Genomic DNA, 53,968 nt, shown 5'->3' on the forward strand with positions numbered 1-53,968 from the left:
TGACCGACTCCAGCAGCGCGACCGTCATCGCCTCAAGGCCCGCGCTCATCGCGGGGGCCGGCAGATGCGTGTGGAAGACGCCGTCCCGCTGCCCCCGCTCCAGGATGGCCGTGGCCGTCGCGCGGGCCGGCGCCAGCACCTCGGCGACGCGCTGCGCGCCCAGGTCGCGCTTGGCCAGCGACAGCAGCAGACGGTAGCGATCACCGACGGGCCACAGCGAGAACACGAAGCCGGCGAGCGCCCGCTCGGCCGGTTCGGTCTCCGCGAACCGCGCGCCGTCCGCCAGCGCGCTGCGCAACGCCTCGGACGCCTCCTCCGCGAGGGCCTCCAACAGCGCCTCCCGCCCCGGGAAGTGACCGAACAGAGTGCGCCGTACGACTCCCGCGGCCCGCGCCAGCTCCTCCAGCGTGACGTCCGGGTTCCGCCCGAGCTCCTGACGGGCCGTGGCCAGGATCCGCTCCCGGTTGGCCCGCGAATTACGCCGCAACGGCTCGCGTGCGACGGGCTTGGTCACGGAAACCTCGATGGATCGGTACGGATACGCGTACGCGGATTCTCGCACGACGCCCTTGCGCACCTCACGCGGTCGCGTCGTCCCGAACGCCGTGCGGCTGCCCCGGCAGGACGGTCGCCACGCCGATGCCTCCCTCGGGGCGGGACCGTCGTTCTGGAGACGGGGAGCCCCGAGCAGCCGAGCCTCACAGCGCCCCCGCGCCGCCCACCCGGTCGTCTCCTCCCCGGCACCCGTGCGGGCTGGAGCCGCAGGGCCGTCGCCACCTCGAAGGCGCAGCCCTGCGCGACCACGCCGACGGGACCGTCATGCCGACCGCGATCAGCAAGCGAGAGCCCGACAAGCCGAGCCCCACAGCGCGCACGCGGCGCACCCGGTCGTCTCCTCCCCGGCACGTTGCGGGCTGGAGCAGGACCGTCGCCACCTCGAAGGCGCGACTCTGCGCGACCGCGGCGGCAGGACCGTCGCCACCTCGAAACCGCCCTCGGGGCGCGGGCCCGCGTGGAGCTCGCCTCCGACGGAGAGGGCGCGTTCACGCCGAACCCGCGACTCTGCGCGTCCGTGGCGACAGACGCCGTCGTTGCCGACCGTGATCAGCAGGCGAGAGCCCGACAAGCCGAGCCGCACCGCGCCCCCGCGCCCCTCACGCCGTCGTCTCCTCCTCCGCGCCGTGCGGCTGCAGCGGCAAGGCTGTCGTCACCTCGAAGCCGCCCTCGGGGCGCGGGCCCGCGTGGAGTTCGCCGCCGATCGAGTGGGCCCGTTCGCGCATGCCCATCACGCCGAAGCCGCGGCTCTGCGCGACCGGGGCGGCGGGGCCGTCGTTGGTGACCGTGATCTGGAGGCGGGAGCCGGAGTAGGTGAGGCGGACGGAGGCGGCTTCCGTGGTGGCGTGCTTGGTGACGTTGGTCAGTGCCTCCTGCACGATGCGGAACGCGGTCAGGTCCACGCCGGGCGACAGCGGCTGTGGCTCCCCCTCCGTGCTGACCGTGACCGTGACCCCGGCCGACGCGCACGCCGAGACCAGCTCGGGCAGCCGGGAAAGGCCGGGCGACGGCTCCAGGGACAGGGAGTCCGGGTCGTCGTCGTTCTGCCGCAGCAGCCCCAGCGTGGCCTTCAGTTCGCGCAGTGCGGACGAGGTGGTGCCGGTCAGGTCGGTGAGGATCTTCTGCGACTGCTGCGGGTTGCTGAGCGCCAGGTGCGCGGCCGTACCGGCCTGGGCGTTGGCCAGGGCCAGGTGGTGGGCGACGACGTCGTGCAGCTCACGGGCGATCCGCATCCGCTCCTCGGTGACCCGCAGCCGCGCCTCCTCCTCCCGGGTGCGCTCGGCGTGCTCGGCGCGGGCCTGCACGGCCTTGAGGTAGGCGCGCCGCAGCCGGGTCATGTTGCCGGCGGCCAGCGGCAGCAGCAGCCAGAAGAACGGGCCGATCGTCCTGAGGAGCAGCGACAGATGGTCCATGGAGTCGGAGACGCCCGCCGCGACGGTCACCGCCAGCATGGTGGCCAGACCGTAGACGCGGGTGGTTCTGCGGTCGGTGTGGGTCGCCAGCCAGTACAGGGCCGCCATGACGGGGGCCAGCAGCAGCGGCGTGAGCAGATAGCCCAGCGCGATCACGACCGTCGTGCAGGCCGCGTTCACGACCACGGCGGCGCGCGGGTGACTGCGGTGCTTGAGCAGGACGAGGCAGGCCACGCCCATGAGGGCGACGGCGGTCCCGTCCTGGTCCGGCGGGGTGGCACCGGGCAGGGTGAGCTTGCCGCCGAGGACCGCGCAGCCCATCAGCGCCGCGGCCAGCACCAGGTCTACGGCGAAGGGACGGCGGTCCGAGAACTCCTCGAGGCGGTCCGCGTAGCGGCGCTCCAGGCTGGTGATCATCGGGCTCTCCGGTCGGTGTACTGAGGCCATGGTGGACGATTCCGGTCACGGACGGCCGACGGGGCCGCCCATGACCCCGTTCCGGGTCACGGGCGGCCCCTGGCGGGCGGTGGCCGGTCGATCAGGTGCGGGCCACTTCCAGATCGGTCGTCTCGGCCGGGCCCGGCTCCGCCTGCGGCCGCCGGCTGAGCGCCTCGCCCTCCACGTCGACGCGCGGCAGGATCCGGTCCAGCCACTTCGGCAGCCACCAGGCCTTGTCGCCGAGCAGGGCGAGCACGGCGGGCACGATCGCCATCCGTACGACGAAGGCGTCGAAGAGGACGGCGGAGGCGAGTCCGAACCCGATCATCTTGATCATGGAGTCGCTCTCGCCGATGAACCCGGCGAACACCGCGATCATGATCAGCGCGGCGGCCACGACGACGCGGGCGCTGTGCCGGAACCCGGAGACGATCGCCTGCGCGGGCCGCTCCCCGTGGACGTACGCCTCCCGCATCCGCGAGACGAGGAAGACCTCGTAGTCCATGGCGAGCCCGAACACGATGCCCACCAGGAAGATCGGCATCAGGCTCATGATCGGCCCGGTCTGCTCCACGCCCAGCAGCTCGGCGCCGTGCCCCTGCTGGAAGACCACGACGACCGCGCCGAGGGACGCGAGGACCGACAGCAGGAAGCCGAGGGCCGCCTTCAGCGGGACGAGCAGCGACCGGAAGACCACCAGCAGCAGCACGATCGCCAGCCCGACCACGATGATCAGATACGGGATCAGCGCGGCCTGCACCTTGTCGGCGATGTCGATGTTCATGGCCGTGGTCCCGGTGACCTCGAAGGTCGCCCCGGTCTCGGCCTCCATGCCCGGCCGCTCGTCCCGGATGACGGTCACGAGGTCCTTCGTCTTCTCGTCGGTCGGCGCGGTGGACGGCACGACCGAGAAGACGGCGGTGTCACCGGCTTCGTTGAAACGGGCCGGGGAGACGGACACGATCCCCTCGGTGCCGCCGATCTCCTTGGTGATCGTCGTGACGGCACCCTTCGGATCCGCGTCGCCCTTGGCGTCCACGACGACGGTCAACGGCCCGTTGAAGCCCGGCCCGAAGCCCTCAGCGAGCGCGTCGTAGGCGCGGCGCTCGGTCGTCGACGTCGACTTGGCCTCGTCGCCGGGCATGCCGAGCTGCAGGTCCATCGCCGGCACGGCGAGCGCGCCGAGGCCGACGACGCCGAGGAGCAGCACGGGCAGCGGCCGGCGCAGCACGAACCGCGCCCAGCGGGTGCCGCCGTTGCTTTCCTTGGTCTCGGCTGTACGGCCGCTCTTGCGGGCCCGCCTCGGCAGGACGGCGTGGGGCCAGAACCCGAGGAACGCCGGGACCAGCGTCAGCGCGATCAGCACGGCGACGACGACCGCGCCCGCCGCGGCCAGGCCCATCTTGGTGAGCATCGGGATGCCGACGACCGAGAGCCCTGCGAGCGCGATGACGACGGTGAGCCCGGCAAAGACGACCGCGGAACCGGCCGTGCCGACGGCCATCCCGACCGCCTCCTGCGGCGTACGGCCGCCTGCGCGCTCCTCGCGGTAGCGCGAGACGACGAACAGGGCGTAGTCGATGCCGACCGCGAGGCCCAGCATCATCGCCAGCGTGCCGGTCGTGGTGGACAGACCGAGGGCGTCGGACAGGGCGAGGATGGTGGCCATGCTGACGCCGACGCCGACGATCGCGGTCAGCAGCGGAAGCCCGGCGGCGGCCAGCGAGCCGAAGGTGATCAGCAGCACGACTGCGGCGATCGCCATGCCGATGACCTCGGCCGTCCCGCCCGCGCCGCCCCCGTCGTCCATCGCGCTGCCCCCGGCCTCGACGGTCAACCCGGAGTCGCGGGCCTCGTCGAGCGTCCGCTCCAAGTGCGTCTTGCTGGCGTCCGTGAGGTCGTTGGCCGTGACCTTGTAGGTGACGGTCGTGTACGCCGTCGTGCCGTCCTTGCTGACCGCCTTCGCCTGGAACGGATCGACGGCGGACGCGACCTGCGAGCCGTCCCCCAGCTCGGCCACGGCCTCCTCGACGGCCTTCCTGTTCTCGGCGGCGGTCACCTTCTGGCCGCCCGGCGCGACGAAGACGACCCGGGCGGTCGCCCCGTCGGCCGTCGCTCCCGGGAAGCGCTCCTCCATCAGGTCGAACGCCTTCTGGGACTCGATGCCCGGCATGGAGAACTCCTCGTCGGAGGCTCCCGGGGCCTTCAGCGCACCCAGGCCGACGGCGGCCAGCACGGCCGCCCAGACCAGGGCGACGTACCAACGCCGCCGGAAGGCCAGACGGCCCACGCGATAAAGGAAAGTAGCCACGGCAGGGGTCTCCACATCTGGGACTCGAACGTGTGCCCAGGCTCTCGGGGAGGGGGGTGCCGTGTCGTCGTGCGGCTGCCGACAATCGCCGGTACTGAGAATGCAGTACGGGGCGGGGGCGGGTCCGCCGGGAGGACGACCGCCTGATGGGCCCGAGGTCTCACCTCCCCCCTGCGCCCGTCCCGATCTCGACCACGCGTGCCCAGGCCGGCGGGGTGTCGGGCACGTACGCGGAGCCGTCCTCGTCCCCTGAGCCGCCTCGCGCCCGCCGCGGCGAGCTCGGGAAGCGGGGGAACAGCCCCACCACCGTCCGGCACGGCGGACGGGTGCTCGGCCACGGTGTCTGACCGTCCGTCAGGGCGACGACGACATCGGGCCGGGGCCGGGCCCGCAGCGCCGTCGCGAAACCCTCGCGCAGATCCGTACCGCCGCCCCCGACCAGCGGTATCCCCTCGGCGCGGCACAGCCGGTGCACACCTGCGGCCGCCGCGTCGCACGACACCACGCTGACCAGGTCGGGGCGCCCGCCCACGGCACGGGAGATCGCGGCGACCTCCAGCAGCGCGCTGCCCAGTTCGGCGTCGCTGACCGAGGCGGAGGTGTCGATGACGACACACACATGGGGCGGTCTGCGCCGCAGGCTCGGCAGTACGGCGCCGGGCACCGAGGCCGAGCGGCGCGAGAGGCGGCCGTACGTGTAGTCCTCGCCGGCGCCGGGACCGGACGCGGCCGACCGCACCGCCGCGCCCAGCAACTCCCGCCACGGCTGCGGCGGATGGAACGCCTCCTCGGCCCACCGCTGCCACCCGTCGGGGGCGTTGCCGGGGCGCCCGGTGATGCCCTGCGCCACCCGGAACCGGACGGCGTCCCGTTCCTGCGCACTCAGCCCGTGCGCGCCGTCCGCGCCCAGATCCCACTCCCGCTCCAGCCCGTCGGCCCCGCTGCCGCAGTCCAGCCACGCCAGGTCCTGCGTCTGCGGGCCCAGCCGGAACTGGCGCAGATAGTCCTCCATCAGCTCGCCGTCGCGCAGCATCAGGGCCGCCGGGTCGACGGCGCCCTCGGGCCGGGCCAACCCGTCGCCGTACACGTCGTCGTTGATCTCGCAGTCCGCGGCGATGTTCATCCGCAGCCGGTCCCCCGGCCCGGTCAGCCCACGCTCACGCGCCACCCGGTCGCCCCGCCCGTGATGGTCACGCAGCAGATGCGACACCTCGTGCACCCACACCCCCGCCAACTCCTCCACCGGCGTCCGCTCCACGAACCCCGGCGACACATAGCACCGCCAGTGCCGGTCGACCGCCATGGTCGGCACCCGCCGCGACTCGACGACATGCAGGGCGAACAGGGCGGTCGCCAGATAGGGACGAACCCGGGCGGCGTGCAGCCGGGCGGAGAAGAGCTTGTCGCGGTCGAGGCGCGAGAGCTGGTCGGGGTCATGGGGCCGGAGCCTGCCGCGATCGGGGCGCCCGGCTCTGTCGCGGGCGAGGCCGGACGGCTCGTCGCCGGTGCGGGGCGAGTTCCTGCCTCGGTCGGGGCCGGGCGACCCGCCGGCATCGAGGGGCCGGGCCCTGCCCTGGTCTCCGGGGGCGGTTTCGCCCCGGTCTTCCGGCGAAGCGCCCTGGCGGTCTCGGTCGTGGTCGTGGTCGTGGGTCATCGGCGGCCCGCCTTCGTCTTCTCGGTGATCGCCGCCGTCCTGGCCGCCGCCCGGTCCGCTCGATCGAGGGGCCGGGCCCTGCCCTGGTCTCCGGGCGCGGTTTCGCCCCGGTCTTCCGGCGAAGCGCCCTGGCGGTCTCGGTCGTGGTCGTGGTCGTGGGTCATCGGCGGCCCGCCTTCGTCTTCTCGGTGATCGCCGCCGTCCTGGCCGCCGCCCGGTCCGCTCGGCGGGACAGGGTCACGACGCCGGAGAGCCGCTCGATCGACGTCGGGACGTCCCAGTCCTCCTGCCGCAGTGAGGCGAGGGTGCTCGCGGGGACGACGACCAGGTCGGGTGCGCCGGTCTCCACGGCCCGGACGAGCAGCGTCCAGGCCGCGTCCCAGCGGGCCTTGTCAGGACGGGCCCGTACCGCCTCCACCACACCGTCCAGCGCGGCCTGCCGCAGATCCCCCCGCTCGGGCAGCTCGGCAGCCGCGGGGTCGGCGAGCAGTACCTCCGGGTCCGGCAGGTCCATCCGGTCCACGCACGCCAGCAGCTCAAGGCCCGGCCCGTCCCCGACCGTGCCCCGCACCAGCATCGACAGCACCTCCCGCGAGGACCCGGCGGCCGTGGCGAAGGCGACCAGGGACTGTGTCATCTCCCAGCTGCGCGGCGAGGGCCAGGGCCCGCCCCGGCGCGCCTCCCCGCTCGGCAACCGGTGCACGAGCGCCGGCCGCCCGGAGAGCAGCCCGCAGACCGCGCGCCGGGCGAAGTCCACGGCCTCGGCCAGCTTCCGAGGGTCGAGCCGGGGCAGCGTCGCCCGGGGCCAGGTCCCGCCGAGTCCGCGTACGACGACCTCGTGGTCGTGGGCCCATTGCAGATGCACGAACCGGTTGGCCAGCGGCGCGCTGAGCTCCCAGCCGTCGGCGGCCGAGGAGCGCGGGTTGGCGGCGGCCACGATCCGCACCCCGGGCGGCAGCCGCAACGCCCCGATCCTGCGCTCCAGCACGACCCGCAGCAACGCGGCCTGCACGGCGGGCGGCGCGGTCGACAGCTCGTCCAGGAACAGCAGCCCCCGCCCGGCCCGCACCAGCCGTACGGCCCAGTCCGGCGGGGCCATCGGCACGCCCTGCTCGGCCGGGTCGTCCCCGACGACGGGCAGCCCGGAGAAGTCGGACGGCTCGTGGACGCTGGCGATCACCGTGGTCAGCGGGAGGCCGAGTTCGGCGGCGAGTTGCGTGAGCGCGGCGGTCTTGCCGATCCCGGGCTCGCCCCAGAGCAGGACGGGCAGATCGGCGGCCACGGCGAGGGTGAGGGCCTCCAGCTGGGGGTCGGGGCGGGGTTCGGTCGTGGTGTCGCGCAGGAGGGCCAACAGGTCGGAGGCCACGTCGAGTTGGGAGGAGGTGGGCTGAGTGCACGTGGGCATGTGTGATCACCGTGGGGTTCGTGAGGGGGCGTGGGACAGGTACGAGAGGTCGCTTCGCGTATGCCGGTCAGGGAAAGGTCGCGTGCCGCGGGCGGCGCCGATGGTCACCGGGACGGCGCGGCACGCGTTCGTCGAAACGGACGGGACCGGGCCGGGGGCCGGCCAGCCCGGCCCTGAAGAGTCCGTACGTCACCCGCCGCCGCGCGAGCGCCGCCAGCTCGTCCCGCAGCGCACCGTCCCGCAGCACCGCGTCCGGCCCGAGCAGCCCCTCGACGACGGCCAGCGCGCCGGCGATGTCGCCGTGCCAGAGGCGTTCCCGCACGTCGGGCAGGCACTCGGGACGGCGGTGCGCGTCGTCGACGGCCTGGAGGCAGGGCAGCGGAGTACCGGTGAGCGCGGCGAGGAGTTCCTCGCGCCGGATCTCGTCGGGTTCGTGGTCGAGCGGGGCCAGGACACCGTCGACCAGCCCGATCCGGTGCCGCTCGCCCCGGCACTGCACGAACCGTGGCTGTCCGGGCCGTTGAGGGGACGGGGCTCGGCCGGCCCCGGCACTCTCCGGCACGAGCGCGGCGGCGACCAGCGGATGCAGCCGTTCGACCTCGATGGCACCGGCCCGCAGCAACTCGACGTCGGGCAGCACCCAGGTCGCGGCGTCGGGCAGCACGGGCAGAGCGCAGGCACTGCGGCCGACGGACTCCACGATCCGCGGCCCGCCCGCTTCCGCCTGCGCGGACACCTCCAGGACGAGCCGCCGGCGACCCCCCAACCGCATGATCACGGCCCCGGAGGACCGCCCCTCGGCACGGAGCAGCAGCAACGCCTCGTCGGCCCACCGGTCAACGGCCCACAGGGACCCGTACGGAACACCCCCCGGCAGATCCGGCCGTCCCGTCCCCGGCCGGCCGTCGGCCGCGGCACCGCGCCCCGCCCGACTCCGCAGCTCTCCGGCCCGGCGGGCGTCCCAGAGATGCCGATGCAGATCAAGCCGGAACCGCGGGCTGGGCCGGGGATGTGGATGCGGGCCCGCGTCGGTTGCGGCACCGTCCGGCCCGCGTCCCCCGTCCCACACCGCGAGGCTGATCCGCTGACCGGCGTCCGCCCAGGCGGGCGGCGTCCGCACCACGAGATGCAGCGGCTGCCGGCGTCCCCGCCCCGCGCCGCCGTACCGGGCGAGTGCGAGGGTCACCCCGGGACGCAGCAGCCCGTCGGGAGCGATCCGCGGCATGTGCCAGCGCAGGAGATCGGGAGCGAGAGCGCGAAGGTCGTCCCGGACCAGAGCGGCGACTTCCCGCCCGTGGTCGCGGGCCAGGGAACGCAGACTGAGATCGACGTCGATCCCCGCGGCGGCACACGCCCCCGCCCAGTCCCCGGCGAGCCGGCGGGCGGTCGCGGTCTCGATCATGGAGGCCGGCACGGCGAACTCGCGCACGCGCGGCCAAAAGGAATCCCGGGATTCCCCGTTCGCGGAAGGAGTGCCCATCAGCACTCACCTTGCGCGGACGGGACCCCCAATCTGGCAACAGAGTGAGTCGTCATCGCGGCCGAGCGTAGCCCCGCGCGCTTCGGGCCGCGAGGGATTTTCCGCGCACCCAGGCCCACGGCAACCTTTGCGCCCCCGGCGACCACTGACCCATGGCCAGCTCTCACCGACCGCGTAAGGACTCACCCGTGGCATCCCGTTCCCGTCCCCGTCCTCATCGCCGGTCCCCCGGGAAGCGGCGCACGGCCCTCGTCTCCGCCGCCCTGGTGGCAGCGGTCGCGGTGGCCGTATCCCTGCTCATGGCCCTGCGTCCCGACGGGGAGAGCGAGGCAGTCGGGTCGGCGGCCACGCCCGTCACCGACAGCCGGTCGCAGCCCTCGCCCTCGACACCCGGCCCCACGCCCACACCGAAGCCGAAGCCGAAGCCGGAAAAGGCGACTCCGAAGCCGTCCAGGACCGCCTCCGCCACGACGGCCTCGAAGTCCGCTCCGTCCGCCACGACAACCCCGCGACCGGCGTCGGGCTCCGCGCCGTTGGCGGGCAGGATCCGCCCCGGCGTGGAGTACCAGGGACTCGCCACGTTCTACGACACCTCAAACGGCGACGGCGCCTGCCTGTACGGCCCGACCGACGACGTCATGACCGCGGCGATGAACCACACGGACTACGAGACCTCGAAGGCCTGCGGGGCATACGTCCAGGTCCGCGCCGCGAACGGCACCTCCATCACGGTCCGCGTCACCAACGAGTGCCCTTTGCCGTGCGCCCCCGGCCAACTCGACCTCAGCCCCCAGGCCTTCGCCAAGCTCGCCGCGCCCTCCGCGGGTCGGATCCCGGTCACCTGGCGCCTGCTGAGCCCGGCCGTGTCCGACAAGATCTCGGTCCGCTACAAGACCGGCTCCAGCCCCTACTGGTGCGCCGTCCAGGCGGTCGGGCACCGAAATCCGCTGGCCCGCCTGGAGGTCGAGACAGCCGGCGGCTGGCGGCAGTTGCAGCGCACCGAGTACAACTACTTCCTCTCCGAACAGGGCGAGGGCTGCGGGGCGGCGATCCGGCTGACGGACATCTACGGAGAGACGCTCACGGTCGACGCGCTCACGATCCGCCCGGACGTCCTGCAACCGACCCGGCTCCAGTTCGCGGGGCACTGACTCAACCGGCCCCCCGCGTCGGGTCCAGCGACGGCACGGCCGTGGGGGACACCCGCTCGCCCGGTGTCCGGGACTCCGCGTCCTGTGGCTCTCCGGAGGGCACCGAGGACGGCGCCCGCGACGGGCCGTCATGGCCTCGTGCAGCAGCTCGGTCGCGGCGGGGTCGTTGACCACGGGCGGGACACCGCGGATGTAGTTGATCTCCGACTTGGCGCGATGGAGGTTGGCGACCTCGTCGATCGCGGCGACGACGAGGTCCGGCGCCTGCCGCCAGGTGTCGGGGTCGTTGACCACGGGCGGGACACCGCGGATGTAGTTGATCTCCGACTTGGCGCGATGGAGGTTGGCGACCTCGTCGATCGCGGCGACGACGAGGTCCGGCGCCTGCCGCCAGGTGTCGGAGCACTTCGCACATCGGCTCCGATGCCGGTGCCGTTCCCGGTGAGCGACGACACCGGGCAGCTGCTCTCGCGCAGGAGTCCGGAGACGGGTTCGCGCGATGGCCGCGACCACCTCTCATCCCCCGCTACGGGCCGTTCCCTTCAGGGCCCCGACCGCGCGCCTCGCGTTGAGATCCGAGAGCTCTTCCGCAGGGCCCGCCGAGTTGGACGGCGCCTGGTGGCCCCGTTCACGTGACCTGCCGAGCGAGCTCTCCGCCTTGGCGGACGTGCTGGATCCGYTGTGGGGGCGGATCACCCGGGTCACAGTGAATCCCACCCACTGGCCCGTCGTTCCGCGCAAGGTGTCCGTCGCCGGGCACGTGGTGAAGGTGGGCTGGTTCCTGGCCGAGCAGGACCCGCACGAACTGCTGTTGCTCTCGTACCGCATGGGCCGTTGGAACCTCTTGGTGGTCCCGCCGCAGACGACTCCCGTCTCGGCCGCCTGGCTGATGGCCGCCGCGAGCGACCCACTGGGCATGTCGACCGCGAGCCGGTTGATGGAGGAGGCGGCGCGCCTGCGGACGGTGTCCGAGACGGACCGGGCCGTGGAAGCGGTCTGGGACTCCGAAGGAGGCCATGAGGCCCGCGATCCGGGCGCACGTCCCCGGATCCCGACCGTGACCGCCGCGCTGCCGCATCAGCCGATGGGGAGGTGAGGACCATGCAGACATTCGTGGTCGTGGTCGTGACCCTCGCAATGATCGCCTTCGGGGCGCTCCTCATCCACTTGCTCAACTTGCAGCACAGTGGCCGCATCGCCGCCTTCCACTACGGCCGTTCCGGGATGCCGATCCCAGGACCGGACCCGTTGGCTCCGCGCAAGGCCCACGGCCGGGCGGGAGCGAGCGGCACCGCACGCCGCCGCGCACCTCGCGAGGACGGCCCAAGCGGACCGAACAGACCGAGCCGACCGAACTGACAGCACCGACCGCAGCCCAGGACCCCGGCCGCCGTATCGCACAGGACAGGCCGGGGTCTTCCCGTGTCCTGTGCCTCCGAGCCCCGGGCCCCCGCCGGCCCGGTCTGCCGACCATGCCGTCCGGGCCTCGGGCGGCACCCCTTTAAGGACACGATGCCCGCCGGGCGCGGACCTTCCGTCCGATCCCATGGCGCGCATCCCGGACGATTGATCCGCCATCCGCCATCCTCCATCTGCCGCCGCGCTCGCCAACTCCCGTTGCCGGAGCGGCCGTTCACCCGTCACCGCGTATCTCCCCCGTATCGGCGGCACGCCGCGAGGGCCGGACCGGCCCCGCCACGCGGCGCTGTCCGACGGGTACTTCGTACGTCGAACCGAGGAGCCATGCCTCACCCACAACTGAGCATCCACCGGCACGACCGCGCCACTCGCGCGCTGATCACCCTCGCAGGAGAGATCGACCTGGCCACCGCCCCGCTCGTGCGCGCCGCACTGGCCGCATGCATGCGCGACGGCATCCGCACCGCCGACGTCGATCTCACGGCGGTCACCTTCTGCGACGGCAGCGGACTCAACGCCTTCCTCACGGCATCCCAGCTCGCCACGGATGCAGGAATGACCCTCCAACTGCACTATCCGCCACCGACCATGGCCCGCATCATCGAGCTCACCGGCTCCGGCTTCCTGCTCCACGAGCTCCACGCAGCTCGACGACCGTCACGCCGGGTTCCGGCTGTCGTGGGCGGTGCGCCGTGACGGGGCCGCTCCGCCTGGAGCCGCCAGGGGTTGGGGGAAGCACATCGACTCCCGCCCACGCGGTACGTCTGCGCCGACTGAACCGCTGGCAGGCCGAGACCCTGCGGGAGGATCTGGCAGACCTGTACGTGGAATCCGCACGCACGCAGGCAGGCCAGGAATACCGGGGCCGGGAGGCGTTTCTGCGGCGGCTCACCGGCGACATCCGGCGGGCCGGCTTCGCCCTGCTGGTCGCGGAGGACACGGCCTTGGCCGGGTGTGCCTACGGATTCCCCGTACCGCGTGAGGGGACCTGGTGGAGGGGGTTCGACGGGCCCCTTCCGCAGAGCGTCGAACGGCTCACCGCGTCCGGCCACGTCTTCGCGATCACCGAGATCGTGGTGCACCCCCATACGGACGAGCACGGCCTCGCCCGCAGGCTCCAGGAACGGCTGCTCGCCGACCACCACGCCTCGCTCGGGGCGACACTGGTCGACGAAGCCGACGCTCCGGCCTTCGGGGCCTTCCTGTCGTGGGGATGGCACGACATCGGGGCGATCCGTCGGCCGTCGGATCCCATGGTCCTGCGGCCGTCTGCCCCTGTGCTGCTGCGGGCTCTGGTCCTTCCCCTGGGCCCACGCACGCCTGCCCGCCCGGACGGCCTGGCTCACGAACACCGCACCCAACGGCCCGACTGACGACCAACGTGTGGGCGAGGGGCTCGACGGCCGGGGAGAGGTCTCGGCGCTGCCGCCCACCAGATCGCCGACGACCGCGATCAGGATCGGGCTGCGTTACGTTGATGGTGTCGACGACCCGCTGGGAGAAGCCAGACCCCGCTTTCGTCCGCACGGTGGCAGAGATCGACACCCGCATCCGCTACCTGCTGCCGCTGCTCGCCCGCACGCCACAGGAGGTCAAGCCGTGACAACGCCCGACCAGTTCGCCAGCGTCCGGTACATCGTCGACGACGTCCAGGCAGCCGTCGACTTCTACACCACCCATCTGGGCTTCACCCTCCGCAGCAACCCGGCCCCGGCCTTCGCCGACGTCGTGCGCGGGCCGCTGCGGCTGCTCCTGTCCGGCCCGGCCAGCTCCGGCGCCCGCGCCACCCCCAGCGGCACCGGCCCCGGCCGTAACCGCATCCATCTGATCGTCGACGACCTCGACCTCGAGATCGACCGGCTCCGCGGTGCCGGACTGGCCTTCCACGGCGATGCGGTCTCCGGCCCCGGCGGTCGTCAGATCCTGCTCGCCGATCCCGCGGGCAACCTCATCGAGCTTTTCGAGCCGGCCCGTTAGCCGAGGGCGTCCGCACCGGCACGGAACCGGATGTTCGCGGCCTCTAAGTGCACACCGTCGAATCCGGCGTCCTGTGCGTCCCGTGCGTCGTGTTGTCGATGTTGTCCTCCACCCAGGTCCTCAGGTGGCGTAGCGGTACGGCCGCGCTGCGGCCGAGGGTGGTCAGGTCGTACTCGACGTGCAGGGGCACCGCGGGGTAGACGGTGCGGTCGACGAGGCCGGCGCCCTCCAGGCGGCGCAGGGTCTGGGTGAGCACCTTGGGGCTGACTCCTTGAAGGAGTCGCTGCAGGGCGCCGAAGCGTTGCGGGCCGTCTTCCAGGGCTCCGATGGCCAGGGCCGACCACTTGTTGGCCAGCAGGTCCAGCATGGCGCGGCAGGGGCACTGGGCCGCGTACACGTCGTGGTCGGTATGTTGCCCGGTCAGGCACTGGGTGGTCACGGAGACGCTCCTCAGCTGCATGCTTCCCATCGGGAAGTAGATTCCCTTGATGGTAACCACCTACCTCGGCATACGGTCAACACCGCTGAACCGGAGGCCGATACGCGGTCTTACGGATGATTTCAGGGAGTTGACGCATGTCTACGATGCGCGCGGTGGTGCAGCAGGCCTTCGGCGGCCCGGACGTCCTGCAGGTGCAGGAGGTGCCCCGGCCCGAGCCGCTGCCGACCGAGGTTCTGGTGCGGGTGCACGCCGCCGGGATCAACCCGGTCGACTGGAAGACCCGGGCCGGCGGAGGCATCGCCGGCGTGCTCGGCGAGCCGCCGTTCACCCTGGGCTGGGACGTCTCCGGCGTCGTGGAGGAGATCGGCTTCGGCGTGACCACCCTCAAGCCGGGCGACGAGGTGTACGGGATGCCCTGGTTCCCCCGAGCCGCGGGCGGCTACGCCGAGTACGTCACCGCCCCGGCCCGCCAGTTCGCTCGTAAGCCCGCGAGCATCAGCCACGAGCAGGCCGCCGCCGTACCGCTCGCGGCCCTCACCGCCTGGCAGGTCCTGGTGGACACCGCCGGCATCCGCCCCGGCCTGCGCGTGCTGATCCACGCCGCCGCCGGAGGCGTCGGACACTTCGCCGTCCAGTTCGCCAAGCACCTGGGCGCCCATGTCACCGGCACCGCCAGCCGCCCGCGCCACGACTGGCTCACCGCGCTCGGCGCCGACGAACTCATCGACTACACCGCAGTCCGCTTCGAGGAAGCCGCCAAGGACATCGACGTCGTCATCGACCTCGTCGGCGACGCGCACGACAACACCAGCACCCGCTCCCTCGACGTGCTGCGCCCCGGCGGACTCATCGTCGCGATCCCCGCGGGAGTCTCGCCCGAACTCCTCGAGGCGGCGCAGTCCAGGGGGCTGCGCACCAGCCCGTTCCTGGTCGAACCCGACGGCCCCGCCCTGACCCGCATCGCCCACCTCATCGACTCCGGCGAGGTGAGCGTGGAGGTCGAGGAGGTCTTCCCGCTGGAGCAGGCGGCCCAGGCCCATACCCGCGGCGAGAGCGACCGGACCCGGGGCAAGCTCGTGCTGCGCGTCTCCTCCTGACCGCCGCCGAACCACCCCACCGATTGCACGACTTGGAGGAGTTCGCCGTGTTCTACGAGCTTCGGCGCTACCGGACCCGACCCGGACGCCGGGACGAATGGGTCCGCTACATGGAGGACGTCGTCATCCCGTTCCAGACGTCGAAGGGGATGACGGTCACCGCGTCCTTCATCGACGAGGAGGACCAGGACGGTTACGTCTGGATCCGCCGGTTCGACGACGAGGCGCAGCGCGAGGAACTGTACGCCGCCGTCTACCAGAGCGAACGCTGGCAGGGCGAGATCAGCCCGGTCGTCGAGGACCTATTGATCCCGGACGAGATCGTGGTCACCCGCGTGGCCCCCACACCGCGCTCCGCGCTGCGCTGACGTCGGCGGTCACCTGAAGGCGTTCGAGCGAACCGACGACGCACCGTTCCTGGCCGGCTGACGGCCGTCGGCGGCGGCTGCCCGGTGATCGAGGACGGCCAGGTCATCGGCGGCCTCGGCATCTCGGGCGGCACCTAGGTGCAGGATCAGCAGGCTGCCGAAGCCGCGCTCGGCTCGCTCGGCTTCGAGATCCCGGGCTGCAACAGCCACCGTGCTCGCACCGGGCCGGGCCCGACGTGGCGCCCGGTGCGAGCTCGATGTCCGCTCCTCTCGGTCGCCGGCCACCGGCCCGCTCGGCCCCGGCCGGTCAGGTCACCGTGCCTCTGGCCGTTCCGCCTCCGCCCTCGCCTGAGCCTCGTGGTCCTGTCGGGTGCCGAGGGTGAACTCGTGGGTGTAGGTGGGCTCGTCGATCGTGGCGCGCAGGCGGGTGGCGATGCGTTCCACGTCGCCCTGCTCCGCCGGGGGGTGCGGGGCGCCGGTCCGTTCTCTCGTCGCTGCCGCAGTGCCGAGCAGGCGGATCGCCCGCTTCGGGGACCCGGCCAGCGAGTACGCGCCCGCCAGGCCTTCGAGGGCCAGGGCGACCGAGCGGGGGTCCTTGGTCGTCGCGGCGGCCGTGAGGCCGTCCCGGTGGTGTGCGAGCGCGCGGGCGGCGTCGCCGCGCTGTTCGGCGATGAAGCCCAGTTCGGCCAGGACCAGCGCGAGGCCCGGGCCGTCGCCGCGCCGGCGGTTCCAGTCGAGCCAGGGCCGCAGCCACTCCTCGGCGGCGACGAGCCGGCCCTGGCGTCGGGCGCTCAGCGCGAGACCCAGCGCGGCGAACTGTTCGGCGGGCTGGTTGCCCTGTTCGGCCGCGAGCCGCAAGGCGCGCGTGTGCAGGTCGTCGGCCTCGTCGTAGCGCTGGGTGAGCAGGGCGATCCTGCCGAGGCCTGACAGCTTCGTCGACATCTCGGGCCATGTCTCCAGGGCCTGGGTGATCCGCAGGCTCTCCCGGTGCAACCGGGCCGCCCGGTCGTAGTCGCCGTTGATCTCGGCGAGCCTGCCGAGCAGGTCCGCCGTCTTCAACCGGCCCCACAGGTCGCCCAGTTCCGCGAAGTGGGCGCGGGCGTCCTCGGCGTTGTCGCGCAGCCCCTCCAGGTCGCCGCGCGCCAGGGCGAAGCACGCGCGCGTGGTCAGCGCGGCAGCCATGCCCCACGCGTCGCGCAGGGTGCAAAAGCGGACCAGGACGTGCTCGACCCGCTGCTCGCCCTCGGCCAGCGCCCCCACCGTCCACTGCGCGTGCGCCAGGAACCACTGGGCCCTGGTCGACTCCAGGGTGGACTCGGGCGGGTACTCCTCCAGCGTGTCGCAGTCCCGCTCGTGCTCGCCGAGCAGCAGGCGGACGCCGGTGTACCAGAAGACCGCCTCCATGCGCTCCTCGGGCGCGGCGTCGCCCGGCGTGTCCAGGGCCGTTGCCAGCGCTCTGCGAGCCTCGCCGAGCCGGCCCCGGACGTACCAGTACCAGGTCAGCGAGTTGACCAGGCGCAGCGCCTCCTGAGCGGCTCCCGCCCGGGCCGCCTCGGCCAGAGCGCGCTGCACATTGGCCGCCTCCGGGTCGAGGTACTGGAACCACCGGGCCTGCTCCCGCTCGTGCAGATGCGGCCGGGCGCGCTCGGCGAGGCGGACGCAGTGGCGCAGATGCCGGGCGGCGGTCCCGGCGTACTCGCCGGACTCGGCGAGCTTGTCACGCGCGTAGACCGCGACGGACTCCAACAACCGGTAGCGCGGACCGCGGGGTCCCTCGGCGCGTACGGCCAGAGAGCGCTCCACGAGCAGGCTCAGTGCGTCGAGGACGTCGGCGGGGGACACGCCGCCGCCCGAGCACACGTCCTCGGCGGCCTCAAGGCCGCATCCCTCGCTGAACACCGACAGCCTGCGCAGCACGGTCTGCTCGCGGGCGTCGAGCAGGCCCCAGCTCCAGTCGAGCGTGGCCTGCAGCGTCCGGTGCCGTGAAGGGGCGTCCCGGTAGCCGCTGTTGAGGACCCTGAAGCGGTCGTCGAGACGGTCGTGCAGCTCCCGGATGCCCAGCGAGCGCACGCGGGTGGCGGCCAGTTCCAGTGCGAGCGGGATGCCGTCCAGGCGCCGGCACACGTCCGCGACGAGGGGCGCGGTGGTGGCATCCAGCACGAACTCGGGGTCCGTGGCGGTGGTCCGGTCCACGAAGAGGCGTACGGCGCCCGCACTCGCCAGCGCGTCGAGGTCCGGCCCGTCCAGCGGGGGCAGCGACAGCGGTGCCACCGGATACACCGTCTCGTCCCGGGTGCGCAGCGGTTCCTGGCTGGTCGTCAGGATGCGCAGGTGCGGTGCCCGGCTCAGCAGCGGCCCGGCCAGCTGGGCGACGGCATCCACGACGTGTTCGCAGTTGTCCAGCACGAGCAGCAGCCGCCGGCCGGCCAGCGCTTTCGCGAGGCGGTCCGTCGGGCCCTTGCAGTCGTCGTCCGAGGCGTTCTCCCGGATGCCCAGCGTCGCCATGACCTGCTCGGCCAGCGACTCCACGTCGGCGAACCGCTCCAGGCCCCCGGCGTCTGCGAGCTCCACCAGCCAGGTGCCCTCGGCGAACGCGCCCGCCAGGTTCTGCGCCGCGGCCTGGGCGAGGCGGGTCTTGCCGACCCCTCCCGGGCCGGTGAGCGTCACCAGACGGCGCCGGGAGAGCAGCGTCCGGATCGCCCGGAGGTCCTGGTCGCGGCCCACCAAGGGCGAGGCCGAACCGGTCGGTCCCGGCCCCACCGGCACGGCCGCGGCCGGTTGTGCGGCCGGCTCCGGCTGGGCCAGGACCGGGTCGTGCCGCAGGATGGCCTGTTGCAGTGCCTCCAGGGGCGGGCCGGGCGTGAGCCCCAGCTCCTCGTCGAGCCGGCGCCGCAGGTCGTTGAAGTGGTCGAGCGCGTCGGAGGAGCGACCCGCCCGGTACAGCGCCCACATCAGCGCGCGCCGCAGCCCCTCGCGTAACGGGTGCCGCGCCACCAGCTCGGTCAGCTCCCCGACGAGCAGGCTGTGCTCGCCCAACTCCAGCCGCACCCCGGCGTGTTCCTCGACCGCGGTGAGGCGCTCCTCCTCCAGGCTCGCCGCCGTCGGCCGTACACACGGCTGATCGGCGAACTCGGCGAAGGCGGGGCCGCGCCACAGCGCCAGCGCCTCGGTGTACAGCGCGGAGCGCGCCATGGGATCCTCGACGGCCCTGGCCCGGGAGAGAAGTTCGCGAAACCGCCCGGCGTCCAGCGCGTCGGCGGGGATGACCAGGACGTATCCGGGCGGCTGGTGCGCGAGCAGTTCGCGGCCGCCCGCCTCCGCGTCCTCCAGGGCACGCCGCAGCTGGGACACCTTGGCCTGGAGCGACGCCGTGGGCCGTGCCGTGAACGTCGAGCCGCCCCACAGGTCCTCGATGAGCCGGCCCGCCGGGACGACCTGCCCCTGGTGGGCGAGCAGGTCCGCGAGGAGCAGGCGGACCTTGACTTCGGGTACCCGCACGACACGTCTGCCGGCCGTGCGCACCTCCAGCGGCCCGAGCACCCCGAATTCCATGATCTCAGCGTAACCGGCCGTCGCACGGAGCGACTTGCGAGGAGAAGGGCTCGGTCAGCGGCCCGAAGTGCGCCTTCCCAGCGTTGGCGAATTCGTCCGAAGTGAATCCGAATTCGTCCGAAGTGAATCCGAAGGGGCACATGCCAGCCTTCCTGGAGGAATGCGGATCGGCGGCGGAATGGCGCGCCCCGCGTGCCGGACCGTTCAGCACACCACTTCGTACTGGAGGAACTGATTCATGGGTGACAACCACACTTCGGTGTCGGTGCTCGGCCTCGGCCTGATGGGGCAGGCCCTGGCCGCCGCCTTCCTGAAGGCGGGTCACGCCACCACCGTGTGGAACCGTTCGGCGGACAAGGCCGACGGCCTCGTCGCGGACGGCGCGGTGCTCGCCGCGAACCCCGCCGACGCAGTCGCCGCGAGCGACCTCGTGGTCGTGTGCGTGTCGACGTACGACGTGGTGCACGACGTCATCGGCTCGCTGGGCGACGCCCTGCACGGCAAGACCCTGGTCAACCTGACCACGGGCTCCTCCGAGCAGGCCCGGCAGAGCGCCGAGTGGGCGCGGAAGAACGCCGTCGACTACCTCGACGGCGCCATCATGATCACCCCGCCCGGCATCGGCGCCGAGACCTCCGTCCTCTTCTACGCCGGTGACCGGGCCGTCTTCGACGCCCACGAGCCGGTCCTGATACTCCTCGGCGGCGGCACCACCTACCTCGGCACCGATCACGGCAAGCCCGCCCTGTTCGACGTGTCGCTGCTCGGCCTGATGTGGGGCGCCCTCAACAGCTTCCTGCACGGCGTCGCCATCGTGGAGACCGGCGGCGTGAAGGCGCAGGAGTTCCTGCCGTGGGCGCACATGTGGCTCGACGCCATCAAGATGTTCACGGCCGACTACGCCGCGCAGATCGACGCCGGCGACGAGAAGTTCCCGGCCAACGACGCCACCCTGGAGACGCACCTGGGCGCGCTCAAGCACCTCGTCGAGGAGAGCGAGGCGCTCGGTGTCGACAGCGAACTGCCCAAGTACTCCGAGGCGTTGATGGAGGGCATCGTCGCCCAGGGCCACGGCGGGAACAGCTACGCCAGCGTCGTCAAGGCGTACCGCAGGCCGAGCCAGTGACCGGTTCCGGTATTCGCTTCGCCCTCTGACGAAGGGGCCGGTTCTGGTTCCCCCGTCGGAACCGGCCGCCCTCAGCATTGCCTTCGCCATCGTTCATTGCAACGCGTCGTTGCATTCGATGGCAGCGTCATTGCATCAAATTGGCGCCAACTACCTGGGACTTCGACCCCTGTCTGATTGACGTGATTCTGAATGCAACGTAGCTTTCGGGATGTTGAAAACACGTCGTATCGCGAGATGAGGATTGGTCATGAGCGAGTCCCTCCACACCGTCGCGACGCTACCGACGGAGCGTCCGCCCGGCTGCCCCTTCGACCCGCCCGCAGAGCTGCTCGACGCCCGCCGGCACGGCCCCATCAGCCGCTACACGCACATCGGCGGAAGACCCGGCTGGCTGATCACCGGATACGACCTGGTCAGGTCCGTCCTGGCCGACCCGCGGTTCAGCTCACGCAAAGAGCTCCTGAACGTGGGCGACTTCGAGGTTCCTCCGGCGCCGCCCGGCGAGTTCCTCCTCATGGACGAGCCGCAGCACGGGCGCTATCGCAAGCCGCTGGTGGGCAAGTTCACCGTACGGAGGATGCGACTTCTCACGGAGCGGATCGAGCAGATCACCGCCGACTGCCTGGACGCCATGGAGGAGGCCGGGCCGCCGACGGACCTGGTGACCGCGTTCGCCAAGCCCATCCCCACCATCGTCATCTGCGAGCTGCTGGGGGTGCCGTACCAGGACCGGGGCTCCTTCCAGGAGCAGATCGACACGTTCATGGGAGGGGAGACGAGCGACGAGGAGCTGATAGCGGCCTACACGGCGACCCAGGAGTACCTCGCGGAGCTGGTGACCGCCAAGCGTGCGAACCCCACCGACGACGTGCTCAGCGAACTCACCGACAGCGATCTGAGCGACGAGGAGCTGAAGGGGATCAGCCTGATTCTGCTGGCCGCCGGATTCGACACCACCGCGAACATGCTGTCCCTCGGCACCTTCGCGCTGCTGCAGAACCCGGCGCAACTGGCCGCGCTGCGTGCCGATCCCGCGCTCACCGACGCGGCCGTGGAGGAGCTGCTGCGGTATCTGAGTGTCGCCAAGACGTTCATGAGGACGGCCCTTGAGGACGTCGAGCTGGACGGCCGGACCATCGAGGCCGGCACGACGGTCGTCCTGTCGTACAACACCGCCAACCGCGACCCCGAGCGCTTCGCCGACCCCCATGCGCTCGACCTGCGCAGGCAGGACGTGAGCGGGCACCTGGCGTTCAGCCACGGCATCCACCAGTGCCTGGGCCAGCAGCTGGCCCGTGTCGAGATGCGGGTCGCGTTCCGCGCGCTGATCGACCGGTTCCCCACGCTGCGCCTGGCCGTACCGGCTGAGGAGGTCGGCCTGCGCCCGGAGACCGCGGACATCTACGGGGTGAAGAGCCTCCCGGTCACCTGGGACAAGGCGCAGTCATGAGGCCGCCTGTCCACCTGCGCGTCGACCGTGAGCTCTGCATCGGCGCCGGCATGTGCGCCCTGACCGCCCCCGAGGTCTTCGACCAGGATCCCGACGACGGCCGCGTGCTCCTGCTGCACCCCGAGCCGCCCACCGCCCATCGCACGGCCGCGCGGATGGCCGTCGGCGTCTGCCCCTCCGGGGCGATCACTCTCCGCGGGGCGGAATCCGGCGGCTCCTGACGCCGGTTGCGGCACGCGTCGAGCGAGCAGGGCTCGGACGGGATCCGCGGCCACGTACTAGCATCGGCACCGAGAACGAGCGGCTGATCAGCGGTCGGTATGCCGGAGGAGTTCTTCAACTGCCCTTACCGCAGCGGCCGTTCGTCCGTTACCGCATCCCGGGATCGGCAGCGGCCCGGAGCCGGCCGACGTCATGTGCCGACCCGCGTTCATCGACACCAGGAACCCGGCGGGCCGCCGATGTCCGCCATCAACGAGGAGGCCGTCCCTTGGAACCCGTCACGCTGATCACTGGCGGTTCGACCGGAATCGGTGCCGCCACCGCCCGCGCTCTGCTCAAGCAGGGCCACCGTGTGGCCGTCACCGGCCGCGACGCCGATCGGCTGGCCGCCTTCGCCGCTTCCGCAGGCGCGGGGGACCGGCTGATCACGCTCGCCGGTGACGCGAGCGACGAGGACCACCTCGCCTCCGCCGTGCGCCAGATCGTGGGCTCCTGGGGCCGGTTGGACACCGTCATCGCCAACGCCGGGTTCTCCCTGCCCGGCACCCTGGAGGACCACGACCCCGAGGCGATGCGCGCCATGGTCCTCACGAACGTCCTCGGCCCGGCTCTGCTGGTACGGGAGACGCTGCCCCACCTCAGGGAGTCCAAGGGCCGGATCGTGATCGTCGGCTCGGTCGCCGGCGTCCGGAACACGCCCGGCAACCTGTACTCGGTCACCAAGTGGGCCGTGCACGCCCTGGCCGAGAACACCCGGCTCCTGGTCTCCAAGGACGGAGTCGGCGTCACCCTCGTCGCACCCGGCGTCGTGGACACCCCGTTCTGGGACCAGCGCGGCGGGACCCCTCAGGCGGCACCGGTGATGACGGCCGAGCAGATCGCAGACGTGATCGTCTTCGCCATCAACCAGCCCGAGGGCGTGGACATCAACCACCTCACCATGCGCCCGGCCGGCCAGGTCGGCTGACGCGTTCGCCACCGACACCGCCCGCGTGTCGATCGCCCGGCAGGCCGCAACGGCCCGCCGGGCAAACCGCCACCGATTCAACGTCACAGCACGAAGTCACAGCGCACGAAGTCACAGCGCACGAAGTCACAGCGCACGAAGTCACTGCACACGAAGTCACAGCACGAACGTCGTGCCGTTCCTGCCCAGCAGATAACCCATCTGTAAGCGGTTGCGCGCGCCCAGTTCCTGCTTCATGGACGCGATATGCGTCTGCAGCGACCGCTCGCTGATACCGAGTCGCCGGGCTATCTGCTTGTCCGGATAGCCCTCGACCAGCAGGCGCTTGATGGACGTGCGGATTGCGGGAATGACCTCGTCCGCCGCTTTCGCCGCGTGGTGCGGCACGAAGGGGAAGGGCTGGGCCCGGTCCCACGACCGGTTGAAGGTGTCGCGCAGGAACCGCACGACGGCCGGCTCCCGCACCGCCGCCGCGGACGTGCGGTCCTCGTTCGTGGCGATGAATGCCACGTCGTCCACGATGACGAGTCGGTCGAAGAACTCATCGAGTGTACGAACCGACGCCCCGAGCCTTGTCACCTCTCGCACGTATTCCTTGGTCGCCTCATCGAAACGCGTGCTGTGCTGATAAAGTGTCCGCATTGCGACACCCGCAGAGATATGACGCCGTACGCTTTCCAGCGCGTCTTTGAGGACTCCACTCGGGCGGGAACCGTCCGGCTGTGCGGTGAGAATTTCCCGCGTAGCGCCCGAAAGGGCTTCGCCGATTGCCTCAGCGATATCGGACAGGCCGTGGATGTAGCGGATGTCCGATCGCCGGCCGCTGCCTTCCGGCAACGCGTTGTTCAACCGGCCGACGTGTTCATGTGTGAGTCGGCTCAGATCTGCGAGATGTTCGACCATTCCGCGGAAGAACTTTTCCGGCTCCGTCGAGCTGCCTGACGGTGCGGCGAGATGGTGGCCGTTTTGGGTCCTTTCTTCACCTTCTGAGTCGTTTGCGACCTTCACTCGTCCCCCTGGTTATGCCCGTTTTGCACGGTTATGGACCATGCGGTTTCCGGTACTGCGGAAACCCGAACCATCTTAGTGCTTTTCCTGCCGGGTCGGGCCGCGAAATATTGGAGGCACCGAAAGGTCTCTGGGGGGAGAGATCCGGTCCAACCTCCCTGCCAGTTGAGCAAACTGAAAGAGGAGCTTGGATTTCATGCTGAAGGATCTGCGAGTGTCCACTCGCGCCGCCCGTCCCGTGTTCCGCGGCAACGTCGCCGGCGCGGCCTTCGCGTTAACCCTCGGTCTCGGCCTGTGGTCGGTGGCCTCGGTCGGAGTTCCGACGGCCGAGGGCACCGGCGCGACCTCCGTGTACGCCGGAGACGTCGGCTGGAACGGGGCAAAGCCCGGCGTTGCCGCCTGACCCCGAATCGCGTCACGGATGAACCGGCGTCACGTATGGGCGGCACCTGTGTAGCTGCTCGGAAACAGGACCGGTGGGTCGGGCGGAATATCGGCCGGTCAACCTCCCCGGATTACCGAGGATTTGCGCGACATTTCGCGGCCCGATCTCATTCACCGAGCTAGATTTCGAGGAACTTCTGTGTCTTATCGTGTCCTGGTGGTGCAGCCGGCGTTCTCCGCGAACGCCTATGTCGTGCATGCCCGTTCCCTCGGTTGGGACGTCGTGGTGGCCTCCTATGAGAACGAGGGCCGCAAAGTCGCCGACGCCGTGCGATCTCTGGCGACGGAGATACTCACGGTGGACACCAATGACAACGCTGCCCTGGAGGCAGCCGTCGAGCGTGCCCACCAGCGCAACCCGATCCATGCCGTTGTCGCCGGCGGCGAGTACTACGTGCCGGCCGCCGCGCGGTTGTCCGCCCGGCTCGGACTGACCGGTCTGGACCTCGCAGCCGTCGACAAGGTCCGGCACAAGGCGCGGATGCGCGAGGCGGTGGCCGCGGCCGGCCTGGAGGTCCCGAAGTTCACCGTGGTCCGCGAGCTGACCGAGATCGACGAGGCCTGCGCGTACGTGGGCTTCCCCGCCGTCATCAAGCCGGTCGATTCCGGCGGCAGCGTCCACGTCTCGCGCGTCGACAGCGTGGAAGAGGCTCGCGCGGCGATGGCCGCGATGCACGCCGAGGAAGGGCTCGAGTTCGACCGGGCGCTCACCACCGACGCGATCCTCGAACAGTACGTGCCCGGTACGGAATACAGCGCCGACGGCTATGTGCGCGACGGCGAAGTCGTCGTCGTGGCCGTCACGCGGAAGCTGCTCGGCCCCGAGCCGCGCTTCCTGGAGCTCGGACACCTCACGCCGGCTCCGCTCGACACCCCCACCCGCGACGAGATCGCCTCGTACGCGACGGGCGTCGTCGAGGCCGTGGGGATCACGACAGGGCCGTTCCACTGCGAGCTGCGTCTCAACGACGGCCGCCCGGTCCTCATGGAGGTGGCCGCACGCCTGCCCGGTGACAAGATCACCGAGCTCATGGAGATGGCCACCGGCCTGGCGCTGCCGGGACGGGTCCTCGCCGACCTCACCGGCGCCGATCCGGTGAGCGCGCAGGCGCACCGGGAGCCGGTCGCGAAGGCGGCCGGAATTCGCTTTCTCACAGCGGGCGGAACGGGTTCGTACTCGCGGCTCGACGGCTGGGAGGAACTGACCACCGAGCCGTGGGTCGTGGCCAGTCCCGTCCTCATCGAACCGGGCGCCGGCATCAAGACGGATGAAGCGGACTACAGCTGCCGGATCGCCGCCGTCGTGTTCACCGCGGATTCCCCCGAAGAGGCCCACGAACGCTGGTCCGAGATCGGTGACCGTGTGCGCGTTCTCGGCGCCTGAAATGGAAGGGAAAACCAACATGGACGATCTGCGCTTTCACTGGTGCTCGCCCCCCGACACGGGGCAGGCGACGCCGACCGATACGTACAAGATCGGCAAGCTCGACATGGGCGAGGTCATCGACTTCGTCCAGGAGGCCGAAGAACTCGGCGTCGACAGCCTGCTGTTCGGCATCTCCAACTACCTGCCCGACCCGCTCCCCGTGCTCGGAGCTCTCTCGCAGGTGACGGACCGCGTCAAGTTCATGCTCGCCTACCGGCCCGGCCTGATGTCGCCGACCCTCTTCGCGCAGGTCGTCAACACCCTGTCCTGGATGTCGGACGGGCGTATCTCCCTCAACATCGTCTCCGGCATCTCACCGGCGGAGCAGGCCGGTTACGGCGACTTCCTCAGCCATGACGAGCGGTACGCGCGCTGCAACGAGTTCCTGGAGATCATCCGGGGCCTTTGGGAGGGCGAGTCGCCGCTGAGCTTCGACGGTCACCACTACTCCATCAAGGACGCGGCGCTGGGCCTCGGCCACAAGGGCGGCGGACGGCCCGAGATCTACATCAGCGGGGCGTCCGGCGTCGCCCAGCAGACCGCGCTGGCCTCCGGCGACTGCTGGCTGCGTTACGGAGACACTCCCGAGGGCATCGCGGAGGCGACCCGGCCGGTCATCGACGGCGGACGCCGGGTGGGCACCCGAATGCACGTGCTGGCCCGGCCCACGCGCGAGGAGGCGGTGGCAGAACTCGCTCGCCTCATGCGCAATCCGGACGAGGACCACGCGGCATGGATCCGCCAGTGGGTCGACACGACCGACTCCGAGGCGGTGAAGTCCTCCTACAAGCTGGCGGACGAAGCGACCGACGAGTGGCTGTCGCCCTTCATCTGGACCGGCGCCGTGGCCTACCGCGGCGGTCCGGCGCTGTGCATCGTCGGCAGCTACGAAGAAGTGGCCACCTACATTCACAGCTACAAGGCCGCGGGCATCAGCGAGTTCATCTTCTCGGGCTGGCCGACCCGGGACGAGATGCGCACCTTCTTCACCCATGTGCTCCCCCTCATCCGGCGCCTCGAAGAGCAGTCGTCATGAGCGAGCACGGTGACCGGGAGCTTCTGCTCGTCGGCGTCGGCATGATGGGCCGGCCGTACGTCGCGGCCGCCCGGCGACTGGGCCTGCGGGTACGCGCCATCGAGGCGCAGGACTGGGCCGGCGCGATCGAGGACCTGGTCGACGCCGTCGAGCCGAGCCAGGGCAAGTACGGCTCGCTGGACGAGCTGTGGGCCGAGACCGTCCACGCCGCCGCGCAGGCCAACCGGCCGGACGGAATCCTCGCGTTCACCGAATCGCACGTCCTGGGAGCGGCCATGGCCCAGGATCGCCTCGGACTGCCCGGACCGTCGCTCCAGGCCGCCGTCGTCTCGCGGAACAAGGCACTGCAACGCGGACGCTTTCGCGCCCACGGGATCGGCCAGCCCGAGTACCTCCTCACGGACGACCTGCAGGGTTCGGCCCAGTGGGCCGGCGCCCGCCTCCCCGTGGTGGTGAAACCGCTGTCCTCGGCCGGCAGCGAAGGCGTCGAACTTCTCGCCGACGCAGCCGCCTTCGACCGTGCCGCGGCGCGACGGGCCGCGCAGCGGCCGCTCCTGGTGGAGAGCGCGCTCGACGGACCCGAGTACAGCTGGGAGGCCCTGGTTCGGGACGGAGAGATCTGGTTCTCGAACCTGACCGCCAAGACCACGACGGGCCCGCCCCACTTCATCGAGCTCGCGCATCGGGTCGCCGCGCCCCTGCCGCCGGCGGACGCCGAACAGGTCGCCGAACTAGGTCGATCCGTCCTCGCGGCCATCGGGATGCGCACGGGAATCGTCCATCTGGAGTTCCGGATGACGAGTGCGGGGCCCGCGGTGATGGAGGTGGCGGTCCGCACACCCGGCGACTACATCATGGAGCTCTGCTCCCTGGCGTACGGCATCGACTGGCACGAGATGGTGGTGCGACTCGCCGTCGGTGCCGAACTGCCACCGCCGCCGCAGGGTCCGGTACGGCACGCCGCCAGCCTGTTCGTGGTCTCCGACCCCGGCGAGGTCATCGCCCTCGACGGGCTGGACGCGGTCCGCGATCACCCGGCCGTCGTGGACGCCGCGTTCAGGGTGGCGGTCGGTGACACCGTCGCACCGGCCTCCTCCTCCCTGCAGCGGACCGCCTACGCGGTGCTCGCCGCGGATTCGCCCGAGGAACTGGAAGAAGCAATCGAGTTCACGCGGCGAACCCTGTCGATCAAGACGGTTCCCGTGGCGACTGAGGAGTGACCCGTGCACATTGTTGTCGTCAATCGCTGGCCCAGGTTCCCCGACGGACAGCGCTGGGACTTTTCGCTCGGCCGCTTCGAGGAGCTCATCGACCATGAGCGGCATCGCGTCAGCTACGTGGTCGACCCGACCGGCGCGACCGGCGTACTCGCGGATCCCGCACGGATCGCGGCACTCGTCGAGATCGACGATGTCAACGACTTCGAGGCGCTGTGCGCAGCGGTCCGCAAGGTCACGGACCAGGTGGGCCCGGTCGACCGGCTCATCGCGGTGTCCGAGTTCACGCTCGGCATAGCGGCCGAGGTCCGCGAGGCACTGGGCATTCCCGGACCGCGCACCGAGGACGTGGCGGTCTACCGCAACAAACTGCGGATGAAGGAGCTGGTCGCCGAGGCCGGTATTCGTGTGCCTCGATTCGCTTCCTGCGACACCGCCGAATCCGCGGTGACGTTCGCCAGGACGACCGGGTTCCCGCTGATCCTCAAGCCGGTGTCCGGCGCGGCCAGCATGGGAGTTCACCGCGTCGACGACGAAGAAACGCTCACGACGCTGCTGGAACAGATCGACACCGGCGACTACGAACTCGAGGAGTTCATCGACGGGACGATCCACCACGTGGACGGATTCGCGGGCGAGGACGCGCAGATCCCGTTCATGGCGGTCTCCCGCTACATCAACGACTGTCTGGCCTTCGAGGCCGGCGGGCAACCGCTCGGTTCGGTGGTCGTGCAGGCGTCGCCGTTGCGCAGCCGCATAGAGGAATTCGCGCGGCGGTGCATCGCGGCTCTCGGCATGACCTCCATGCCCTTCCATCTCGAACTCTTCGTCACCCCGGACGAAGACCTGGTCTTCCTGGAGATCGCAGGCCGTATCGGCGGAGCCGAAGTGCCGTATCTCACCGAAAAACTCTTCGGGGTCAACCTCTTCCAGGTCTGGCTGGACGCACTCTGCGAGGAGAAGGTGACGCTCCCGCCGATGTCGGGCGACCCGTCGGGCGGCTGGCTGATCATCCCGAAACCGGACGGTCTTCCGGCGCGGGTCGTCACATCGACTCCCATGCGTGAGGAATTCGGCACGATCTGGCGCGAGTTGGTGCCCAGCCCCGGTGAAGTACTGCAGCCCGGCGGCAGCTACGACGCGGTGCACAGCGGGCGGTTCATCCTGACCGGCGACGAGGCGGCCGTCGAAGAGGACATTCGGAAGATCATCGCTGGATTCCACATCGAAGTCGTTCCGGTATCGGAGTGACGAGTCTCCCGCCGGGCTGCGGCCGGCGGAGCAAAAGGGAGCGACCAATCTGATGACCACGGGATCAGCGCTGCACCAAAGGCTTTTCGCCTGCGGTGTCCTTCTCGGAATCGTCGCAGAGCAGATGGTGTTGTTCGCCGTCCCTCTGCTCATCTTCCAGGACACCGAAGAGGTATCCGCTCTCGGATTCGCCTACGCCATCGAGTGGCTTCCGGCCCTGCTGGCGTATCCGTTCGCGGGACTCCTCGCCGACCGGGACGGCGGCTCACGGCTGTTCTCGATCGTCACCGCCGGCCGTGGCGTCGTCCTCACCGGCGCCCTCGTCGGCTGTCTGGCCGCCCCGTCCCTGCTGACGCCGATCCTGATGACGTCCGGGGCGCTGCTCTCGCTCCTGATGGCGCCGGTACGGATGTCCGTCGAGAAGGTCGTGCCGCAACTCGCCAAGGGCACCGAACTGGCGAAGATCCAGGGCCTGGTCCAGAGCATGGAGGTCTCGGCCATGGCCGTCGGCCCCGCCCTGGCCATGCTCGGTGTGGCCTTCCTCGACAAGGTCTGGCTCCTCGGGGGTGCCRGGGCGGTCTTCTTCGCCGCCGCGGTCTGCTGGCTGCCGCTGCCTCGCGGGCTGCGAACGCCCAGCAGCGGCGGAGCGCGCGAGACGCTGGCCGAACTGCGTCTGGGCTGGTCGCTCCTGGTCCGCACCAGGCCGCTCGTCCTGCTGGCCTCCCTCAACTTCTCGATCAACCTGGTCTTCGCCACGGTGCTCGCCGCGAACGCCGCACTCGTCACGGGCGTGTTCCACGCCCCCGAATCGTCGTTCGCCCTGCTCAACATCTGCATCGGCGTACTCGGAATCGTCAATCTCCTGGTGATTCCGTTCCTGCTCAGATACGTCGACGTCCGGATGCTCGGAGTCTTCGGCCTCGCGCTTCTGTGCGCCTGCCTCCTGCTCATCGGATTCGCCTCGTCCATGCTGCTGTACGCCCCGGCGTTCGTCGCGGCGATGGTCGGCGTGACGTACTTCAACGTCTTCAACCGGACGCAGCGGATCAAGGTCCTTCCGGAGGAACACCTCGGAAAGGTGATGGGGCCGTTCTATCTGCTCAACATGCTGGCCCTGCCCATCGCCGGCCTTCTCGTGGCCGGCTCCGGATCAAGCGTGAGCCCGCAACGGCTTGTCCTCGTACTGGCCGTGGCACTCACCGGATTCGGGGCGATCATGCTGCCGTTGACGGTGCGCGCATTCGGCCACGCAATAGCCGCACGGGAGGAATCTCTCGTGGGCGCGAATGCAGAATAGTAAAGACACGTCAATGACAACTGTCTATCCAGAATCGAATCACGAGCTGCTCCGCGGAGGAACTTGATGGACGTGGGTTCTGCACGGTTCAGCGAACTCTTCGGCTCTTTCCCGACCCCGATTGCGGTCGTCACCGCAACGGATGGAGAAGGGGAGCCGTTCGGATTCACCAGTAACGCGGTGTGCGCAGTGTCGGCAGCGCGGCCGTCGCTGCTCATCTCCGTGGGCAAGGGCTCGCGGACGCTGCCGGCGATCATGTCGTCGCAGGCGTTTGCGGTGAACTTCCTCGCTGCGTCCGGGCGGGCCGCCTCGCAGGTTTTTGCGAGCAAGGCCACGGATAAGTTCGCGAATTTCGAATGGCGGCCTTCGGGTATCGCTCAAGGCGCGCCGCTGCTCATCGACGTCGCACTCAGCTATGCGGAATGCAGGGTTGAGAACGCGATCGAGGTGGGCGACCACTGGCTCTTCATCGCCCGGGTGGAAGGCAGCGCCGTCTTCCCCCGTGAACCACTGCTCTACCGTCGGGGCGACTACGGAGTCTGGTCGCCACAGAATGTCGATGTAGAAGAACTGTCGGCCCTGTAAAAGGTGCCGGCGTCGCCAGTCGATAATTCAAACAGAAAGGCATGGCATGGACATCGGAGCCGTAGACCACGTCGAGTTCTACGTCGGGGACGCCCAGCAGTCCGCATTTTATCTCTGCACCGCGTTCGGTTTCCGAATATGCGGGCAGGCCGGGCCCGAGACCGGGCAGCCGCATCACCGCTCGCTGCTGCTGCGGCAGGGCGGCATCGAGATCGTCCTCACCTCCGCGCTGAGCCCCGCCCATCCGGCGGCGGCGTACGTGGCGCAGCACGGCGACGGCGTCGCCAACATCGCCTTCGAGGTCACCGACGCCGCCAAGGCGTTCGAGCTGGCGGTGGAGCGGGGCGCCACCCCGGTCGAGCCGCCCGCCGTCCACAGCAAGGACGGCACCGAGGTGGTCACCGCGTCGGTCCTGGGCTTCGGCGACGTGGCCCACCGCTTCGTCCAGCGCTCGGGCGACCGCGAGCAGTTCCTGCCCGGCGTCATGGACATCATCGCCCCGGACCCCGACGAGGGCGAGCACCTGCTGAGCACCGTCGACCACGCCGCGATCTGCCTGCCCGCGGGCCAGCTCCGGCCCACGGTCGCCTTCTACGAGAAGGTCTTCGGGTTCTCCCAGATCTTCGAGGAGTTCATCGAGGTCGGCACCCAGGCCATGGACTCCAAGGTGGTGCAGAGCCCGTCCGGCAAGGTCACCTTCACCCTGATCGAGCCCGTCACCGACCGCGAGCCCGGGCAGATCGACACCTTCCTGGCCCGCCACGGCGGCGCCGGCGTCCAGCACCTGGCGCTGCTGTGCGACGACATCGTCGGCACCGTGGAGACCCTCGGGAACAGGGGCGTCAAGTTCCTTCAGACCCCGGGCTCCTACTACGACCAGCTCCAGGAGCGCTTCGCGCGCTCCAACCTCCAGGTCGAGGACCTGCGCCGGACCAACGTGCTGATCGACGAGGACCACTGGGGCCAGGTGTTCCAGATCTTCAGCCAGTCCCAGCACGTACGGAAGACCTACTTCTGGGAGGTCMTCGACCGGCACGGCGCCCGCACCTTCGGCAGCGGCAACATCAAGGCCCTCTACGAGGCCGTGGCCCGCGAGAAGGCCGCTTCCTGACCCGCGTACCCCGCGCATCCGTTCAACGACCCACGTACGCGTAAGGAAGACCATGACTGTGCAGGACTCCCCGAACTTCACCCTGACCGACGAGGAACTCGGTCTCCTCCCGACCGACGAGGACGTCGCCTTCTACGCGGAGCACGGCTGGTACCTGTCGAAGAAGCTGTTCACCGACGACGAGGTCGAGCAGCTGGAGGCCGCCAGCGAGCGCTTCTACGCCGGCCACCGTGACCGCACGCTGCCGGCCCGCCCGCCCAAGCTGGCGTACTGGGAGCCCGAGCACGGCCCCGTCCAGCGGCACAACGACTACATCCACTACGAGGACGACACCATCGGCCGCATCCTGCGCAAGCCGCTGCTGGGCGCCGTGGCCGCACGGCTCGCCGAGTCCGAGCAGATCCGGGTGTTCCAGTCGACCCTCATCTACAAGCCGCCGGCGGCGCAGGAGCAGTCGAACATCGTGCCCTGGCACTTCGACCGGCACTACTGGTCCACCTCCACCTCCGAGCGCATGCTGACGGCGTTCATCCCCTTCCACGACTGCGGTGAGGAGATGGGCACCATCACGATGGTCGACGGCAGTCACGTGTGGAAGGAGACGGCCGACAACGACGCCACCTCGCTCCACTTCGCCGAGCGCGACCGCTCCGAGCTGGACGAGATGCTGGAGGAGAACGCCGCCTACAACGGCGTCGAGGTCCACAAGATCCCGGTCTTCATCCCCAAGGGACACGTGAACTTCCACCACTGCCGCACCTATCACGGCAGCGGTGCCAACGTCAGCGACCGTCCGCGCCGGGCCATCTCGTTCCACCTGCAGGACGGCGAGAACCGCTACCGCGACTTCTTCCGCTCGGACGGTACCAAGGTCTCCTACAACCACGACGTGCTCGTCCGACGCACCGCCGAGGGCACTCCGGACTACACCGACCCCGAGTTCCTCCCTCTTTTGTGGAGCAATCACTGATGCGTAGTGCCGCAGTGGTCGGAACCGGCCTGATCGGTACCTCGATCGCCCTGGCCCTCCGGGGCCGGGGCGTGACCACGTATCTGATCGACACGAACCCGGAGGCGGCCCGCATGGCCGCCGACGTCGGGGCCGGTATCGCGGGAAGACCCCGTGAACCGGTCGATCTGGCCGTCCTCGCGGTGCCACCGCAGCATGTGGCGGCGGCGCTGAAGGAACATCAGTCGCAGGAGCTCGCGCATGACTTCACCGACGCGGCGAGCGTCAAGGAGCTGCCCCAGCGGCAGGCGGCCCGGGCCGGCTGCGACCTGACCCGCTTCGTCGGCGGGCACCCCATGGGCGGCCGGGAGCAGTCCGGGCCGCTCGCGGCGAAGGACGACCTGTTCCACGGACGGCCCTGGGTGCTCACCCCCTCCCCGGAGACACGCGTGGAGACCGTCGAACGCGCGCGGAGGCTGGCCGAGTTGTGCGGCGCCCGCCCGGTCGTGATGGCCCACGCGGAGCACGACCGGGCGGTCGCGCTCACCTCCCACGCCCCCCATCTGGTGTCGAGCCTGCTCGCGGCCCGTCTGCTGCACGGCGACCCGTCCCAGCTGGGACTCGCCGGCCAGGGACTCCAGGACGTGACCCGCCTCGCCGGCGGCAGCGCCGAGCTGTGGACCGACATCCTCGGCTCGAACGCCGCGCCCGTCGCCGACGTCCTCGCCGAGTTCGCACACGACCTGCACCTGGTGGTCGACGCCCTGCGGGGGCTGGGCACGGCCCGCGAGCCGGAGCAGCGCCGCGCCCACACGGACCGGCTCTCCACGGCCCTGGTCCGCGGCATCCAGGGCCGGGCCCGGATCCCCGCACGCAGCACGGCCGGACCGAGCCTGAGTACGGCCTACGCGACCGCGCCGAGAGGGGTCTGAGCCGTGACACAAGCAGCCCCGCCGCTTCCGCGGGCCCTGCCGCTCGCCGAGCTGCACGGATCGCTCAGCGACCCCGTCCTCGACGCGATGAACTTCCTCAACGAGGTCGTCGGCCGCTTCCCCGACGCCATCTCCTTCGCCCCCGGCCGGCCGACCGAGGGCGACTTCGAACCGGAGGACCTCGCACGCCATCTGCTCACGTACACCACGTACCTGGAGAAAGAGCTCGGCTGGTCGCACGACCAGGTCCGGACCCAGCTGTTCCAGTACGGCCGCACCAACGGGATCATCCACGAACTGATCGCCAGGACCGTCGCGAACGACGAGGGGATTCAGGTCCCGCCGGAAGCGGTCGTGGTGACGACCGGTTGCCAGGAGGCCATGCTCCTCACCCTGCGGGCGCTCTTCGCCGGGCCCGAGGACACCCTGCTGGTCAGCTCGCCGTGCTACGTGGGCATCACGGGGGTGGCCCGGCTCCTGGGCATCCGGGTGCGCCCCGTGCCCGAAGGCCCCGGCGGACCCGACCCGGAGGCGGTGCGGGCGGCAGTGCGGGCCTGCAAGGAGGCCGGTGAACGCCCGCGGGCCTTCTACGCGGTCCCGGACTTCGCCAATCCGTCCGGCGCGAGCATGCCCCTCGCGGCCCGGGAGCGTCTGCTGGAGGTGGCCGCGGACGAGGACCTGCTCATCCTGGAGGACGACCCGTACGGGTTCTTCGTGCGGACCGGGCCGGCCCGCCCCACGCTGAAGGCGCTCGACCGCGGCCGACGCGTGGTGCATCTGGGGTCCTTCGCCAAGACGGCGCTGCCCGGAGCCCGGGTGGGCTACGTCATCGCCGACCAGGAGGTCATCGGTCCGGCCGGCCGGCGCTCCCTGCTCGCGGACGAGCTCTCGAAGATCAAGAGCATGACCACGGTCAACACCTCGGCCGTCAGCCAGGCCGTCATCGGGGGACTGCTCATCGAGAGCGACTGCCGACTGCGCGAGGCGAACTCCCGGGCCATCGCCTACTACCGCACGAACATGGACACGCTGCTCGACGAACTGGAGCGGCACTTCCCCGCACCACGCCGGGCCGGGCTCGGCATCTCCTGGAATCGTCCGGACGGCGGCTTCTTCGTCGTCGTCAACGTCCCCTTCGCCGCCGACCACCAGGCCCTGGAACTCTCCGCGCGCGCCTTCGGCGTGCTGTGGACCCCGATGTGCGACTTCCATCTGGACGGTGGCGGCACCCGGCAGCTGCGTCTGTCGTGCAGTGCCCAGAGCCCGGAAATGATCACCGAGGGCATCGCGAGGCTGGCCGCCTTCATCACCTCGCAGATCACCGCGCAGATCACGGCGTAGCTCATCGACGAGCCGCCTGGCGGCGATGCGTGACCGATATCTATTCACCGTACGGAGAACGGAGAGAACAAGGTGCTGACGCTGCGCACATACGAGGCAGCGGCCAAGGAGCGGTTGCCGGGACCGGTCTGGGACTTCCTCGCAGGCGGCAGCGGCACCGAGTCGATGCTGACAGCGGGGCGAGAAGCTCTGGACCGCATCCAGTTGAGGCCCCGCTGTCTGGTCGACGTCTCCCGCTGCGACCCCCGCACCGAACTGCTGGGCGCGCAGCTGGCGGCTCCGCTGGGCATCGCCCCCATGGCCTACCACCAACTCGCCCACCCGGAGGGCGAGGTGGCCACGGCACGGGCCGCGGGCGAGGTCGGCGCACTGCTCACCGTCAGTATGTTCGCGAGCCGGACCCTGGAGGACATCGCGGCGGCGGCGAGCGGCCCCCTGTGGCTTCAGCTGTACTGGCTCAAGCGCCGTGACCTGATGGCGGACCTGATCCGACGGGCCGAGTCCGCAGGCTTCCGGGCGCTGGTCCTCACCGTCGACGCGCCCAGGGTCGCGCATCGCCCACGGGATGCCGCCAACGGATTCGCGGTTCCCCCCGGCATACGGGCGGTCAACCTGTCCTCGGAGGTCATGTCCGCATCCCACGGCAGCCGGGACGGGGAATCGGCCATCGCACGGCACTCGATGGAACAGTTCGATTCCTCCATCACCTGGGACGACCTCGCCTGGCTGCACGAAGTGACGCCCTTGCCGGTGGTGTTGAAGGGCGTACTGACGGGAGAGGATGCCGAGCTGGCCGTCAAGCACGGCATTTCAGGGCTGATCGTCTCCAACCACGGTGGTCGGCAGCTCGATTTCGCCAGGAGCGCTCCGGAGTGCCTCCCGGAGATCGTGGCTGCCGTGGACGGGCGCTGCCAGGTCATTCTCGACGGGGCGGTCCGGCACGGTGCCGACATCGCCAAGGCCCTGTGCATGGGCGCGGACGCGGTGTTGACGGGACGGCCCGCGCTCTGGGGCCTCTCCCATTCCGGCGCCGAGGGCGTCGAAGGGGTCCTGCGCCTGCTCATCGACGGTTTCGAGGAGGTCATGGCCCTGATGGGCGCACCGACGGTCGCCGACTTCGGACCCTCCGGAGTCGCACATCCCGTGTGCGGCCCCGGGCGCTGATCGCAGGCGGGAGAGTTCCGCGTCACGGCGCCAGTTGGACGGCCCCCGACGCCTCGGCGCGGGGGCCTGTCGGCGTCCTGGAGCTAGATCACTCGTGCCTGGGCGAGGCGCGGGATGAGGAGTTCGGCATTGCCGCGGTTGACGGCGTGCAGTCGGCCCGGCTCCCAGTGCGGGTAGTCGCCGAGCGCGGTGTCGAAGTCGGTGCCCCAGTCCTCGGGAAGCATGGGGAAGTCGCTGCCGTACAGGATGTGGTCGGGCGCGGCGAACGCGAGCAGCGAGGGCAGGGCCGACGGCCCGGTCGAGAGGGCGGTGTCGAAGTAGAAGCGCCGCAGGTCGGCGAGGAAGTCCTCGGGCGTCGTGGCGCTCCCGTCGACGGTCGCGTCCGTGCGCAGCCGCGCGGCGAGGGCGAACCGGTGGGCGGCGTACGGCAGAAAGCCGCCGGCGTGGGGGAGGATCATCCGCATCCGGGGGTAGCGGCGTGGCACGCCCCGCATGGTCATGTGCAGGGCGGCGCGGGTCGTGTCGTAGGGGAAGTCCGCGAGCGGAGGCGGCACGTCGGGGAGCGGGGCACCCGGGGGAGCGGTCGGATGGACCAGGACCACGGCGGAACGGGCGTCGAGTTCGGCCCACAGGGGCTCGAACTCGGGGTCGCCCGGATAGCGGCCGTGGGCGTTGGACAGGACCATGACGCCGTCCGCGTTCAGTTCGTCCAGGGCGTGGGCCGCCTCCGCGAGCGCGCCGTCCACGTCGGGCAGGGGCAGGGCGGCGAAGTGGCCGAAGCGGTCGGGCCGGTTCTTGACCAGCTCGGCCGTGTACTCGTTGACGCTGCGGGCCACCTCGCGTGCGGTGGCGGGGTCGTCGGGGGCGGCGAGCGGCGCGGCGTACGACAGCATTCCGGTGGCGATCGAGCGCCGGTCCATCATGGCGATCGCGCTGCTCTCGTCCCACGTCGGCGCGGGCCAGCCGACTGCCGCGGCACGGCCGGCGATCGCCTGGCCGCGGGTGGGCGGGATGACGTGCTGGTGGACGTCGATGCGTCCCGGGTTCGTGTGTTCGGGAACTGGCATGCCCGTTCGAGCCTCCTCGATGCCGTACTACCGGGACGACGCCACAAAAGGATCTTATCGGGGCATTTGTGTTCCTTCCATCGCAAGGAGGTTCGGGTGTTGGGGTCCTTCCGGTGATCGCGGCGTGCATCTCCCGGCCACTTGGGCGGCGAGAAGAGGGAGAGATCATGAACCCCGGCGCGTCAAAGGATGATTTGGGTCATTTCTCACTAATGTCCCTTATCGGTAAGGAGTCGATCCTCCACGTAACGCGTCCACCTCGCTTCACCGGAGATGAGCATGCACAAGCTTCGTAAGGCCGCCGTCCTGGTCGCCGCCCTCGGCAGCATCACGGCCCTGACCGCCGGTTCCGCCCACGCCGCGGGCATGGACGGCGACGGCCGCGGCAACAGCTACAACGTCACGCAGAGCACCCAGTGCAAGTCCCACGACCTGAACCTCGACATCCTCGGTGTCGTCGGCATCCTCAACGGCGTGCTGGGCAACGGCCTCAACGGCGAGGGCAACCCGGCCAGCCAGAGCACCCACCTCGGCTCGACGATGGGCTGCAGCAACACCGCCTTCTGAGACGCGACCTACGTCGCCACAGAGGGGTTGCAGGCGGTCAGCGCACGGCGCTGGCCGCCTGTCTGTTGTGTGCGGGCCCCCAACTCCGCGCCTTCGCCGAGGTGTTCGCCTTGTCGCGGTGGTGCCTCCACTCGAAGGTGCGCCCGGGCGTGTCACTACCGTCAAATGCGATCAATCATTAATAAGTTGGACGGGAGATATTCGGACAAAAGCCACAAATGAAGGGCCCTCCATGTCGTCGAGGCTTCGCACACGTCTGAGAGTCGACCTCGCCGCGGGCGTCGTCATGGCGACCACGGCGGCCCTCGCGGGCCCAGCCCACGCCCAACCGGCCAAGGCCGTACCGCTGTTCGAGCAGCGGGTCATCTTCAGGGCGTCCCAGGACCCTGGTTACGCGTGCTTCCGGATCCCGGCGGTCGTGCAGACCGTCCAGGGCACACTCCTCGCGTTCGCCGAGGGCCGTCACCGCACCTGCGGTGACGCGGAAGACATCGACATCGTGCTGAAACGGTCGACCGACGGCGGCCGCACATGGGGACCGCTCCAGGTCGTCACTGACGGCGGCGGCGAGACCCACGGGAACCCGGCCCCGGTCGTGGACCGCACAACCGGCCGCATCCTGCTCCCGCAGACCCACAACCCGGCCAGCGCGAACGGCGCCAGCTGTGACACCCCGTGCGAACGCAGCCCCTATCTGCAGTACAGCGACGACGACGGCCGCACCTGGTCCCGACCACGCGACCTGAGCGCGCAGATCATGCCCCCGAGCTGGAACTCCTGGTACGCCACCGGCCCCGTCCACGGGATCCAGCTCACCCGCGGCAACCACCCCGGCCGACTCGTCTTCGGCGTCAACGCCGAGACCTGGAACGGCAGCCGGGTCTCCGCCAACCATGCGGCCGTCATGGTCAGCGACGACGGCGGCAACACCTGGCGCAGGCGCGGCACCGACTCCTGGCCCATCGCCACCGACGGCACCTTCCGCCAGAAGCCGTCCGAAGTCACCCTCACCGAGCGCACCGACGGCACCATCCTGGTCAGCGGCCGAGAGCAGGACGGCACCGATCTGGGCCACCGCACCCAGACCTTCAGCCAGGACGGCGGCGACACCTTCACCAACCGATTCCGCACCCTCCCGGACCTCTACACTCCGCAGGTCCAGGGGTCGACGCTGCAACTGGGCAGCCGCCTCCTGCTGTCCTGCCCCGGTGACCCGGACCGCCGCCGGACCATGATGATCCGCTCCTCCTACGACGGCGGCAACACCTGGGAGAGCGTGGACCGCGGCACCGTCGTGTCCCAGGACTGGGCGGGCTACTCCGACTTGGTGCACATCGGCGGCGACGTGGTGGGCCTGATGTACGAGGGCGGCACCGTCGACGCCCGCGACGAGATCCGCTTCGCCCGCTTCAACGAGGAATGGCTCAAACCGCGCCGCGGCCCCGACCCGACCACGGCCGACCGAGCCCCGTCCGCCCAGCGCGCGAGCGTACTCGGCGGAGCCTCGCCCACGGCGGGCGTGTTCGGCAGCGCCCTGGCCTTCGACGGCGCCAACGACGCCGTGCGCCTGCCGTTCCGCCCCCAACTGGAGCTCGGCACCGGGAACTTCACCGCCTCCTTGTGGTTCCGCTACACCAGTCGCACCGGTGAGCAGCCACTGTTGTGGATGGGCGGCATCGGCGGCGCCCAGCCCCAGTTCTGGCTGCGTGGCGAACCGGCGAGCAACCGGGTGCGCGGTCTGATGACGGTGCGCAGCGGCGCGACGACCGTGCGGTCGGCGTCCGTCAGCACCACCGCCGCGCACAACGACGGCCGTTGGCACCACCTCGCCCTGCGCCGCGGTGGCGGGCGGCTCACCCTCTTCATCGACGGCAGGCAGATCAGCACACCGGACGTGTCCGGATCACTCAGCCGCAACTCGCCCTTCGGCGTGCACATCGGCCAGCGCATGGACAGCCGGGCCTTCTTCACCGGCGGCATCGACGAGGTCCGCGTCTGGAACCGGTCCCTGACCGACGCCGAGCTCACCCGCGTACGCCAGACGAACCTCGGCCCGTCCGCCAACACCACGCTGTGGCTGCCGCTGGACCAGGTGACCGCGGGCGGCTGACGTCCTGGGTGTGGTGAGGTGGGGATCATGACGACGAGTGACGCGATCGTGGTGCCGGAGCTGTACATCGGCTATCCCAAGGTGGCTTTCGGCGGCTACGTCGCCGGCCTGCTGGCGGAGAGGTCCGGGGCGCGGACCGTACGGGTGGACTTCCGTGGGCCGGTGCCGGTCGAGGTGCCCGTGCGGATCGCCGAAACGGCGGACGGGGGAGTGGAGCTGGGCGAGGCCGAGCGGCCCCTTGCCGCCGCGCGCCCCGCCGAGTTGTCGCTCGACGCGCCGGCCGCGCCCTCCTGGGACGAGGCGGCCGCCGCGGCCGAGAGGTTCCGGGCGGCGCCGCCGACGGGTGTGGTCGACTGCTTCGGCTGCGGCCTGCGCGCCGCCGACCGCGGTCTGCGCGTGCACGGCACCCCGGTCCCGGATCTCGGCCTCGTGGCCTCCGCCTGGACCCCGTCCCACACCTTCGCGGACCGGGACGGCCTGCTCCCGGAGCGGCTGGTCTGGGGCGCCCTGGACTGCCCGGGACACTGGGCGGGCCGCTTCCTCGGCACCCTGCGCCCGGGTGCGGTCACCGCGGCCCTCACCGGCACGATTCTGCGGCCGGTCGCCACGGGTCAGCCGCACATCTCGTATGCGTGGCTGCTGTCGGAATCCGGCCGTAAACACCTGATGGGCGCGGCGCTCGCCACGGCCGAGGGCGAACTGTGCGCGGTCTCCGAGGCGCTGTGGATCGACCCCAGGCCCACCCCCTGAAACGCTCGAATACGTCGCGCACGAATACGGGAAGATTTTTTCCCGGTTTCATTGCCCACACCACCGAAAGACCTGTCAAGCGCGACGTTCATCACAGCGAAAGTGGCTCCCGGGCGGCCCTCCACGGGAGTTTCACGGTGGTAGCCTCGAATGAGTGAGCAGTCGACTCGTCGTCAAGGGTGCCCGGCAGCACAATCTCCGTGATGTGTCCGTGGAATTTCCCAGGGACTCACTGATCGTATTCACCGGCGTTTTCGGGCCGGGTAAGTCGATCCTCGCGTTCGACGCCATTTTCGCGGAAGGACAGCGACGCTATGTGGAATCGCTGTCCGCGTATGCGCGGCAATTCCTCGGACAGCTCGACAAGCCCGATGTCGACGCCATCGAAGGACTGTCCCCGGCGACAGCCATCGACCAGAAGACGACCGGACGGAGCCCGCGCTCCACGGTCGGCACCATCACCGAGGTCTACGACCACCTGCCGGAGCACCCGGAGGGCACCCGCTTCCAGCTGCCGGCCCCTGCCGTGCGCGACCGCAAGGGCGAACACCGTGAGGTCTTCCGGCAGTTGAGCGCGGACGGCTTCAGCCGCGTCCGGGTCCGGCTCGCGGTCAGGCCGGGCCTGCGGCAGCGGCTGACCGAGTCCGTCGAGACCGCGCTGGGGCCGGCCGGCGGGGTCGTCGGGGTGGAGTTCGTCGATCGTGAACCCGGTGACGACGGGCGGGAGTCGACCATCTCCGAGGCCCTGGCCACGGTCGTGGTCATCGAGCACCACCTCGACGTCGTCAAGGCGGCCGACCGGCTGATCGACATGGGCCCCGAGGGCGGCCATCGAGGCGGCCGGGTGATCGCCGAGGGCACTCCGGAACAGCTCGCGGCCCACCCCGGATCGCACACGGGCCGGTACCTGAAGGCGCTGCGGACGGAGGCCACATGAGCGTGCTGGAGAAGGAGGCCACGGCAGGGACCGCGCCGCCGTCGCCGTACGACGACGAGACCGACGGTCCGCCGCCGCAGCTCACGGCACAGGGCGCCAGCATCGACCCGGTCAAGGACTACCTGCGCCTCATAGCCCGGGTCCGGCTGCTCACGGCAGAGCAGGAGGTGGACCTCGCCCGCCGCATCGAGGCCGGACTGTATGCCGAGCGGCTGCTGGCGGAGGGGCGCAGCGGGCACCCCGGGGAGGAGCTGGCCGCACTCGTCGAGGACGGCCGGCGGGCCAAGGCCCACCTGACCGAGGCCAACCTCCGCCTGGTCGTCTCCGTGGCCAAGCGCTACACCGGCCGCGGGCTGGACTTCCTGGACCTGGTCCAGGAGGGCAACGCCGGTCTCATCCGGGCGGTGGAGAAGTTCGACTACGCCAGGGGCTTCAAGTTCTCCACCTACGCGACCTGGTGGATCAAACAGGCCGTCACCCGGGCCCTCGCCGACCAGAGCCGCACCATCCGGATCCCCGTCCACACCGTGGAGGCGATCAACCGGGTGGCCCGCGCGCGCCGGGAGCTGATGCAGGACACGGGCACCGTGCCGACCCCCGAGGAACTCGCCGCGAAGGCCGAGATCCCGGTGGCACGGCTCGTCGAACTCGACGCCTACACCAAGGAACCCGTCTCCCTGCACGCCGCCCTGGGCGAGCACGGCGACGGCGAGTTCGGCGACCTCATCGAGGACACCGACCTGCCCGGCCCCTGGGAGTCCGTCACCCACCTCCTCCTCCAGGACGCCGTCCGGGGCCTGCTGACCGGCATGACCGCCCGCGAGGCCGGCATCATCTCCCTGCGCTACGGACTCACCGACGGCCGCCCCCGCACCCTGGAGGAGATCGGCCACGTCTACGGCGTGACCCGCGAACGCATCCGCCAGATCGAGGCCAGGACGATGAGCAAGCTCCGCCACCCGTCCCGCTCCCAAACGCTGCGGGACTACCTCGACGACCTCTGAGGCGACGCCCGGCCCAGGCCCTGTCGTTTGGATCATCCCGGAGTCGCGGGGCCTGGCACGCCCTCCCCCAAGCTCTTCGAGCAGGGGGACCCCCATCGCCCCGCTGGGGTGGGCTGAAAGGCGCAGCCTCTCTCGGCCGGCCTGATCCAAACGACAGGCCCTAGCCGTCGGCCGGTGCGAAGTCGCTGATGGTGTAGAGCGCTTCGTCGTCGATCGCGTTCTCCATCCAGTCCAGGGTGATCCGCTCCGGGTGCCCGTCGGCCGCGTACTCGGCCTCGGCCGTGTCCGCGTGGTCCCGCCGGGCCTGTTCCAGCTCGTCCAGGAGTTCCCCGATGGTGGGCACCGCGTCGGGGTCGGCCTCGACGACGCGTCGGCCGCTGTCGTCGAGGCCCACCGCCTTGACCACGCCGCCGTCGCGGACGGTGATCCGGAAGGAGCCGATCAGGCTCCGTTCCCCTTCGCTCGACCGGAGCGTGTAGGCGTACGAGTCGGGCTCCCGCCAGGAGACGGGGGTCTCGGTCCCGGTCGCGCAGCCGGCGACCGCGCCGACCAGGCCCGCGACCAGTACGGCACGGGACACGACGCGGGCGGCAACGGGTACGGCGGTCATGGCGGCACTCCCCTCGAAGACCAGTACCGCTATGACGCCGCTCGGGCGGGGAACGTTCGACGGCGCCTCGACTCGCGTGCCGCGGACTACTCCGGAGCCGGAGCCGGAGCCGGCGCCGGCGCCGCGACGAAGTCGGGCATCAGCGCGCACATCGCCTGGCGCTGCGAGGGGCCCATGAACCGCGTCAGCGCCTCCTTGACCGTCTCGGCGAGGGCCGCGGACGCCTCCTTGAGCAGGCTCCGGGCCTTCTCGGTCAGGGCGACCTCGACGCCGCGCTTGTCGCCGCAGACCGACTTGCGGGTGACCAGGCCGGCGTGCTGGAGGCAGGCGATCTGGTAGGTGAGGCGGGTCTTCGGGCGGCCCAGCAGCTCGGCGATCCGGGTCATGCGCAGGGCCTCGCCGGGGTCCGCGGCGAGCAGGCACAGGACCAGGAACTCGTCGTGCGAGACGTCCAGCCGTTCCTTGACGACACTGCGCAGCTCCTGCTCGACGGCTCCTGTCGCCGCCAGCATCAGCATCCAGGCGTGCAGCTCGACAGGCAGGAGTCCGTCGCCGGAGGCGGAGGGGCAGTCGGAGTGGTCGGCCATGAATTCGAGTCTATCTGTTGTTCAAATTTGGAGTATCGGCTAGCGTGCAGGGTGTCGTCCAAATTTGGACTACAGATCCCCGGCAGACCCCTGTGATGCCCCCGATGCTCAGGAGTGAAAGATCATGACCGTCGCCGTCGAAACCGGAACCTGGCAGCTCGACAGCACCGCCTCCACCGTCGCCCTGCGGCACCGGACCATGTGGGGCCTGGTCACCGTGAAGGGCGCCTTCGCCGCCGTCGCCGGCAACGGCGAGGTGCGGCCCGACGGCTCCGCCGTCGGCACGATCACCCTGGACGCCGCCTCCCTGGACACCCGCAGCGCCAAGCGCGACGAGCACCTGCGCTCCGCCGACTTCTTCGACGCCGCCAACCACCCCGAGATCACCTTCTCGGTCCGCAGCGCCGAGCTGCGCGACGGCGACGAGGTGCACGTCGTCGGTCAGCTCACCGTGCGCGGCATCAGCCGCCCCACGTCCGTCACCGCCCGCCTCGTCGGCACCGACGACCGCTCGCTCACCCTGGAGGCCGAGTTCACCGTGGACCGCGAGCAGTTCGGCATGAGCTGGAACCAGCTCGGTATGATGCGCGGCCTCACCACGGTCACCGGCACGCTCCGCTTCACGCGGACGGCCGCAGCCTGACGTCGGCGCTCGACAGCGTCTGCGGTACGGCCGTGAAGGCCCGCAGCCGGATCCGTACGCCAGGACGCGGCAGGACGAACCTCCCCGCGGGCGGCCGGAGCTCATAGCGCGCCGTCGCATGGGCGGGCAGCTCGGCCGGGCCCCGTACGACCGTCCAGTACCGGCCCAGGCCCTGGCCCGTGGTGAGCGTGAAGTGGGGTGCGAGGGCGACGGCGCCCGTGTTGGTGACCTCGACAGCGAGGCGGGACACGGCCGTCGGCGTCGCCCGGCGCACCGACGCCACCCGCATGCCCAGCGCAGGCGTCCCCGTCGCCGCCCAGAGCGCGCTCCCCAGGGCCGGCGCGAGCAGGAGCGCGACCGCCGCGATCCGTGCCGGGCGCCGGTACAGCACCCGCGGGCGCGGCTGCCAGGCGGCGGCGAACTCCGGCGCCGGCGCGGTGACCGCCGCCGCCAGCCACAGCGGCGTCATCATCAGGTAGTAGCCATCCTGGGAACGCGTCGCCAGGAAGAACACGCACCACGGCAGGACGGTCGCCGCGGGCCCCAGCCGCCGTACGAACAGCACGAACACCGCGAGCAGCCCCGCCGCCAGCAGCATGCTCGCGTGCGCGTACCAGTCGAGCCGGTCACTGCCGTCGGTGAAGTACAGCGAAATGCCCACCACGCCCTGCCCGTGGATCACCGCACCCTGCGTCAGCGGCAGCGCTATGCCCCGTACCCAGGTGCCCGGCTCGCTCACGATGAAGTACGTGTTGATCAGCAGCCACACCACCCCGGCGGCACCGGCGATCCGCGCCACCACCAGCGCCGCCGCCCGCGACCCCAGCTCCCCGCGCCGCACGGCGTAGATCCCGGCCAGCAGGAACGGCGCGAGGAACCACGGCAGTTGCTGCGCCGCACACGCGGCCCCCAGACACGCCGCCCGCGCCAGCCCGCYGGCCCCGAGCCGCCCGCCCTGCCCGATCCGCGGCCACCGCACCACCACCGGTACCAGCAGGGCCAGCGCCACGATCGCCGGATAGCCGAGGCGGCCGTAGGAAGGCAGGAAGCCGAAACCGAGGCACACCATGGTCGCCGCCGACCGCCACGGTGTGGGCAGCATCCGCCACAGTGCGACGGTGCCGGCCAGAAGGGCCGCCGTACTCACCACCGTCGCGGGCAGGGCACCGTGCCCCAGCCACAGCAGCGGCGCGGTCAGCAGCGGGGCCAGCGGCGGATAGCCGTACGTGAGGTCGTAGCCGCCCGTCACCGTCGGGGTGAGGGCGACGCCGTGGCCGAACAGCCAGGGCCACGGCTGCCCGTAGACGGGGTGCCCGGCGACCAGCTCGCGGGCGGCCTGGGTCGTGAGCATCGCCTCGTCGCCGGCGCCGTGGTTCATCGCCCACGCGCACAGCGTCAGCGTCACGGCGGTCGACAGCACGCAGAGGTCCACGCGGGCCAGCGACCGCGCCCGCCGCACGACCGGCGCCAGCACGCCGCACACCAGGATCGAGGCGTAGCAGGCGGAGATGACCGCGGCCACGACGAGACGGTGGCTCGCCGCCTGCGTCCAGACGGCGCGCGTACCGACGAAGAGAGCGATGTTCGCGAGGAGGGTCAGGACGCGATGCCACTGGGCGGGCGGCTCCGGGACCGCGTCCGTAGCCGACGACTGCGTCCGCCGGACCGTATTCACCGCCTGCTGTTCTGCCGACTGCACGCCACCGGACGGTAATCAGCCCTGGTGAGCGAGGCGGCGAGGGAGGTGAAGAGTCCGGTGTGAGGCGGGTGAGAAGAGCCACCGGGATCGCGGGGACGGGGTCAGTAGACGTCCCGCACGTACCGCTTCGCCGCCGCCAGCTGCTTCACGTACGCCGACGCCTCGGCCTCCTCCAGCCCGCCGTGCGCGACCGCGATGTCCCTGAGCGCCCGGTCCACGTCCTTCGCCATGCGCGAGGCGTCCCCGCAGACGTAGAAGTGGGCGCCGTCCTGCAGCCACCGCCACAGCTCGGGGCCGTGCTCGCGCATCCGGTCCTGGACGTAGACCTTGTTGCGCTGGTCGCGGGAGAAGGCCGTGTCGAGACGGGTGAGGCCGCCCTCGTCGAGCAGCGCGGTCAGCTCGTCCTCGTAGTAGAAGTCGCCGGCCCGGTGCTGCTCTCCGAAGAACAGCCAGTTGGGCGCCCGGTGCCCCAGCGCGCGCCGCTCCTGGAGGAAGCCGATGAAGGGCGCGACACCCGTACCCGGCCCGACCATCACCATCGGCGTGGAGGCGTCCGCGGGCGGCCGGAAATGCGGGGAAGGCTGCACGAACACCGGCACTTCCGTGTCCGGCCCGGCGTCGGCGAGGAAGGGCGAGCAGACCCCGCCGCGCTCTCGCCCGTGCAGGTTCTCGTACCGCACCACGGAGACCGTCAGGGAGACGCTGTGAGGGTCGACGAGCGGGCTGGACGATATGGAGTACAGGCGCGGCTGGAGCTTCTTCAGCACCCCGGCCCATTCCCCGGCGCCCGCCCGCACCGGGTGCTCGGCGACGACGTCCACGGCCTGCCGGCCCCAACTCCACCGCGCCAGCCCGTCCTTGTTGTCGGGCCGCAGCAGCCTGCGCAACTCCCGGTCGTCGCGGACGCGTTCGGCGACGAAGCGGAGCAGGTCCGGGGTGATCCTCGTGATGTCGAGGTGCCGGTGCAGGGCCTCGGCGAAGGAGGTCGCGCCGACGCCGTCCACCTGTACCGCCGCCCTGCCGTCGACGCCGGTCACCGCCAGCCACTCCTCCACCAGCGCGGGCGAGTTGACCGGCCGTATGCCGAGCGCGTCGCCCGCCTCGTACGTCAGCGAGGTCCCGCTCGTGTCGAACGTGAACCGGCGCACCTCCTTGCCCGCGCCGGGCCGGCTGAGCAGCCGGTTGCCGGCCAGGCGGGCGGCGGTGGGGGCGGGTTTCGGCCGGGACCTCGGCCGCTCGACGGCGGGCGCCTGCGCGGCGCCGCCCAGCGCCGTGAGGACCTGGTCCAGCCAGTCCCCCGCGGACGGCTCGTAGTCCGGCTCGCAGTCCGTACGCGGAGCCAGGCGCACCCCGCCCAGTTCGTCGAGCCGTGCGTCGAGGCGGCGTCCGTGCCCGCAGAAGTCGTCGTACGACGAGTCGCCGAAGGCCAGCACGGCGTACCGCACCCCGTCCAGCCGTGGAGCCCCCTCGTCGGTCAGCGTGTCCCAGAGGCCGGAGCCGTTGTCGGGTGCGTCGCCGTCGCCGAAGGTGCTGGTGATGAAGAGCAGGTCGGCGGTGCGGGCGAGGGTGCCGACATCGGCCTCGTCCATGCCGACCAGGGTGGCCCGGTGCCCCGCCGCGCCGAGCCGCTCGGTGGTGGCGGAGGCGAACTCCTCGGCGTTGCCGGTCTGCGAGGCCCACAGCACGACGACCTCACGGCCGGGCCGGTCCACCGCGGCGGGGGCGCTCGCCGACCGTGAGTACAGGCCGGCGAGGACGCCGTTGACCCACGTCGCGTGCTCGGGGCTGAAGGGCGCGTCCGGCGGCAGGACAGGGATGCCGGGCGCGCCGGTCTCGATGCCGGCGAGGAAGCCGGTCAGATACAGGCGTTCCTGCGCGGTCAGGACGGGCGGCGGCGCGGGTTCCAGACCGAAGGCACCGGCCGGGCCGGGCGTGACGGCCGTCGGCGTCAGCGCCTCCACCGGCCCCGGCGACACGGGAGCCGCCGGAGCAGCCACTCTCGTCAGGGACACGGCGCACACCTTGAACTCCGGCTGGAAGGAGATCGGGTCCACCGCGTCGCTGGTCACCGCGTTGACGCTCAGATACTCCCCGAACAGGTCGTTCCAGTGGAACGGCGCGAAGCAGCCCCCCGGCCGCACCCGATCCGTCACGACGGCCGGCAGCACCGCCCGCCCCCGCCGCGAGGCGACCTCCACCCGGTCCCCGTCGCCGATGCCCAACTCCCGCGCGTCCCGCGGGTGCACCTCCACGAACGGCCCCGGGTTCAGCTTGTTCAGCTTGGCGACCTTCCCGGTCTTCGTCAGCGTGTGCCACTGGTGCTGCACCCGCCCGGTGTTCAGGACGAAGGGATAGTCGTCGTCCGGCATCTCTGTGGCCGGCATGTGCGGCCGCGCGTGAAAGACGGCACGCCCGCTCGGGGTCGGGAACCGCAGCCCGCCGTCCGCCTCGACATACCGGATCGGATTGCGCTCGGGCCCGTCCAAGTCGGCCGCCGGCCACTGCACGGGCGTCGCCCGCAGCCGCTCGTAGGTCACCCCGCGCAGATCCCAGCCCGTCACCGGGTTCCAGGCCCGCCGAATCTCCTCGAAGACGTCCTCGGCACTGTCGTACGAGAACCCCTTCTCGTACCCCATCGCACACGCGACGGCCGCGATGATCCGCCAGTCGGCCATCGCCTCGCCCGGCGGGTCCGCGACCGGCCGGGTCAGCGTGAGATTGCGCTCGCTGTTGACGAAGACGCCCTCGCCCTCGGTCCACATCGCGCCGGGCAGCACGACATCGGCGTACGCGTTGGTCTCGGTCTCGCCGAAGACGTCCTGGGTGACGACGAACTCGGCGGCCTCCAGCCCCTCGATGACCGTACGGCGGTTCGCGACCGAGGCGACCGGGTTGGTGCAGATGATCCAGCAGGCCTTGATCTCGCCGTCGGCCATCTTCCGGAACATCTCGACGGTCCCCTTGCCGACCCCGTCGGCGCGCAGGGTGCCCGGCGACACCTCCCACAGCTCCTCGACGAAGTCCCGCTCGGCCTCGACCAGGACGGAGCGCTGCCCGGGCAGTCCCGGCCCCATGTAGCCCATCTCACGGCCGCCCATGGCGTTGGGCTGCCCGGTCAGGGAGAAGGGCCCGGAGCCCGGGCGGCAGATGGCGCCGGTGGCCAGATGCAGGTTGACCAGGGCGTTCGTGTTCCAGGTGCCGTGTGTGGACTGGTTGAGCCCCATCGTCCAGCAGCTCATCCACTCGCCCGCCTCGCCGATCAGCCGGGCGGCGGCGCGGATGTCGTCCTCGGCGAGACCGGTGACCTCCGCGACGGCGCCGGGCCCGTAGTCGGCGAAGAAGGCGGGCATCGCCTCCCAGCCCTCGGTGTGGGCGGCGATGAAGCCGGGGTCGGTGTGACCGTTCTCGACGAGCAGCCGCAGCAGACCATTGAGCAGGGCGAGGTCGGTGCCCGGCTCGATCTGGAGGAAGAGGTCGGCCTTGGCGGCGGTGGCGGTGCGCCGCGGATCGACGACGATCAGCTTCGCGCCCGCCTTGACCCGCTCCATCATCCGCAGGAAGAGGATGGGGTGGCAGTCGGCCATGTTCGAGCCGATGACGAGGAAGACGTCCGCGTGGTCGAAGTCCTCGTACGAGCCGGGCGGCCCGTCGGCGCCGAGCGACAGCTTGTAACCGGCCCCCGCGCTCGCCATGCACAGCCGGGAGTTCGACTCGATCTGGTTGGTGCGCACGAACCCCTTGGCCAGCTTGTTCGCCAGGTACTGGGCCTCCAGGCTCATCTGCCCGGAGACATAGAAGGCGACCGCGTCCGGCCCGTGCTCGTCGATGATCGCCCGGAGTCGGCCCGCGGTCCGGCCGATCGCGTCGGCCATCGGCGCCGCCGCGGGCTCCTCACCCCGGTCGCCCCTGACCAGCGCGGTCGTCAGCCGCCCGGGTGCGGCGAGCATCTCGGCGGTCGTCGCGCCCTTCGTGCACAGCCGGCCCGCGTTCGCCGGGTGCGCCTTGTCTCCGGACGCCTTCAGGACCGTACGCCGCCCGTCGGGCCCCATCCCGACGTCCAGCAGGATTCCGCAGCCGACCCCGCAGTACGCGCAGACCGTCCGGATCTGGGACGTGGAGCTGGTCGAGGTCACGCGCTGCCCTTCTCCGGCGGTCGGGGTGGTGTCTGGAGCGTACGAATTGCCCGTTACGTCGATGTCACATCCCTTGATCATGAGGAGTTACGTAGGACACACAGCAGCCCGTCTCGCGATGTGAGGGCCTTGCGGTGGCGCGATGTGCGGCGTGTGGGGCGGTCGCGCATCGTGTCGCTGTTGGGCCGAACGGGTGACTTGGCGTAAGAATTGGCCGGTGCAGGAATTGAAGGCGAGTCAAGGCGGGGGGAGCCGGTGAACAGCCACGACGTCACCGATGAACAGTGGGAAGGGCTTGCCCAGGTCGTGCCGCTACGCGGCCGTGACGCCTGGCCGTCGGCGGTGGACCATCGCGCGATGCCCGAGGCGGCGACCGAACCCCGCCGCCGTTTCGTCGTCCTGCGGGTCAACGTCTTCGGAGACGCCCGCGACGTCGCCGAGACGCTGATGGCGGGGATCCCGGTGCTCCTGGACCTGACCGGGGCGGAGAACGAGGTCGCCAAGCGCGTCCTCGACTTCAGCACCGGGGTCGTCTTCGGGCTGGGCAGCGGGATGCACCGGGTGGACCGGAACGTGTTCCTGCTGACGCCGCCCGGCACCGAGGTGAGCGGCTTGATGGAAGGCGCCGGGGTCCCCGGCACCTGAGACGCCGGGCGGGCGGTCGCCCGATCGTGGGAAGGGCTCGCGGGTGGAACGGTTCGCCCGCCGGCCGGGGGCCTACGGTCCGGACATGGGCGTGTCGTTCGTGTCTGCTGCCGATGCCGTGACTGTGCCGTTCCAGGGACGCCGCGGGGGTGATCCGACCCCGGAACGCCGGGCAGGCGAGTCCGGTACGGCGGACCCCGTCGGCGCCGCGCTGCCTCCCCGCCGGCCCCGGCTGACCGAACTGCGGCTGTCCGCCTTCGCCCGGCATCGACGGGCCGCGCTCCCGCTCGGGGCGCTCACCCTCCTCGCCGGGCCGAGCGGGTGCGGGAAGACGAGTGCCCTGCGGGCCTACGAGGCGCTGGCCCGGCTCGGTGGGGGCGCCGGGGTCGGCGAGGTGTTCCCGGATCCGGTGGCCCACGTTCCGGAGCGGGCGCGGCCCGATGCCCAGCGGCGGCGCGGTTTCCGTATCGGGTGCACGGCGGATGGTCCCGAGGGGCCGGTCCGGCTCGATGTCGCCGCGCAGGCCGAGCCCGAACTGCGGATCGTGGGGGAGCGGTTGAGCGCGGACGGTCTCGTACTGCTGGAGACCGCCCTGCGTGATCCGAGCCGGCCCTTCGTGCAGGCCGCCTGGCACACGGCCGGTCAGTCGCCGGTGACGCGGGCGCCGCTGCCCGACGACCGGCTCGGTACCGCGCTGTTGCCGCTGCGGGTGGCCGGCACGACGGACGGGCAGCGGCGGGTGCTCGCCGCCGCGGAGCAGATGGTGGTGGCGCTGAGGTCGGTGTTCGCCTGCGACCCACGGCCCGAGCGGATGCGGACCCCGGTGCCGGTCGGGTCCGGCCGGCTGCTCGCCGGGTGCGACAACCTCGCCGAAGTGCTGTGGCGGACGCGGGCCGAGTGCGGGCAACGCCATGGGCGGCTCGTCGCCGCGGCCCGGACAGGGTGCGCGGGGGAGGTGGCGGACGTCGTCGCCGAGGTGCTGGGGGACGGGACGGTACGGGGCGTGCTCGACCGCGGAGACGGGGTGCGCACGGAGCTCGGCCGGCTGGGGGACGGTGAACTGCGCTATCTCGCGCTGTCGTTGGTGCTTCTGACGGGGCCCGGCGTGCTGGAGGTCGACCAGGCGGGGGAGGTGCCCGCGGCGATGCAGACGCTGACCGTGCTGGCCGACGGGCTCGACCGGGGACTGGACCCCGCGCAGCTGCGGGAGTTGACGGGGCTGGCGGCCCGGATGTGCGAGCGGGGGCACATCCGCCTGCTCGGGGCCGTGAGCGACGCGTCGGGGCCGGCCGGGATGGACGGCGTGACGGTGGTACACCTGGAGCCGTGACCGAACCCCTTGACGTGGCCGGGCTGCAGCGCAGGCTGGCCGAGTTCGCCGCCGCGCGCAACTGGCAGCCGTACCACACGCCGAAGAACCTCGCCGCGGCGCTCAGCGTCGAGGCGTCCGAACTCGTGGAGATCTTCCAGTGGTTGACGCCGGAGGAGTCGGCGCGGGTCATGGACGACGCGGACACCGCGGCACGCGTGACGGATGAGGTCGCGGACGTGCTGGCGTACCTGTTGCAGCTCTGTGAGGTGCTCGGGATCGATGTGCTGGCTGCGCTGGACGCGAAGATCGACCGCAACGAGCGGAGGTTTCCCGCGCCCTAGGAGGGGTTGGGGGGCGCGCAGTGAAGGACGTCGTCCGCTTTAACTCTCCGTATCCATTCAGCTGACCGCAACCGAAAAGTTGTCCACAGATTTCCGTCTTCCCCTGGCTTTTCGTCTCAGGGCCCTTCACGCTGGGTAGTGAACAAGGGAGTTCAGGCGGACGCGTGGGCAGCGCGTCGGACAGACGGGGACTGCGGATGGACGCGGTGCGGCTCATCGTGACGAGCAGGCGTGCGCTGGCGGGAAGTGGGGGCGCGCCGGAAATCATGACCGAGGTGTGGCAGGCGCAGGCCCTGGCTCAGGCGATGGGCAGCAGGCTGGCGGTCTTCGGCCCGCCCGAACTGCGCGGCGAGGCACTGGGGTTGACGGAGCTGGCGGGACGCGGCTGCGGGGTCCTGGACACACCGGTTCTGGCGGACGGCGACTTACGCGCGGCCCAGCTCACCGAGCTGGGCGACGCGCGGCAGGCGCTGATGCAGCTGGGGAGCCTGCTGGGCGAGGTCGGCATAGCCCTCGTCGGCGTGGCCAGCGCCGCGGACGACGAGGCGAGGTACTGGCAGTGCATGGAGGCCATCGATGCGGCGGACGAGTCCCGGGACCGGGTCCTGGAGATGCAGCGGAGACTGGCGGACCGGGACCAGGTGCTGGCGGAGCGGGAGGCGGGGTAGGGGCTTGCGGCGGGCGGCTTCGCCTCTCGGTGCCGGCCGGCATCTTTCAGCCCGTCCGGGGTTTGAGGACGAGGCCCGTTCAGGGCCGATGCGGGGGTCTGGGGG

50 protein-coding genes and 2 pseudogenes (1 of these 52 cut by a window edge) are annotated in these 53,968 nt (G+C 71.0%); 36 read left to right on the plus strand and 16 right to left on the minus strand.

Annotated elements, in window-relative coordinates; genetic code table 11:
* The 7 genes from EAO75_RS27610 to EAO75_RS48300 all read right to left on the minus strand — a co-directional run.
* Positions 1-514, minus strand: partial view of a TetR/AcrR family transcriptional regulator gene (locus EAO75_RS27610; protein ID WP_147997707.1) — the 5' portion only. The gene continues 128 nt to the left of window position 1, outside the view; only the first 514 of its 642 coding nucleotides appear in the window; its start codon is at positions 512-514; its stop codon lies beyond the left edge, outside the window.
* A 640-nt stretch (positions 515-1,154) separates the two neighbouring features.
* Positions 1,155-2,384, minus strand: coding sequence for a sensor histidine kinase (locus EAO75_RS27620; protein ID WP_147997709.1), 1,230 nt, complete (start codon positions 2,382-2,384; stop codon positions 1,155-1,157).
* A 121-nt stretch (positions 2,385-2,505) separates the two neighbouring features.
* Positions 2,506-4,716 (minus strand): MMPL family transporter, encoded by a 2,211-nt coding sequence (locus tag EAO75_RS27625; protein ID WP_147997710.1) that lies wholly within the window; start codon positions 4,714-4,716, stop codon positions 2,506-2,508.
* 160 nt (positions 4,717-4,876) lie between these two features.
* A complete protein-coding gene (locus EAO75_RS27630) occupies positions 4,877-6,370 on the minus strand; it encodes a DUF2201 family putative metallopeptidase (protein ID WP_147997711.1) in 1,494 nt (497 codons plus the stop codon).
* Positions 6,371-6,530: 160 nt separating this feature from the next.
* A complete protein-coding gene (locus tag EAO75_RS27635) occupies positions 6,531-7,775 on the minus strand; it encodes an AAA family ATPase (RefSeq protein ID WP_147997712.1) in 1,245 nt (414 codons plus the stop codon).
* Positions 7,776-7,842: 67 nt separating this feature from the next.
* A complete protein-coding gene (locus EAO75_RS27640; RefSeq protein ID WP_147997713.1) occupies positions 7,843-9,255 on the minus strand; it encodes a hypothetical protein in 1,413 nt (470 codons plus the stop codon).
* A gap of 214 nt (positions 9,256-9,469) precedes the next feature.
* Positions 9,470-9,835, minus strand: coding sequence for a hypothetical protein (locus EAO75_RS48300; protein WP_315987375.1), 366 nt, complete (start codon positions 9,833-9,835; stop codon positions 9,470-9,472).
* Here EAO75_RS48300 and EAO75_RS48305 point away from each other — a divergent pair.
* The gene (locus EAO75_RS48305) at positions 9,813-10,406 is read left to right on the plus strand and encodes an expansin EXLX1 family cellulose-binding protein (RefSeq protein WP_315987377.1); all 594 of its coding nucleotides are present in this window, start codon (positions 9,813-9,815) and stop codon (positions 10,404-10,406) included. The two genes, EAO75_RS48300 and EAO75_RS48305, sit on opposite strands and share 23 nt — an antisense overlap.
* A 114-nt stretch (positions 10,407-10,520) precedes the next feature.
* Here EAO75_RS48305 and EAO75_RS47655 read toward each other — a convergent pair.
* A pseudogene (locus EAO75_RS47655) lies at positions 10,521-10,691 on the minus strand (amidohydrolase); the annotation flags it as partial.
* Between the two features lie 214 nt (positions 10,692-10,905).
* Here EAO75_RS47655 and EAO75_RS27655 point away from each other — a divergent pair.
* From EAO75_RS27655 to EAO75_RS27680, 6 genes are all read left to right on the plus strand, one after another.
* Complete coding sequence (locus EAO75_RS27655) at positions 10,906-11,502, plus strand: DUF5994 family protein (protein ID WP_147997715.1); 597 nt, start codon at positions 10,906-10,908, stop codon at positions 11,500-11,502.
* Between the two features lie 5 nt (positions 11,503-11,507).
* Positions 11,508-11,765 (plus strand): hypothetical protein, encoded by a 258-nt coding sequence (locus tag EAO75_RS27660; protein WP_147997716.1) that lies wholly within the window; start codon positions 11,508-11,510, stop codon positions 11,763-11,765.
* Between the two features lie 384 nt (positions 11,766-12,149).
* A complete protein-coding gene (locus tag EAO75_RS27665) occupies positions 12,150-12,521 on the plus strand; it encodes an STAS domain-containing protein (RefSeq protein ID WP_147997717.1) in 372 nt (123 codons plus the stop codon).
* Complete coding sequence (locus EAO75_RS27670; RefSeq protein WP_261989426.1) at positions 12,518-13,198, plus strand: hypothetical protein; 681 nt, start codon at positions 12,518-12,520, stop codon at positions 13,196-13,198. Before EAO75_RS27665 ends, EAO75_RS27670 begins: the two co-directional genes overlap by 4 nt.
* 104 nt (positions 13,199-13,302) lie before the next feature.
* Positions 13,303-13,428, plus strand: coding sequence for a hypothetical protein (locus EAO75_RS47660; RefSeq protein ID WP_261989427.1), 126 nt, complete (start codon positions 13,303-13,305; stop codon positions 13,426-13,428).
* The gene (locus tag EAO75_RS27680) at positions 13,425-13,802 is read left to right on the plus strand and encodes a VOC family protein (protein ID WP_147997718.1); all 378 of its coding nucleotides are present in this window, start codon (positions 13,425-13,427) and stop codon (positions 13,800-13,802) included. Before EAO75_RS47660 ends, EAO75_RS27680 begins: the two co-directional genes overlap by 4 nt.
* Before the next feature lie 43 nt (positions 13,803-13,845).
* Here EAO75_RS27680 and EAO75_RS27685 read toward each other — a convergent pair whose 3' ends face one another.
* A complete protein-coding gene (locus tag EAO75_RS27685) occupies positions 13,846-14,241 on the minus strand; it encodes a winged helix-turn-helix transcriptional regulator (RefSeq protein WP_147997719.1) in 396 nt (131 codons plus the stop codon).
* Positions 14,242-14,387: 146 nt separating this feature from the next.
* Here EAO75_RS27685 and EAO75_RS27690 point away from each other — a divergent pair, with 146 nt between their 5' ends.
* The 3 genes from EAO75_RS27690 (at position 14,388) to EAO75_RS47665 (ending at position 15,847) form a co-directional block, all read left to right on the plus strand.
* On the plus strand, positions 14,388-15,341 hold the full coding sequence (locus EAO75_RS27690; protein ID WP_410092488.1) for an NADP-dependent oxidoreductase: 954 nt from the start codon (positions 14,388-14,390) through the stop codon (positions 15,339-15,341).
* Positions 15,342-15,388: 47 nt separating this feature from the next.
* Positions 15,389-15,709, plus strand: a complete 321-nt coding sequence (locus tag EAO75_RS27695; RefSeq protein ID WP_147997721.1) for an NIPSNAP family protein — start codon at positions 15,389-15,391, stop codon at positions 15,707-15,709.
* Between the two features lie 84 nt (positions 15,710-15,793).
* Positions 15,794-15,847 (plus strand): hypothetical protein, encoded by a 54-nt coding sequence (locus EAO75_RS47665; protein ID WP_410092489.1) that lies wholly within the window; start codon positions 15,794-15,796, stop codon positions 15,845-15,847.
* 174 nt (positions 15,848-16,021) lie between these two features.
* On the opposite strand, the gene EAO75_RS27705 is transcribed toward EAO75_RS47665, so the two are convergent.
* Entirely contained in the window at positions 16,022-19,261 is a 3,240-nt protein-coding gene (locus tag EAO75_RS27705; protein WP_147997722.1) for a BTAD domain-containing putative transcriptional regulator, read from the minus strand.
* Positions 19,262-19,499: 238 nt separating this feature from the next.
* On the opposite strand from EAO75_RS27705, the gene EAO75_RS27710 reads away from it, so the two are divergent.
* The 4 genes from EAO75_RS27710 to EAO75_RS27725 all read left to right on the plus strand — a co-directional run bounded on the left by EAO75_RS27710 (position 19,500) and on the right by EAO75_RS27725 (position 23,029).
* Complete coding sequence (locus EAO75_RS27710; RefSeq protein WP_147997723.1) at positions 19,500-20,387, plus strand: NAD(P)-dependent oxidoreductase; 888 nt, start codon at positions 19,500-19,502, stop codon at positions 20,385-20,387.
* 250 nt (positions 20,388-20,637) lie between these two features.
* Positions 20,638-21,840 (plus strand): cytochrome P450, encoded by a 1,203-nt coding sequence (locus EAO75_RS27715; RefSeq protein ID WP_147997724.1) that lies wholly within the window; start codon positions 20,638-20,640, stop codon positions 21,838-21,840.
* Complete coding sequence (locus tag EAO75_RS27720) at positions 21,837-22,061, plus strand: ferredoxin (protein ID WP_147997725.1); 225 nt, start codon at positions 21,837-21,839, stop codon at positions 22,059-22,061. The genes EAO75_RS27715 and EAO75_RS27720 overlap by 4 nt, the downstream gene beginning before the upstream one ends.
* Positions 22,062-22,330: 269 nt before the next feature.
* Entirely contained in the window at positions 22,331-23,029 is a 699-nt protein-coding gene (locus tag EAO75_RS27725) for an SDR family oxidoreductase (protein ID WP_147997726.1), read from the plus strand.
* A 156-nt stretch (positions 23,030-23,185) separates the two neighbouring features.
* Here EAO75_RS27725 and EAO75_RS27730 read toward each other — a convergent pair whose 3' ends face one another.
* Positions 23,186-24,037 (minus strand): helix-turn-helix transcriptional regulator, encoded by an 852-nt coding sequence (locus EAO75_RS27730; RefSeq protein WP_147997727.1) that lies wholly within the window; start codon positions 24,035-24,037, stop codon positions 23,186-23,188.
* Between the two features lie 196 nt (positions 24,038-24,233).
* Here EAO75_RS27730 and EAO75_RS27735 point away from each other — a divergent pair, with 196 nt between their 5' ends.
* The 12 genes from EAO75_RS27735 (at position 24,234) to EAO75_RS27790 (ending at position 36,790) form a co-directional block, all read left to right on the plus strand.
* On the plus strand, positions 24,234-24,440 hold the full coding sequence (locus tag EAO75_RS27735; RefSeq protein WP_147997728.1) for a hypothetical protein: 207 nt from the start codon (positions 24,234-24,236) through the stop codon (positions 24,438-24,440).
* A gap of 180 nt (positions 24,441-24,620) precedes the next feature.
* The gene (locus tag EAO75_RS27740) at positions 24,621-25,865 is read left to right on the plus strand and encodes an ATP-grasp domain-containing protein (protein WP_147997729.1); all 1,245 of its coding nucleotides are present in this window, start codon (positions 24,621-24,623) and stop codon (positions 25,863-25,865) included.
* Positions 25,866-25,884: 19 nt separating this feature from the next.
* The gene (locus EAO75_RS27745; protein WP_147997730.1) at positions 25,885-26,943 is read left to right on the plus strand and encodes an LLM class flavin-dependent oxidoreductase; all 1,059 of its coding nucleotides are present in this window, start codon (positions 25,885-25,887) and stop codon (positions 26,941-26,943) included.
* Positions 26,940-28,163 (plus strand): ATP-grasp domain-containing protein, encoded by a 1,224-nt coding sequence (locus EAO75_RS27750; protein ID WP_147997731.1) that lies wholly within the window; start codon positions 26,940-26,942, stop codon positions 28,161-28,163. Before EAO75_RS27745 ends, EAO75_RS27750 begins: the two co-directional genes overlap by 4 nt.
* Positions 28,164-28,166: 3 nt before the next feature.
* Positions 28,167-29,411, plus strand: coding sequence for an acetyl-CoA carboxylase biotin carboxylase subunit family protein (locus EAO75_RS27755; protein ID WP_147997732.1), 1,245 nt, complete (start codon positions 28,167-28,169; stop codon positions 29,409-29,411).
* A gap of 52 nt (positions 29,412-29,463) precedes the next feature.
* The gene (locus EAO75_RS27760) at positions 29,464-30,708 is read left to right on the plus strand and encodes an MFS transporter (RefSeq protein WP_147997733.1); all 1,245 of its coding nucleotides are present in this window, start codon (positions 29,464-29,466) and stop codon (positions 30,706-30,708) included.
* A gap of 66 nt (positions 30,709-30,774) precedes the next feature.
* The gene (locus EAO75_RS27765) at positions 30,775-31,293 is read left to right on the plus strand and encodes a flavin reductase family protein (protein WP_147997734.1); all 519 of its coding nucleotides are present in this window, start codon (positions 30,775-30,777) and stop codon (positions 31,291-31,293) included.
* A 46-nt stretch (positions 31,294-31,339) separates the two neighbouring features.
* On the plus strand, positions 31,340-32,404 hold the full coding sequence (hppD, locus tag EAO75_RS27770; RefSeq protein ID WP_147997735.1) for a 4-hydroxyphenylpyruvate dioxygenase: 1,065 nt from the start codon (positions 31,340-31,342) through the stop codon (positions 32,402-32,404).
* A 52-nt stretch (positions 32,405-32,456) separates the two neighbouring features.
* Positions 32,457-33,374 (plus strand): phytanoyl-CoA dioxygenase family protein, encoded by a 918-nt coding sequence (locus EAO75_RS27775; protein ID WP_147997736.1) that lies wholly within the window; start codon positions 32,457-32,459, stop codon positions 33,372-33,374.
* On the plus strand, positions 33,374-34,285 hold the full coding sequence (locus EAO75_RS27780) for a prephenate dehydrogenase (RefSeq protein ID WP_147997737.1): 912 nt from the start codon (positions 33,374-33,376) through the stop codon (positions 34,283-34,285). The genes EAO75_RS27775 and EAO75_RS27780 overlap by 1 nt, the downstream gene beginning before the upstream one ends.
* Before the next feature lie 3 nt (positions 34,286-34,288).
* Complete coding sequence (locus EAO75_RS27785; RefSeq protein WP_261989428.1) at positions 34,289-35,626, plus strand: PLP-dependent aminotransferase family protein; 1,338 nt, start codon at positions 34,289-34,291, stop codon at positions 35,624-35,626.
* A 72-nt stretch (positions 35,627-35,698) separates the two neighbouring features.
* A complete protein-coding gene (locus tag EAO75_RS27790; RefSeq protein WP_222723984.1) occupies positions 35,699-36,790 on the plus strand; it encodes an alpha-hydroxy acid oxidase in 1,092 nt (363 codons plus the stop codon).
* Between the two features lie 83 nt (positions 36,791-36,873).
* Here the strand turns inward: EAO75_RS27790 and EAO75_RS27795 are convergent, their stop codons facing one another.
* Complete coding sequence (locus EAO75_RS27795; protein ID WP_147997738.1) at positions 36,874-37,857, minus strand: amidohydrolase family protein; 984 nt, start codon at positions 37,855-37,857, stop codon at positions 36,874-36,876.
* Between the two features lie 279 nt (positions 37,858-38,136).
* On the opposite strand from EAO75_RS27795, the gene EAO75_RS27800 reads away from it, so the two are divergent.
* From EAO75_RS27800 to EAO75_RS27820, 5 genes and pseudogenes are all read left to right on the plus strand, one after another.
* Entirely contained in the window at positions 38,137-38,424 is a 288-nt protein-coding gene (locus tag EAO75_RS27800; RefSeq protein WP_147997739.1) for a hypothetical protein, read from the plus strand.
* A 232-nt stretch (positions 38,425-38,656) separates the two neighbouring features.
* Positions 38,657-40,534 carry a sialidase family protein gene (locus EAO75_RS27805; RefSeq protein WP_147997740.1) on the plus strand — a complete coding sequence of 626 codons (1,878 nt, stop codon included), beginning with the start codon at positions 38,657-38,659 and terminating at the stop codon, positions 40,532-40,534.
* A 27-nt stretch (positions 40,535-40,561) separates the two neighbouring features.
* Positions 40,562-41,284 (plus strand): hypothetical protein, encoded by a 723-nt coding sequence (locus EAO75_RS27810; RefSeq protein ID WP_147997741.1) that lies wholly within the window; start codon positions 40,562-40,564, stop codon positions 41,282-41,284.
* 154 nt (positions 41,285-41,438) lie between these two features.
* Positions 41,439-42,032: pseudogene (locus EAO75_RS27815) on the plus strand (excinuclease ABC subunit A); the annotation flags it as partial.
* Positions 42,033-42,217: 185 nt separating this feature from the next.
* Positions 42,218-43,225: an RNA polymerase sigma factor gene (locus tag EAO75_RS27820; protein ID WP_147997742.1), complete on the plus strand. Its 1,008-nt coding sequence runs from the start codon at positions 42,218-42,220 to the stop codon at positions 43,223-43,225.
* A gap of 160 nt (positions 43,226-43,385) precedes the next feature.
* Here the strand turns inward: EAO75_RS27820 and EAO75_RS46085 are convergent, their stop codons facing one another.
* Positions 43,386-43,835, minus strand: coding sequence for a DUF6174 domain-containing protein (locus tag EAO75_RS46085; protein WP_187284588.1), 450 nt, complete (start codon positions 43,833-43,835; stop codon positions 43,386-43,388).
* 86 nt (positions 43,836-43,921) lie between these two features.
* Positions 43,922-44,422, minus strand: coding sequence for a MarR family winged helix-turn-helix transcriptional regulator (locus EAO75_RS27825; protein ID WP_147997743.1), 501 nt, complete (start codon positions 44,420-44,422; stop codon positions 43,922-43,924).
* 124 nt (positions 44,423-44,546) lie between these two features.
* Here EAO75_RS27825 and EAO75_RS27830 point away from each other — a divergent pair, with 124 nt between their 5' ends.
* On the plus strand, positions 44,547-45,065 hold the full coding sequence (locus tag EAO75_RS27830) for a YceI family protein (RefSeq protein WP_147997744.1): 519 nt from the start codon (positions 44,547-44,549) through the stop codon (positions 45,063-45,065).
* Here the strand turns inward: EAO75_RS27830 and EAO75_RS27835 are convergent.
* Complete coding sequence (locus EAO75_RS27835; RefSeq protein ID WP_147998105.1) at positions 45,043-46,740, minus strand: hypothetical protein; 1,698 nt, start codon at positions 46,738-46,740, stop codon at positions 45,043-45,045. The genes EAO75_RS27830 and EAO75_RS27835 overlap by 23 nt on opposite strands.
* Positions 46,741-46,865: 125 nt before the next feature.
* Positions 46,866-50,813, minus strand: a complete 3,948-nt coding sequence (locus EAO75_RS27840) for a molybdopterin-dependent oxidoreductase (RefSeq protein ID WP_410092490.1) — start codon at positions 50,811-50,813, stop codon at positions 46,866-46,868.
* A 339-nt stretch (positions 50,814-51,152) separates the two neighbouring features.
* Between EAO75_RS27840 and EAO75_RS27845 the strand changes: the two genes are divergently transcribed.
* The 4 genes from EAO75_RS27845 to EAO75_RS27860 all read left to right on the plus strand — a co-directional run bounded on the left by EAO75_RS27845 (position 51,153) and on the right by EAO75_RS27860 (position 53,863).
* On the plus strand, positions 51,153-51,542 hold the full coding sequence (locus tag EAO75_RS27845) for a cell division protein SepF (protein WP_187284589.1): 390 nt from the start codon (positions 51,153-51,155) through the stop codon (positions 51,540-51,542).
* A gap of 85 nt (positions 51,543-51,627) precedes the next feature.
* Positions 51,628-52,872 (plus strand): AAA family ATPase, encoded by a 1,245-nt coding sequence (locus EAO75_RS27850; RefSeq protein WP_147997746.1) that lies wholly within the window; start codon positions 51,628-51,630, stop codon positions 52,870-52,872.
* Positions 52,869-53,195, plus strand: a complete 327-nt coding sequence (locus EAO75_RS27855; RefSeq protein WP_147997747.1) for a nucleotide pyrophosphohydrolase — start codon at positions 52,869-52,871, stop codon at positions 53,193-53,195. Before EAO75_RS27850 ends, EAO75_RS27855 begins: the two co-directional genes overlap by 4 nt.
* Before the next feature lie 197 nt (positions 53,196-53,392).
* A complete protein-coding gene (locus EAO75_RS27860; protein WP_147998107.1) occupies positions 53,393-53,863 on the plus strand; it encodes a DUF6099 family protein in 471 nt (156 codons plus the stop codon).
* Positions 53,864-53,968 lie beyond the last annotated feature (105 nt).

The organism is Streptomyces sp. UW30, assembly GCF_008042075.1.
Taxonomy (GTDB): domain Bacteria; phylum Actinomycetota; class Actinomycetes; order Streptomycetales; family Streptomycetaceae; genus Streptomyces.

Excerpts from the sequence above, each read along its gene's own strand:
- EAO75_RS27860 (WP_147998107.1), top strand. The coding sequence starts at position 53,393 with ATGGACGCGGTGCGGCTCATCGTGACGAGCAGGCGTGCGCTGGCGGGA.
- EAO75_RS27850 (WP_147997746.1), top strand. The coding sequence starts at position 51,628 with ATGGGCGTGTCGTTCGTGTCTGCTGCCGATGCCGTGACTGTGCCGTTC.
- EAO75_RS27840 (WP_410092490.1), bottom strand. The coding sequence starts at position 50,813 with ATGGGGCCCGACGGGCGGCGTACGGTCCTGAAGGCGTCCGGAGACAAG.
- EAO75_RS27735 (WP_147997728.1), top strand. The coding sequence starts at position 24,234 with ATGCTGAAGGATCTGCGAGTGTCCACTCGCGCCGCCCGTCCCGTGTTC.
- EAO75_RS27780 (WP_147997737.1), top strand. The coding sequence starts at position 33,374 with ATGCGTAGTGCCGCAGTGGTCGGAACCGGCCTGATCGGTACCTCGATC.
- EAO75_RS46085 (WP_187284588.1), bottom strand. The coding sequence starts at position 43,835 with ATGACCGCCGTACCCGTTGCCGCCCGCGTCGTGTCCCGTGCCGTACTG.
- EAO75_RS27635 (WP_147997712.1), bottom strand. The coding sequence starts at position 7,775 with ATGCCCACGTGCACTCAGCCCACCTCCTCCCAACTCGACGTGGCCTCC.
- EAO75_RS27665 (WP_147997717.1), top strand. The coding sequence starts at position 12,150 with ATGCCTCACCCACAACTGAGCATCCACCGGCACGACCGCGCCACTCGC.
- EAO75_RS27660 (WP_147997716.1), top strand. The coding sequence starts at position 11,508 with ATGCAGACATTCGTGGTCGTGGTCGTGACCCTCGCAATGATCGCCTTC.
- EAO75_RS27820 (WP_147997742.1), top strand. The coding sequence starts at position 42,218 with ATGAGCGTGCTGGAGAAGGAGGCCACGGCAGGGACCGCGCCGCCGTCG.
- EAO75_RS27805 (WP_147997740.1), top strand. The coding sequence starts at position 38,657 with ATGTCGTCGAGGCTTCGCACACGTCTGAGAGTCGACCTCGCCGCGGGC.
- EAO75_RS27795 (WP_147997738.1), bottom strand. The coding sequence starts at position 37,857 with ATGCCAGTTCCCGAACACACGAACCCGGGACGCATCGACGTCCACCAG.
- EAO75_RS27810 (WP_147997741.1), top strand. The coding sequence starts at position 40,562 with ATGACGACGAGTGACGCGATCGTGGTGCCGGAGCTGTACATCGGCTAT.
- EAO75_RS27715 (WP_147997724.1), top strand. The coding sequence starts at position 20,638 with ATGAGCGAGTCCCTCCACACCGTCGCGACGCTACCGACGGAGCGTCCG.
- EAO75_RS27825 (WP_147997743.1), bottom strand. The coding sequence starts at position 44,422 with ATGGCCGACCACTCCGACTGCCCCTCCGCCTCCGGCGACGGACTCCTG.
- EAO75_RS27710 (WP_147997723.1), top strand. The coding sequence starts at position 19,500 with ATGGGTGACAACCACACTTCGGTGTCGGTGCTCGGCCTCGGCCTGATG.
- EAO75_RS27620 (WP_147997709.1), bottom strand. The coding sequence starts at position 2,384 with ATGATCACCAGCCTGGAGCGCCGCTACGCGGACCGCCTCGAGGAGTTC.
- EAO75_RS27640 (WP_147997713.1), bottom strand. The coding sequence starts at position 9,255 with ATGGGCACTCCTTCCGCGAACGGGGAATCCCGGGATTCCTTTTGGCCG.
- EAO75_RS27720 (WP_147997725.1), top strand. The coding sequence starts at position 21,837 with ATGAGGCCGCCTGTCCACCTGCGCGTCGACCGTGAGCTCTGCATCGGC.
- EAO75_RS27750 (WP_147997731.1), top strand. The coding sequence starts at position 26,940 with ATGAGCGAGCACGGTGACCGGGAGCTTCTGCTCGTCGGCGTCGGCATG.
- EAO75_RS27690 (WP_410092488.1), top strand. The coding sequence starts at position 14,388 with ATGCGCGCGGTGGTGCAGCAGGCCTTCGGCGGCCCGGACGTCCTGCAG.
- EAO75_RS27705 (WP_147997722.1), bottom strand. The coding sequence starts at position 19,261 with ATGGAATTCGGGGTGCTCGGGCCGCTGGAGGTGCGCACGGCCGGCAGA.
- EAO75_RS27775 (WP_147997736.1), top strand. The coding sequence starts at position 32,457 with ATGACTGTGCAGGACTCCCCGAACTTCACCCTGACCGACGAGGAACTC.
- EAO75_RS27765 (WP_147997734.1), top strand. The coding sequence starts at position 30,775 with ATGGACGTGGGTTCTGCACGGTTCAGCGAACTCTTCGGCTCTTTCCCG.
- EAO75_RS27830 (WP_147997744.1), top strand. The coding sequence starts at position 44,547 with ATGACCGTCGCCGTCGAAACCGGAACCTGGCAGCTCGACAGCACCGCC.
- EAO75_RS27745 (WP_147997730.1), top strand. The coding sequence starts at position 25,885 with ATGGACGATCTGCGCTTTCACTGGTGCTCGCCCCCCGACACGGGGCAG.
- EAO75_RS27800 (WP_147997739.1), top strand. The coding sequence starts at position 38,137 with ATGCACAAGCTTCGTAAGGCCGCCGTCCTGGTCGCCGCCCTCGGCAGC.
- EAO75_RS27630 (WP_147997711.1), bottom strand. The coding sequence starts at position 6,370 with ATGACCCACGACCACGACCACGACCGAGACCGCCAGGGCGCTTCGCCG.
- EAO75_RS47660 (WP_261989427.1), top strand. The coding sequence starts at position 13,303 with ATGGTGTCGACGACCCGCTGGGAGAAGCCAGACCCCGCTTTCGTCCGC.